Source organism: Reinekea blandensis MED297, from assembly GCF_000153185.1.
GTDB lineage: Bacteria > Pseudomonadota > Gammaproteobacteria > Pseudomonadales > Natronospirillaceae > Reinekea > Reinekea blandensis.
In genome coordinates this window covers 80745-138415 of record NZ_CH724154.1, presented here as the reverse complement: position 1 = coordinate 138415, position 57671 = coordinate 80745, and the positions used below count along the sequence as shown (strand labels likewise).

General features: G+C 52.8%; 51 protein-coding genes and 1 other RNA gene (1 of these 52 only partly in view). 24 read left to right on the top strand and 28 right to left on the bottom strand.

Annotated features, from left to right (window positions below; translation table 11 throughout):
• Positions 1 to 945: the 3' portion of a mechanosensitive ion channel family protein gene (locus MED297_RS18190; protein WP_008047560.1), read on the top strand. The gene continues 303 nt to the left of window position 1, outside the view; the window shows 945 of its 1248 coding nt (coding positions 304–1248); its start codon lies beyond the left edge, outside the window; its stop codon occupies positions 943 to 945.
• A gap of 49 nt (positions 946 to 994) precedes the next feature.
• Here MED297_RS18190 and MED297_RS18185 read toward each other — a convergent pair whose 3' ends face one another.
• The 6 genes from MED297_RS18185 to pfkA all read right to left on the bottom strand — a co-directional run bounded on the left by MED297_RS18185 (position 995) and on the right by pfkA (position 11695).
• A complete protein-coding gene (locus MED297_RS18185; RefSeq protein ID WP_008047559.1) occupies positions 995 to 2626 on the bottom strand; it encodes a choice-of-anchor I domain-containing protein in 1632 nt (543 codons plus the stop codon).
• 102 nt (positions 2627 to 2728) lie between these two features.
• Positions 2729 to 4111 (bottom strand): sodium-dependent transporter, encoded by a 1383-nt coding sequence (locus tag MED297_RS18180; RefSeq protein WP_008047558.1) that lies wholly within the window; start codon positions 4109 to 4111, stop codon positions 2729 to 2731.
• A gap of 129 nt (positions 4112 to 4240) precedes the next feature.
• Positions 4241 to 5026 carry a pyruvate formate-lyase-activating protein gene (pflA, locus tag MED297_RS18175; protein WP_008047556.1) on the bottom strand — a complete coding sequence of 262 codons (786 nt, stop codon included), beginning with the start codon at positions 5024 to 5026 and terminating at the stop codon, positions 4241 to 4243.
• A 162-nt stretch (positions 5027 to 5188) separates the two neighbouring features.
• On the bottom strand, positions 5189 to 7633 hold the full coding sequence (locus tag MED297_RS21590; protein ID WP_008047555.1) for a putative bifunctional diguanylate cyclase/phosphodiesterase: 2445 nt from the start codon (positions 7631 to 7633) through the stop codon (positions 5189 to 5191).
• 126 nt (positions 7634 to 7759) lie between these two features.
• Positions 7760 to 10027 carry a formate C-acetyltransferase gene (pflB, locus tag MED297_RS18165; RefSeq protein ID WP_008047553.1) on the bottom strand — a complete coding sequence of 756 codons (2268 nt, stop codon included), beginning with the start codon at positions 10025 to 10027 and terminating at the stop codon, positions 7760 to 7762.
• A gap of 705 nt (positions 10028 to 10732) precedes the next feature.
• Entirely contained in the window at positions 10733 to 11695 is a 963-nt protein-coding gene (gene pfkA, locus MED297_RS18160) for a 6-phosphofructokinase (RefSeq protein ID WP_008047551.1), read from the bottom strand.
• Positions 11696 to 12088: 393 nt separating this feature from the next.
• Between pfkA and MED297_RS18155 the strand changes: the two genes are divergently transcribed.
• Both MED297_RS18155 and MED297_RS18150 read left to right on the top strand, forming a co-directional pair.
• A complete protein-coding gene (locus MED297_RS18155) occupies positions 12089 to 12715 on the top strand; it encodes an N-acyl amino acid synthase FeeM domain-containing protein (protein ID WP_040557610.1) in 627 nt (208 codons plus the stop codon).
• Positions 12715 to 13611: a ThiF family adenylyltransferase gene (locus tag MED297_RS18150; protein WP_008047548.1), complete on the top strand. Its 897-nt coding sequence runs from the start codon at positions 12715 to 12717 to the stop codon at positions 13609 to 13611. Before MED297_RS18155 ends, MED297_RS18150 begins: the two co-directional genes overlap by 1 nt.
• A gap of 58 nt (positions 13612 to 13669) precedes the next feature.
• Here MED297_RS18150 and hisF read toward each other — a convergent pair whose 3' ends face one another.
• The 4 genes from hisF to hisB form a co-directional block, all read right to left on the bottom strand.
• On the bottom strand, positions 13670 to 14428 hold the full coding sequence (gene hisF, locus MED297_RS18145; RefSeq protein WP_008047546.1) for an imidazole glycerol phosphate synthase subunit HisF: 759 nt from the start codon (positions 14426 to 14428) through the stop codon (positions 13670 to 13672).
• A 9-nt stretch (positions 14429 to 14437) separates the two neighbouring features.
• A complete protein-coding gene (gene hisA, locus MED297_RS18140; RefSeq protein ID WP_008047542.1) occupies positions 14438 to 15178 on the bottom strand; it encodes a 1-(5-phosphoribosyl)-5-[(5-phosphoribosylamino)methylideneamino]imidazole-4-carboxamide isomerase in 741 nt (246 codons plus the stop codon).
• Positions 15179 to 15198: 20 nt separating this feature from the next.
• Complete coding sequence (hisH, locus tag MED297_RS18135; RefSeq protein ID WP_083779482.1) at positions 15199 to 15849, bottom strand: imidazole glycerol phosphate synthase subunit HisH; 651 nt, start codon at positions 15847 to 15849, stop codon at positions 15199 to 15201.
• A 63-nt stretch (positions 15850 to 15912) separates the two neighbouring features.
• Positions 15913 to 16503 (bottom strand): imidazoleglycerol-phosphate dehydratase HisB, encoded by a 591-nt coding sequence (hisB, locus tag MED297_RS18130; protein WP_008047538.1) that lies wholly within the window; start codon positions 16501 to 16503, stop codon positions 15913 to 15915.
• Positions 16504 to 16579: 76 nt separating this feature from the next.
• On the opposite strand from hisB, the gene MED297_RS18125 reads away from it, so the two are divergent.
• The 4 genes from MED297_RS18125 to glnG all read left to right on the top strand — a co-directional run bounded on the left by MED297_RS18125 (position 16580) and on the right by glnG (position 20688).
• A complete protein-coding gene (locus MED297_RS18125; RefSeq protein ID WP_008047536.1) occupies positions 16580 to 16981 on the top strand; it encodes a GNAT family N-acetyltransferase in 402 nt (133 codons plus the stop codon).
• Positions 16982 to 17050: 69 nt separating this feature from the next.
• Entirely contained in the window at positions 17051 to 17842 is a 792-nt protein-coding gene (locus MED297_RS18120) for a class I SAM-dependent methyltransferase (protein WP_008047533.1), read from the top strand.
• Between the two features lie 352 nt (positions 17843 to 18194).
• On the top strand, positions 18195 to 19271 hold the full coding sequence (gene glnL, locus MED297_RS18115; protein WP_008047531.1) for a nitrogen regulation protein NR(II): 1077 nt from the start codon (positions 18195 to 18197) through the stop codon (positions 19269 to 19271).
• Complete coding sequence (gene glnG, locus MED297_RS18110; protein WP_008047529.1) at positions 19264 to 20688, top strand: nitrogen regulation protein NR(I); 1425 nt, start codon at positions 19264 to 19266, stop codon at positions 20686 to 20688. Before glnL ends, glnG begins: the two co-directional genes overlap by 8 nt.
• Positions 20689 to 20697: 9 nt before the next feature.
• On the opposite strand, the gene coq7 is transcribed toward glnG, so the two are convergent.
• From coq7 to aroQ, 11 genes are all read right to left on the bottom strand, one after another.
• A complete protein-coding gene (gene coq7 / locus MED297_RS18105; RefSeq protein ID WP_008047527.1) occupies positions 20698 to 21342 on the bottom strand; it encodes a 2-polyprenyl-3-methyl-6-methoxy-1,4-benzoquinone monooxygenase in 645 nt (214 codons plus the stop codon).
• Entirely contained in the window at positions 21317 to 23668 is a 2352-nt protein-coding gene (locus MED297_RS18100) for a hybrid sensor histidine kinase/response regulator (protein WP_008047525.1), read from the bottom strand. Before MED297_RS18100 ends, coq7 begins: the two co-directional genes overlap by 26 nt.
• A 113-nt stretch (positions 23669 to 23781) precedes the next feature.
• A complete protein-coding gene (gene purD, locus MED297_RS18095; protein ID WP_008047524.1) occupies positions 23782 to 25062 on the bottom strand; it encodes a phosphoribosylamine--glycine ligase in 1281 nt (426 codons plus the stop codon).
• Positions 25063 to 25077: 15 nt separating this feature from the next.
• A complete protein-coding gene (purH, locus tag MED297_RS18090; RefSeq protein WP_008047522.1) occupies positions 25078 to 26673 on the bottom strand; it encodes a bifunctional phosphoribosylaminoimidazolecarboxamide formyltransferase/IMP cyclohydrolase in 1596 nt (531 codons plus the stop codon).
• 99 nt (positions 26674 to 26772) lie between these two features.
• Positions 26773 to 27072 carry a DNA-binding transcriptional regulator Fis gene (fis, locus tag MED297_RS18085; RefSeq protein WP_008047520.1) on the bottom strand — a complete coding sequence of 100 codons (300 nt, stop codon included), beginning with the start codon at positions 27070 to 27072 and terminating at the stop codon, positions 26773 to 26775.
• Positions 27069 to 28058 (bottom strand): tRNA dihydrouridine synthase DusB, encoded by a 990-nt coding sequence (gene dusB, locus MED297_RS18080; protein ID WP_008047518.1) that lies wholly within the window; start codon positions 28056 to 28058, stop codon positions 27069 to 27071. Before dusB ends, fis begins: the two co-directional genes overlap by 4 nt.
• A gap of 199 nt (positions 28059 to 28257) precedes the next feature.
• A complete protein-coding gene (locus tag MED297_RS18075) occupies positions 28258 to 29580 on the bottom strand; it encodes a DUF3426 domain-containing protein (RefSeq protein WP_008047514.1) in 1323 nt (440 codons plus the stop codon).
• A gap of 131 nt (positions 29581 to 29711) precedes the next feature.
• A complete protein-coding gene (prmA, locus tag MED297_RS18070) occupies positions 29712 to 30602 on the bottom strand; it encodes a 50S ribosomal protein L11 methyltransferase (RefSeq protein ID WP_008047513.1) in 891 nt (296 codons plus the stop codon).
• Positions 30603 to 30691: 89 nt separating this feature from the next.
• Positions 30692 to 32038 (bottom strand): acetyl-CoA carboxylase biotin carboxylase subunit, encoded by a 1347-nt coding sequence (accC, locus tag MED297_RS18065; RefSeq protein WP_008047511.1) that lies wholly within the window; start codon positions 32036 to 32038, stop codon positions 30692 to 30694.
• A gap of 12 nt (positions 32039 to 32050) precedes the next feature.
• On the bottom strand, positions 32051 to 32521 hold the full coding sequence (accB, locus tag MED297_RS18060; protein WP_008047509.1) for an acetyl-CoA carboxylase biotin carboxyl carrier protein: 471 nt from the start codon (positions 32519 to 32521) through the stop codon (positions 32051 to 32053).
• A 28-nt stretch (positions 32522 to 32549) separates the two neighbouring features.
• The gene (gene aroQ, locus MED297_RS18055) at positions 32550 to 32990 is read right to left on the bottom strand and encodes a type II 3-dehydroquinate dehydratase (RefSeq protein ID WP_008047508.1); all 441 of its coding nucleotides are present in this window, start codon (positions 32988 to 32990) and stop codon (positions 32550 to 32552) included.
• A 283-nt stretch (positions 32991 to 33273) separates the two neighbouring features.
• Between aroQ and MED297_RS18050 the strand changes: the two genes are divergently transcribed.
• Positions 33274 to 34338 carry a DUF2333 family protein gene (locus tag MED297_RS18050; RefSeq protein ID WP_040557609.1) on the top strand — a complete coding sequence of 355 codons (1065 nt, stop codon included), beginning with the start codon at positions 33274 to 33276 and terminating at the stop codon, positions 34336 to 34338.
• A 64-nt stretch (positions 34339 to 34402) separates the two neighbouring features.
• Here the strand turns inward: MED297_RS18050 and ppa are convergent, their stop codons facing one another.
• The 7 genes from ppa to MED297_RS18015 form a co-directional block, all read right to left on the bottom strand.
• Positions 34403 to 34930 carry an inorganic diphosphatase gene (gene ppa / locus MED297_RS18045; protein ID WP_008047506.1) on the bottom strand — a complete coding sequence of 176 codons (528 nt, stop codon included), beginning with the start codon at positions 34928 to 34930 and terminating at the stop codon, positions 34403 to 34405.
• Between the two features lie 72 nt (positions 34931 to 35002).
• Positions 35003 to 36289 carry a 3-phosphoshikimate 1-carboxyvinyltransferase gene (gene aroA, locus MED297_RS18040; RefSeq protein WP_040557662.1) on the bottom strand — a complete coding sequence of 429 codons (1287 nt, stop codon included), beginning with the start codon at positions 36287 to 36289 and terminating at the stop codon, positions 35003 to 35005.
• Between the two features lie 144 nt (positions 36290 to 36433).
• The gene (locus MED297_RS18035) at positions 36434 to 37321 is read right to left on the bottom strand and encodes a universal stress protein (RefSeq protein WP_008047504.1); all 888 of its coding nucleotides are present in this window, start codon (positions 37319 to 37321) and stop codon (positions 36434 to 36436) included.
• 139 nt (positions 37322 to 37460) lie between these two features.
• Complete coding sequence (locus MED297_RS18030) at positions 37461 to 38039, bottom strand: BON domain-containing protein (RefSeq protein ID WP_008047502.1); 579 nt, start codon at positions 38037 to 38039, stop codon at positions 37461 to 37463.
• The gene (locus tag MED297_RS18025; RefSeq protein WP_008047500.1) at positions 38036 to 38629 is read right to left on the bottom strand and encodes a D-sedoheptulose-7-phosphate isomerase; all 594 of its coding nucleotides are present in this window, start codon (positions 38627 to 38629) and stop codon (positions 38036 to 38038) included. Before MED297_RS18025 ends, MED297_RS18030 begins: the two co-directional genes overlap by 4 nt.
• Positions 38629 to 38985 (bottom strand): YraN family protein, encoded by a 357-nt coding sequence (locus MED297_RS18020; protein ID WP_008047497.1) that lies wholly within the window; start codon positions 38983 to 38985, stop codon positions 38629 to 38631. The genes MED297_RS18025 and MED297_RS18020 overlap by 1 nt, the downstream gene beginning before the upstream one ends.
• 2 nt (positions 38986 to 38987) lie before the next feature.
• Positions 38988 to 40811, bottom strand: coding sequence for a penicillin-binding protein activator (locus MED297_RS18015; RefSeq protein WP_008047495.1), 1824 nt, complete (start codon positions 40809 to 40811; stop codon positions 38988 to 38990).
• A gap of 102 nt (positions 40812 to 40913) precedes the next feature.
• Here MED297_RS18015 and rsmI point away from each other — a divergent pair, with 102 nt between their 5' ends.
• The 16 genes from rsmI to ftsZ all read left to right on the top strand — a co-directional run.
• On the top strand, positions 40914 to 41780 hold the full coding sequence (gene rsmI / locus MED297_RS18010) for a 16S rRNA (cytidine(1402)-2'-O)-methyltransferase (protein ID WP_040557607.1): 867 nt from the start codon (positions 40914 to 40916) through the stop codon (positions 41778 to 41780).
• A 62-nt stretch (positions 41781 to 41842) separates the two neighbouring features.
• An RNA gene (rnpB, locus tag MED297_RS21625) (RNase P RNA component class A) lies at positions 41843 to 42187 on the top strand.
• Positions 42188 to 42494: 307 nt separating this feature from the next.
• Positions 42495 to 42971 carry a division/cell wall cluster transcriptional repressor MraZ gene (mraZ, locus tag MED297_RS18005; RefSeq protein WP_008047490.1) on the top strand — a complete coding sequence of 159 codons (477 nt, stop codon included), beginning with the start codon at positions 42495 to 42497 and terminating at the stop codon, positions 42969 to 42971.
• A complete protein-coding gene (rsmH, locus tag MED297_RS18000; protein WP_008047488.1) occupies positions 42968 to 43915 on the top strand; it encodes a 16S rRNA (cytosine(1402)-N(4))-methyltransferase RsmH in 948 nt (315 codons plus the stop codon). Before mraZ ends, rsmH begins: the two co-directional genes overlap by 4 nt.
• Complete coding sequence (ftsL, locus tag MED297_RS17995; protein WP_008047487.1) at positions 43912 to 44187, top strand: cell division protein FtsL; 276 nt, start codon at positions 43912 to 43914, stop codon at positions 44185 to 44187. Before rsmH ends, ftsL begins: the two co-directional genes overlap by 4 nt.
• Positions 44188 to 44208: 21 nt before the next feature.
• Positions 44209 to 45879 (top strand): peptidoglycan D,D-transpeptidase FtsI family protein, encoded by a 1671-nt coding sequence (locus MED297_RS17990; RefSeq protein WP_008047486.1) that lies wholly within the window; start codon positions 44209 to 44211, stop codon positions 45877 to 45879.
• A complete protein-coding gene (locus tag MED297_RS17985) occupies positions 45876 to 47330 on the top strand; it encodes a UDP-N-acetylmuramoyl-L-alanyl-D-glutamate--2,6-diaminopimelate ligase (RefSeq protein WP_008047485.1) in 1455 nt (484 codons plus the stop codon). The genes MED297_RS17990 and MED297_RS17985 overlap by 4 nt, the downstream gene beginning before the upstream one ends.
• Positions 47320 to 48663, top strand: coding sequence for a UDP-N-acetylmuramoyl-tripeptide--D-alanyl-D-alanine ligase (locus tag MED297_RS17980; RefSeq protein ID WP_008047484.1), 1344 nt, complete (start codon positions 47320 to 47322; stop codon positions 48661 to 48663). The genes MED297_RS17985 and MED297_RS17980 overlap by 11 nt, the downstream gene beginning before the upstream one ends.
• Positions 48663 to 49745: a phospho-N-acetylmuramoyl-pentapeptide-transferase gene (gene mraY / locus MED297_RS17975; protein WP_008047483.1), complete on the top strand. Its 1083-nt coding sequence runs from the start codon at positions 48663 to 48665 to the stop codon at positions 49743 to 49745. The genes MED297_RS17980 and mraY overlap by 1 nt, the downstream gene beginning before the upstream one ends.
• The gene (gene murD, locus MED297_RS17970) at positions 49745 to 51079 is read left to right on the top strand and encodes a UDP-N-acetylmuramoyl-L-alanine--D-glutamate ligase (protein WP_040557605.1); all 1335 of its coding nucleotides are present in this window, start codon (positions 49745 to 49747) and stop codon (positions 51077 to 51079) included. Before mraY ends, murD begins: the two co-directional genes overlap by 1 nt.
• Positions 51076 to 52254: a putative lipid II flippase FtsW gene (gene ftsW / locus MED297_RS17965; RefSeq protein WP_008047479.1), complete on the top strand. Its 1179-nt coding sequence runs from the start codon at positions 51076 to 51078 to the stop codon at positions 52252 to 52254. The genes murD and ftsW overlap by 4 nt, the downstream gene beginning before the upstream one ends.
• Positions 52251 to 53324 carry an undecaprenyldiphospho-muramoylpentapeptide beta-N-acetylglucosaminyltransferase gene (murG, locus tag MED297_RS17960; protein WP_008047477.1) on the top strand — a complete coding sequence of 358 codons (1074 nt, stop codon included), beginning with the start codon at positions 52251 to 52253 and terminating at the stop codon, positions 53322 to 53324. Before ftsW ends, murG begins: the two co-directional genes overlap by 4 nt.
• Positions 53321 to 54763: a UDP-N-acetylmuramate--L-alanine ligase gene (gene murC / locus MED297_RS17955; RefSeq protein ID WP_008047472.1), complete on the top strand. Its 1443-nt coding sequence runs from the start codon at positions 53321 to 53323 to the stop codon at positions 54761 to 54763. The genes murG and murC overlap by 4 nt, the downstream gene beginning before the upstream one ends.
• Positions 54756 to 55538: a cell division protein FtsQ/DivIB gene (locus MED297_RS17950; protein ID WP_008047470.1), complete on the top strand. Its 783-nt coding sequence runs from the start codon at positions 54756 to 54758 to the stop codon at positions 55536 to 55538. Before murC ends, MED297_RS17950 begins: the two co-directional genes overlap by 8 nt.
• Positions 55522 to 56754, top strand: a complete 1233-nt coding sequence (gene ftsA, locus MED297_RS17945) for a cell division protein FtsA (RefSeq protein WP_008047469.1) — start codon at positions 55522 to 55524, stop codon at positions 56752 to 56754. Before MED297_RS17950 ends, ftsA begins: the two co-directional genes overlap by 17 nt.
• Before the next feature lie 94 nt (positions 56755 to 56848).
• Positions 56849 to 57671, top strand: an 823-nt coding sequence (ftsZ, locus tag MED297_RS22360; protein ID WP_083779493.1) for a cell division protein FtsZ, incomplete at its 3' end; no start/stop codon positions are given.

Genomic DNA, 57671 nt, shown 5'->3' with positions numbered 1-57671 from the left:
GTTTCGCTGTTCGTGCCGGTGCGTAATCTGGCGCGTTTGATTATTTTTACCGTGGTCCCGCTGATGATCCTGAACACCCTTGGCGTTCTGGATCAGGCGATCGGCGCACTGGCGCAATACCAACTGGCTCTGGGCAACATTCAACTGTCGCTTTACGACGTGTTGCGGGTGGCGTACTTCGGTGTTCTGTTATTTTGGTTTGGGCGGGTGTCCAATCGGTTGGGCAAACAGAAAATCCGTGAACAGAAAAACCTGGATAACGTCACCAAAGAAGTCGTCGCCAAACTGTTTGAAGTGGCCGTCTTTATTCTGATTTTCCTGGTGCTGTTGAACATACTGGGGATTAACTTAACCACGCTTGCCGTCATTGGCGGTGCGGTGGGTGTCGGGATCGGTTTTGGGCTCCAGTCGATAGCCTCCAACTTTATTTCCGGGCTGATAATTTTGCTGGATCGTTCACTGACCATTGGCGACTATATTGAGCTGGATGATGGCCGCTCGGGGCTCATTCGTGAACTCAACTTGCGGGCGGTGACTCTGGAAACCTTTGATGGTAAAGACATTGTAGTGCCGAACGATGTGTTCTTTACCGAATCGTTTACTAACTGGACTCATAAGAACGAACGACAGCGTTACGCCATCGATTTTTCAGTGGCCTACAGCACCGACCTGGATCGACTGTTTCCTCTGGTCAAAACCATGCTTGCCAATCACCCGATGGTCCTGTCCGGTGAAGCGTACGCCTTTGAAGAGCAACCGGATATAGAGATTGCCGGGTTCGGTGATAATGGCATTGATTTGCACATCGAGTTCTGGATGGAAGCGATTGACGATGGTAAATACCGGGTGGGTGGGGATCTGCTTTACGACCTTTGGAAACTGATGAAACAGGAAGGATTTGAGTTCCCGTTCCCGCAGCGCGAAGTGCGGATGCTCAAATCATAATAAACACAGCCAGGCACAAGCCTGGCTGTGTTTATGTGGGCGCTGAAGCTTATTCAACCGCGATGGCAACAAGATTACCGCGTACTGCGACACTCTGCAGACTGTCGGCTTTATCCGAGAAGTCAATCTGGCCAATCACCCGCAGGTTGGCCGGGTTCGAAAGGTCTAGTATGTCGACCCGCTTATACTCGCCATTGGTGACATATAAGGCTTTGTTCCGAGCCGAGTAAGCCAGAATTTCTGCTGCACCTTCACCAAAATTACCGACCTTGAGTGAGCTGATTTTGGACACGGTTCCTCCTTCGCTCAGGGCAAACAGCGCGACCGTTGAGCTCAGTTCATGGGCCACGGCAAGGTAATGCTGACCGTCCTGTTCAAACGTCACCATACCTTCGGGTGCGAGGTCTCCGGCCTGGCTGGGCAGGGCACCATAGTTGATGTCATTAAAATACTGCCGTAGTTCCGCTTGAGTCGGGTTGGTGATATCAAACACCATAAAGCCACCCTGTTTCTCAAGTCCCAGATAGGCATAGGTGCGGTCGTTGATCGTCGCCAGTGCCAGTGCCTCAGGTTCCGCTCCCTTTTTTAAACTGCGGGCATCCACGCCTTCCCAAAAATACGCTGTATCACCGACCATTTCATAGGCGATACCGTCTTCATCGAGCTCAGCAATGTCCTCTGGATCGTCGGTATCGTCCACACGGGTGTTGAATACATTGCGATAGTTTTGCGCGAGATAGTCTTCAATCGCAGAACCGCTGTCGAACACCAGATTGCCATCTTCATCCCAGATGGAAAACGACCGGGTGCCGGTCATTACCAGATCCATGTAGGTCCCGGCCTCATTCATACCCATGTCCCGGACCACACGTAAGCTCTTCATGTCGGTGTCCAGTAAAAGGTTCTGAAGTGTGGCTGACAGTGCTGAAGTACCGTCGGCTCGTTCGAGGTCTTTGACTTTCTCCAGATCTTCCCAGCCGTCATAGTCGCGGTCATCTCCTTCGTTCGCGGAGACCAGGTAGGCTTGACCACCGGACTGGTATGCGGCCAGGGTATCCGGCTGATACATGGCATAAAGATTGGCCGGATTATCGGCCACTGGGTTGGCGGCACCGTCGTCAGTGATATCGATGCGCTGTCCGCGAAGCGGGCGCAGCCCCAGGTCTTTGACGGCCACTATCTCTTCGTTTTTCAGATCGACAATGGCGATGGCGTTGTTTTCCTGCAGCGACACCCAGGCTCGTTGCCCATCGGGGCTGACCGCAATGTACTCAGGCTCGAGATCAACGCTGGCCGCCGTCTCGGGTTTAATTCGGACATTTCCCTGGAGGTGCGTGTCGTTAAACGTCAGGGTCTTAACCTCGGCCACGGTGCCATTTCTGGACAGGTCGATCAAACTGACGCTCCCTTCCGGATCCGTTTGATAATCGTCTGAGGGTTCGCCTTCGTTGGCTGACATCAGGCGACGGTTGTCAATAAAGGTCACCATGTCCGGCAGATGTCCGACGTTAGCGGCGTCGATGAACTGTCCATCGAGTGTGAACAGTAAAATTTGGCCACCGCCAAGATCCGGATTTTTCTCAGACAGAGACGAATCGTTGGAAAACAGCGCGCAACCGGTCAGTGAAACGGCCAGGGCGAGGCTGAGGGGACCGGACAATGCCGGAGTTGGGAACTTCATAAACTTTCCTTACTGTGAGCCTGTGAATCATCAGAACCGCTCACTGTAAGGTTGTAATATGACAGAATGAGGGCAGGCGCGTTGCGCCCACCCCAAGGTTGATCAGGCGAAGAAGCCGAAAATCGAAGACAAAAAGACGAACGCAATGGCCAAGGGAGCAATGAACCTCAGCACGACTTTCAGTACTTTGAAATAGCCGATTTTCAATCGGCCGCCGTTTGACAGTTCATCCAGTACGGCTTTGTCGCCAAGTTTCCAACCCACAAAGATGGCGATGAAGAACCCGCCGATTGGCAGTAGCTGGTCTGAGAGGGTGACGAACCAGTCGAAGATGTTCATCGACTTCCATTCTCCGCCGAGCAGGAACGGCAGTTTCAGACCGCCCCAGGCACCGTTACCTTGAGACAGAATGGCGCCCACAATGGTGATGGAAATCGCCACAATAAGCGTGGATTTTTTCCGACTCCAGCCGAACTCTTCATCCAGATAGGCAACGACCACTTCCAGAATAGAAATGGCCGACGTCAGTGCGGCTACCGCTAATAATGCAAAAAACAGCACCGCAAAGAACGAGCCGAAGGCCATTTGCGAGAAAACATTTGGCAGGGTGATGAAGACCAGGCCCGGACCCGAAGACGGTTCGATGGAAAAGGCAAATACGGCCGGGAAAATGGCCAGACCGGCAATCAGGGCGATGACCGTATCGGCGACGCTGACCTGTAATGCCGTTGAGCCAAGGTTTTCCTGCTTACCGATGTAAGATCCGTAGGTGATCATGGTGCCCATCCCCAGCGACAGGCTGAAAAACGCATGTCCCATGGCCGCAAGTACCGCATCAATGTTCAGTTTGCTGAAGTCAGGCTGAAACAGGAAGCGAATGCCTTCAGATGCGCCTTCCAGCGTCATTGAGCGAACCGCAAGAATGACCAGGATAACCAGCAGCAGCGGCATCAGGATTTTTGAGTAGCGTTCAATCCCGTTTTTAACGCCGCCGAATACCACAGCGACTGTCAGGGCCATGAAGACGGCTTGCCAGAAAATGGGCAACCATGGGTTAGCGATGAATGCGCCAAACTGACCACCAAGATCAGCCGTGGCGGCCGTTTTAAAACTGCCGGTTACGGATAAGCCAACATAATGCAGTGTCCAGCCAGCGACCACGCTGTAGAACGACAGAATAATGAAAGCCGTGGTCAGGCCGAGCACACCGGTCAATGCCCATTGTGTACCGGGAGCTTCGTCTTTGAAGGCGCCAATGGCGTTCTTTTGGGCTTTGCGTCCGATGATGAACTCGGACAGCATGATCGGCAGACCAATTAACGCAATGCAGATCAGATACACCAGAATAAAGGCCGCGCCACCATATTCACCGGTGATGTAGGGGAATTTCCAGATATTACCCAGTCCGATGGCCGAACCAGCGGCGGCAGCGATGATGCCCAGTCGGCTGGAAAACCCATCCCGGGAACTGCTTGATAGTGTCATGACGTCTCCTGAATAAGAAAGGTTCAATGGCGTCTTTGGCCATTTTTGAACGTTGCTGTAATTTTAAAGGCGCGGGATTTTACGGACTTTTCAGGAAAGAAACACTGATCTTGATCTTTTTACGCTGTTTTAACGGATAATTTCCAGGCCATAGCTGCGGAATATGCCCTCGATTTCGTCCATCGATTCGGTTGACGGCGGTTGCAGACCTTCCAGCGGATACTCCAGCCCCATCGCTTTCCATTTGTGCGTCCCCAGGTTGTGATACGGCAGCAGCTCAACGTGCTCGATATTTTCCATCGGAGCCAGAAACTGGGCCAGGGCATGAACGTCATCGGGCTCGTCCGAGTAACCCGGCACAACGACGTAACGCGCCCGGGTTTTTTTGCCGATATCGGCAAGGTGCCGGGCAAATCGCAGCGTCCGCTGATTGGATACACCGACCAGTAAGTGGTGTTTGTGGTCGTCGATGTGCTTGATGTCGAGCATGACCAGATCGGTGTGATCGATCATTTGATGCACTTCGTCGCTGTACACGCCGACATAGCCATTGGTGTCCAGACAGGTGTGGATGCCGTGTTGTTGAAGCTTTTCAAACAGCAGGGCCACATAAGGTGCCTGTAGCACTGGTTCGCCGCCCGTCACGGTCACACCACCGCCGCTGGCGTCCATAAAGCGGGCAAAGGGCAGGATTTTTTCCACCATATCGGTTACGGAGTAGAGATCTCCGCCGTCCAGATCCCAGGTATCGCGGTTATGACAGTACTTACAGCGGAAAAGGCAGCCCTGCAGAAAAACAACAAAACGAGTACCCGGACCGTCCACGGTGCCAAAACTCTCAAACGAATGGATACGTCCGAGCAGTTCATCAGCGTGGTATTTGGGGACGTTCAGTACGGGAATTCGATCTTGCATGACATACCTTAACGAGGCTTAAGTTGATGCGCAGTTGGCGACCGGGTTCTCCGGCTGCAGGTTGGTCGTTGTTGTTTGATGGGTGGCTTAGCCTCATCAAAGACCACTTGCGCCTAACAGGGCGTAATGTAACAAAATTACAAGCTCACGTATTGCCCCAGATCAGCGCGCTTCAGATTGAGCATTCAGGTACAGGGTAAACTTTTCTGGTGGCAGGGCCTGAGTGTAGAAATAACCCTGAGCAAAGGTCACGCCCTGTTGCTTTAACCAGAGCATTTGTTGCGGGGTTTCAACGCCTTCCGCCACGATTTCGATGTCCATCGCCATCGCCATGTCGACAATGGCACGGTAAATGGCGGAGTCCTGATTGTTTTCAATGATACCCTCGACGAAGCTCCGGTCGACTTTGAGGTAGTCTATTGGCAACTGTTTCAGATAGTTCAGAGATGAAAATCCGGTTCCGAAGTCATCGATCGCAAGCCGATAACCTGCCTGCCGCAGTCGGTTAATCTGGCTCAGAACGTTCGGCGACGTTTGCAGCAGGATTGATTCGGTAATTTCCAGAACCAGTCGGCCCGGCGGCAGGTGATACTGTTTGGTCAGGGAAATCGCCTGATCTATAAAGCCTGGTTGTTGAAGCTGCAGTACGCTGATGTTGACAGACAGGTACGTCAGCTCCCGGCCTTCGTCATGCCATTGTGCCCATTGTCGTACCGCGGTACTGAGAATCCAGTTGCCCATCGGGTGAATCAAGCCGGTTTCTTCAGCCACCGGTATGAACTGGTCCGGAGCAAGCTGTGTCGATGGCCAGCGCAGTAACGCTTCGGCGGCAATGCAACGGTTACTGTCCAGATCAAAAATGGGTTGGTAATGCAGTTGAAAGTCGTGAGCGGCAAGGGCTTCGGTCATTTGTCGCTCCAGGTGCCATTTTTCCTGAGCGCGCCGAGCGCTTTCTTCGGAAAAATAATCCAGCGTGTTGCGACCGGTTTGCCGGGCATGACGCATCGCCGTAATGGCGCAGGTAATCAGGCTGCCTTCGTCACGCGCGTCAGAGGGAAAGGTGGCAATACCAACATTGGCATATAAGGCGACGTAATGATCATCAATCTGGTAACGGGTAGAGGCCAGTTTGATGAGCCGTTTTGCCAGTGCGTGCAGAGCTTCGGGCGTCTGAAAATCACTGATGACCATTAAAAACTCATCATTGGAATAACGACAGAGTGAATCTTCCTCACGCAGCGCTTTGGTAAGCTCACCGGCAATCCGGCGCAGCAGCTGATCACTGAAAGCATCGCCATGCACGCTGTTGATTTGTCCGATACCACTCACCTCCAGGGCAACGACAGCCAGGTTTTCTTCGCGTCGGCGACAGCGATGCAGCTCATGATGGAGTTGTTCCTGAAACAGTTGCCGATTGGGCAGACCCGTCAGCGCGTCGTGATGTTGCTCATGGCGGATTTGCTCTTCCAGCAGCCGCTGTTCGGTAATGTCCTGAATACTCAGCGTCAGACCGGTAATATGTCCCTGAGGCGAAAGGTTCGGCCATTGGTGAACCTGTAACCGGAAATAATCGATTTCAATTTCAAAGCTGCGGGTTTCGCCACTCACAGTGTGTTGGAAGTAGGTGAGCGCTTTCGGCGCGTGCTTCCAGGCCTGACGGAGTGAGTCGCCTTCACGTAAGCGGAGTTCTTTTAGATCTGCGGACAGTTGTCCGCGCTTCCAGACAACAGTACCGTCGGTATCTGTCACCAACATTAACAGGTTAAATTCGTCGCTCAGGTGGTCAAAGAGCTTTTCCTGCTGGTCGATCTTGTGTTCTTCGACTCGTTGATGCAATTGATAGAAACGGATTAACACGACGGCAACCAGGGATAACCCAACCAAGGGTAAAACCAGCGCCCAGTAAGCTTTCGTTGGCATCTGGCGGACTTGCCAATGAGTCGTGAGTGGGTTGGATGATTCCAATACTGAATTTGCAACGGTGCCGTTGAGCTGGATCGGAGCCTGATCATCAAACTGCAATGCAACGGCGTCGAATGCGCTGTCAGGTAACAGGCTCTGCCAGCCCAGATCGAGCAGGATAAGTTGCCGACTGTCCGGTAGAAATAAGCTGATGGTAAACAGGTCGGGGGCTTCCTTGTTCGGCCAGAGCAGAATGTCCTGTTCCAGTCCAGCGAGGAAATAGGTTTGCCAGATGCGATCCTGGGTTAACAGGATGGTCGCAGAGACGGCGTCGGTATCGTCAAAGGTAACCCGGTATTGCTGATGAGGGTTGCCGCGGTTTAACTGCCGGTAGGTCCCATCCTGATAGGCCACCCGGATATTCTGCACTGAAAACTCCGGGGGGAGGTCAGCGGCAAGGTCTTCGGGGTATAAGAGGGGACGATAGCGTTCATCCAGAGGGCGCAGCTGTTGGATCAATTGCAACTGTAATGACGTCACTTCGGCGTTCAGCTGCGTGCTGTAATGCTCAAACTCGCTTTTTTGCTGGGTTAGGTCGAGAAGATGGCCGACAAACAACAGCACCACAAGTGTTGTCAGAACAACAGCCCAACGAAGCCAGGTGAGCAGGCGGGGTTTGTGATGTGACTGGGTCGATGACGACATTGTAGGCTGAGCAATCCGCGGTGGTTGAAACCTACAGCATAGATCATTCTGTCCATCTGTCTGTAATACCATTGGCAAAAAAAAGGGCGCCGAAGCGCCCTTTATGTTCGTTCATTGAACGATGAGTTAAACCTGACTGTGGAACGTTCGGCTGATGACATCCATCTGCTGTTCGCGAGTCAGTTTCACGAAGTTCACCGCGTATCCGGAAACCCGGATGGTCAGCTGTGGATACTCTTCCGGATGTTCCATCGCATCCTGCAGCATTTCACGGTTCAACACGTTCACGTTAATGTGGTGACCGGAGGAGCCGAAGTAACCATCGAGCATGCCGGTTAAGTTCTTCACCTTGCCATCTTCGTTTTTACCCAGAGAATCCGGGACCAGAGACATGGTGTAAGAAATACCGTCTTCTGCATCGTCATATGGCAGTTTAGCGACACTCAACAGAGAGGCCAGGGCACCGTTTTCGTCACGGCCGTGCATTGGGTTCGCACCCGGTGCAAACGGCTCGCCGGCTTTACGACCGTCCGGAGTATTACCGGTTTTCTTACCATAAACCACGTTGGAGGTAATGGTCAGAATTGACTGAGTTGGCGTTGCATTGCGGTAAGTTGGCGTTTCGCGGACCAGGTCCATGAAACGAGACACGATCTTCTGCGCCATTTCATCTACGCGGTCGTCGTTGTTACCAAACTTCGGATAATCGCCTTCGGTTTCGAAATCGACTACGTAGCCGTCTTCGTTACGAATGGCTTTCACTTTCGCGTACTTAATTGCGCTCAGTGAGTCAGCAACAACTGACAGTCCGGCAATACCACACGCCATGGTGCGATAAACATCCCGATCGTGCAGCGCCATCTGAGCCGCTTCATAGGAGTACTTATCGTGCATGTAGTGAATGACATTCAGTGAGTTAACGTAAATGCCAGAGACCCACTGCATGTATTCGTCGAAACGTTCCCAGACGGTGTCGAAGTCAAGGTACTCGTCGGCCAGAACGTCTTTCTTAGGACCAACCTGCAGGCCGATCTTCTCGTCCATACCACCGTTGATACCGTACAGCATGGTTTTCGCCAGGTTACAGCGAGCACCGAAGAACTGCATTTGCTTACCGATGCGCATGGCCGATACACAGCAGGCGATGCCGTAGTCGTCACCGAACTTGCCGATCATCAGATCATCGTTTTCATACTGAATCGAGCTGGTGTCGATGGACACTTTTGAACAGAAGTCTTTGAAGCCTTGTGGCAGTTTTTCAGACCACAGTACGGTCAGGTTTGGCTCAGGCGCCGCACCCAGAGTGTACAGCGTGTTCAGAATACGGAAGCTGCTCTTAGTGACCAGTGAACGACCGTCTTCACCCATACCACCGATAGACTCAGTCACCCAGGTTGGATCACCAGAGAACAGTGCATCGTAGTCAGGCGTCCGCAGGAAGCGAACCATACGCAGTTTGATCACGAGGTCGTCGATCAGCTCTTGAGCTTGCTCTTCGGTCAACTCACCAGCCGCCATGTCACGCTCGGCGTAGATGTCGAGGAACGTTGAAACGCGGCCAAAGCTCATGGCAGCGCCGTTCTGGCTCTTAACCGCAGCCAGGTAAGCAAAGTAAGTCCACTGAACCGCTTCAACGGTGTTTTGAGCCGGTTTGGTGATGTCGAAACCGTAGCTCGCCGCCATGGTAACCAGATCTTGCAGTGCACGGATCTGTTCAGAGATTTCTTCGCGCAGACGAATCACGTCTTCGCTCATCACTTCGTTGTTCAATGACGCTTTCTGTGCTTTTTTGTCTTCGATCAGACGATCCACACCGTACAGAGCGACTCGACGGTAGTCACCAATGATACGACCACGACCGTATGCATCTGGCAGGCCGGTAATAACACCAGCTTTTCGGCACTTCAGCATGTCAGGCGTATAAGCATCGAAAACGCCGGCATTGTGAGTTTTACGGTACTCGCTGAAAATCTTGTTAACCGTTGGATCCAGTTCACGGCCATAAGCTTCACAAGACGCTTCAACCATACGGATGCCACCGTTTGGAATCATACCGCGCTTGAGTGGCTTATCGGTTTGCAGACCCACGATGCGCTCGAGGTCTTGATCGATGTAACCGGCCGGGTGAGAGGTGATGGTGCTCGGCAGGTCGGTGTCAAAATCCAGAGGACCTTGCAGACGCTGCTCTTCTTTCATCAGCTCAAGGACTTTTGCCCAAACTTCTTTTGTACGGGCCGTTGCATCAGCCAGGAAAGTAGCATCACCTTCATAAGGGGTGTAGTTCTTCTGGATGAAATCGCGGACATCAACAGTTTCAGTCCAGGCGCCGGTTGTAAAACCTGCCCATGGATCTGCTTTCGCCTGAATGGTGTCACCAGCTTTTTCTTTATACATAGAGTTAAACTCCGCTTCGTTTTTGAAAAATTTAAAATGAATTGTAGATGGTTTTGAAAGCGGTCGAGATGAGATAGGAAAAAAGGGTCGGGGTTAAGCGATGTCCTGCGAACGACTGGAGATTCGGCACAAGACTTAAAGGCCAACACAACCTGAGATATCGCTTCCCCCCGAAAACCGGTGGCTAATGGTTTTACCCATACCGGAGAGAGTGATACCAGACTACCTCATTCTGCGCTCAACACGTTGATTTGTATCAAGAGAACGGCCGCTGCGTAACCTGAATAAATGATTGATTTAGCGCGGCTTTTCTTGTGTTGAAACGCGTTCAACCACCTCCGAAAATCTGTTTGAGAGTATTATCGTCTTGTAAGTGTATAGTCTCTTGATATGGGTCAACTTAAAACCGTCTTCGGGGTATTTTATTCCAGATTTTCTTCGTTCTAACTCGACGAATTTACGCTGTGCAGCGAACACTTTTTTATGGCGAAATTACGCTGAATTTTGATGATGTTTTTGTCTGAAAAATTGAGTTTTTAGACGAAAAAAATCAGAAGGGTCGTAAGAAGGTGACGGGCGGGAATTATGCAGATCGATTGTCGGATTGCAAATATCGACGTTGATGATTCGAAATGAGATGGAGAAAGTCAGTGACTGATTGATTGGAAAGGAACAGGCCGTCGACCGAGGTCGACGGCGGAGACATTAGGCAAGCGTTTTCGTCAGCTCGTAAATGTTCTGATTGAACGGTCGTGACATGTTCTCGATGGCATCAATGATGTCGTGATGCACCAGTTTGTTACTTTGAACACCGACGCAGCGACCGCCTTCGCCCTGCTCCAGCAGTTGAACGGCAAAGGCACCCATTTCACTGGCCAGTACGCGGTCAAAGGCCACCGGTGCACCGCCTCTTTGGGTGTGACCAAGAATGGTGGCGCGGGTTTCGAGACCGGTGCGGTCTTCAATCATTTTCGCCAGTGAGTTAACGTCAGTGACGTGCTCAGTAATGGCGATAATGGCATGTTTCTTACCGTTTTCGACCGCTTTACCGATGGTTTGTACCAGCTCAGCTTCATCGAACCCTTTTTCAGGAACAATGGTGTACTCAGCACCGCCACCCAGAGCCGCCATCATAGTCAGATCGCCACAGTAACGACCCATGATTTCGACGACCGAAATTCGATTGTGTGAAGAACAGGTATCACGCAGGCGGTCAATTGCATCCAACACGGTGTTTAAAGCGGTGTGGAAGCCAATGGTATAGTCCGTACCGGCGATGTCATTATCGATGGTGCCCGGCAAACCGATACAAGGGAAACCCATTTCGGTCAGTTTTTTGGCACCCATGTAGGAGCCGTCACCGCCAACCACGACCAGCGCTTCGATGCCGTGTTTTTTCAGGTTTTCAATGGCAACCTGACGCACGGACTCTTCTTTAAATTCAGGGAATCGTGCTGAGCCTAAAAAGGTACCGCCGCGGTTGACCTTGTCGGACACGTCATGACGTTCAAGCTTTTTGATGCGATTCTGATGAAGGCCGAGATAGCCGTCATAGATGCCATACACCTCAATGTCTCTGGACAGTGCTGTACGCACAACGGCGCGAACTGCGGCATTCATGCCTGGCGCGTCGCCACCACTGGTCAGAACACCAATCTTCTGAATCATGTTGAACCCACCTCTCAATGTTAATTGTCTCGCATTGTAGTTCATGTGGCTGAGACCAATTTGATCTCGATTAACTGTAACTAAGTTACAGCGAGCCAGCTGAAAACCGAAACTTTACGACATTTTAGAGGGCTTGCTTGCTATTTAACAGGCTAATCACGGTCTGGATGAAAATTACTTACGAAATCGCTCTGAAATCAGGCCGGCAGGCGCGATTTTGAAGGGTAGCCTGCCGGGCGAAAAACCGAACAGCTGTCAGTCGGTGATGCCTGTCAAAAAAAACTTCCGGAAAGCTTAAATTTTGTGATTGGTTAGTGATTTTGACGCTTTTTTGATCAATGCGTCGCAAATTTCTGGCTAGTTTTGACGAAGCTAACCAATGGAGAAAAGCCTGTGCCGACTTTAGTGAACACTTCTATTCCGAATACTCTTCAAGACTTCCAGTTTCAGATCATCGATCCCGCTCAGGAATCACAAACCATGTATGACGTCCAGCGACTGGCGGCAGCGAACCTGGCCGCTGAAGGTGATGTGTCGCCGCAACGTGCTATGGAGGTCGCTCGAGACCCGAACTTTGACGACAGTCACCAGACACGAACCGTTCTGATCCGTCATAAAAGTGGACATCTGGCGGGCAGCTTTTCGGTGACCCGGGACGGTGACGAGGGCATGCCGGTGTTACGGCACTTCGAGCGGGATCTGGTGTTTCTGAGGCGCAAACATCGGTTGGCAAACGGCTGGCGATTTATGATGTCCCCCCGGTATCAATCCGCATTGTTGCGCAGAACGTCGACCAACTTGTTTTTGCATATGGTTCAACAGTTGGATGCCGATGCCTTTGTGCTGTACTTCAATGATCGTTTGGTTAATTACTATCGACGTATGTTTAGCGGCCGCGTGATGGCCTCAACGGTCATCACGCTGGACGGTCAGATTGAGGTGCCCGTCAGTCTGATGGTCTGTGAAACCGCCCAGAACCGCCCTGTTATGGATTACTTACCTGAAGCGGAGGCTGTGTGATGAGCTTTTCAACGGATAAGGCGTTTAGCCGCAATCGTGGCCTGATATCAGATCACGAACAACAGCGTCTGCTAACTCAGTTAGTGGTCATCCCGGGCTGTGGAGGGATTGGCAGCACCGTTGCTGAAACCCTGGCCCGATTGGGGGTTGGTCGTTTCCGGCTCTGTGACCCGGACACTTTCGATGTCGCTAATTTTAACCGTCAGTTGGGTGCCACTCTGACCACGGTTGGGCAGAATAAAGCCGAGGCCGTTGCCGAGCGCATATGGCAGATTAACCCCGAAGCTCAGATAGAGATCGTTAACCAGCCTGTTAGCCGAGACAATGCGTCAGACTTTGTCGCAGGTGCATCACTGGTCTTGGATGGGTTAGATTTCTTTGCTTTAACCGCACGCAGGGCCTTGTTCAAAGCGGCGTCTGACACCGGCATTCCGGCCATGACCGCAGCCCCCCTGGGATTTTCCGGGACCTTGCAGGTTTTTTTGCCAGACCGCGGACTGAGTTTTGATCGATTTTATGATTTTCGGGCAGAAGACTCATCGGCCGAACAGGTGATTAAGTTTTTGGTGGGCTTGTCTCCTGCGGGCTTACACCGGCCTTATATGGACTTTTCCAGGGTAAGCATTCAGGACAAGAACGGTCCGAGTTCCATCTTGGGTACGCAGATGGCCGCGTCTTTAATTGGCGGGCAGGCTTTGCAGTTGTTACTGAATCGACAAGCGGTTCGTTCGGCTCCCTGGTGTCTTCAAATGGATGTGTATCGACAGAAGGCGGTGAGACGTTTTGTGCCTGGGGGGAATCGTTTCCCGCTGCAGAAACTGAAAATTGCGTTGGTGCGCCGTGCGTTTCGGCAGAATGGACTTTTGGGTGCGATGGCGGATCTTAAGCTGGGGTGATCTGAAAGAGTCGTTGAGAAAGTGCCCGGAATCCGAAAGCCGAATCCGGGCGGGGTCGTTAAAGCCGCATTTCGATATCTCGGCTGTGCATGTGTTCTTTCGCCTGCGCGATACTGAACTCACCGAAATGGAAAATGCTGGCGGCCAACACGGCGTCGGCATGACCCTGATTAATACCCTCAGCCAAATGTTCCAGAGTCCCGACTCCACCACTGGCAATGACCGGAATGGTGACGGCGTCGGCCACCGCGCGGGTCAGTTCCAGGTCGAAGCCGGATTTGACTCCGTCCCGATCCATACTCGTTAACAGGATTTCTCCAGCCCCGTAGGCTTCCATTTTGCGAGCCCAGCCAACAGCGTCAATACCCGTTGGTTTGCGGCCACCATGGGTGAATATCTCCCAATGATCGTCCACGCGCTTGGCATCAATGGCCACCACAATGCATTGTGCACCGAAGCGCTCTGATGCTTGTTTGACGAAGTCCGGATTGAAAATGGCGGCGGAGTTGATCGAGACTTTATCGGCCCCGGCGTTCAGCATTGCACGGATATCATCGACCGTACGAATGCCGCCACCAACGGTCAGCGGGATGAAGACCTGCCCGGCTATGGCACTGACGGTCTCCAGCATGGTGCCGCGGCCTTCGTGGGTCGCGGTGATATCCAGCATGGTGATCTCATCGGCACCTTGTTCGTTGTAGCGTTTGGCGACTTCAACCGGGTCGCCGGCGTCGCGGATGTTGACGAAGTTGACCCCTTTGACCACGCGGCCCTGATCGACATCCAGGCAGGGAATGATGCGTTTTGCTAATGGCATACCGGTTCCTCAGGAAGACTGTTGATCGTCGCAAAACTGCTGCGCGGTGCTCAGATCGAGAGACCCTTCATAGATCGCCCGACCGGTAATGGCACCCACAATGCCACTGCCCTGATGCTGGCAGAGGGCTTCAACGTCTGCCATGTTAGTGACACCGCCTGAGGCAATGACCGGAATACCACCCGCCTGCGCGACGTCGGCGGTTGCCTGCCAGTTGACACCTTGCATCATGCCGTCACGGCTGATGTCGGTATAAACAATGGCGCTGACACCGTCATTGGCAAACTGGGCGGCTAAGTCCGTGGCTTTCACCGTGCTTACTTCAGCCCAGCCTTCGGTGGCTACCAGGCCGTCTTTGGCATCAATCCCCACGATGATTTTGCCGGGAAACGCCTTACAGGCCTCCCGAACGAACTCAGGCTCCTGCACCGCACGGGTACCAATGATGCACCAGGACACCCCCGCACGAACATAGTGTTCCAGGGTTTCCAACGAGCGGATACCGCCGCCAATCTGGACCGGAAGATCGGGGTATTTTTCGGCGATTCTCGTGACTACGTCGGCGTGGATCGGGGTGCCTTCAAACGCACCATTCAGATCCACCAGGTGCAACCGGCGGCAGCCGGCATCGACCCACCGGGTCGCCATATCGACCGGATCCGATCCGAACACGGTCGCGTCTTCCATCCGCCCCTGCAGCAGTCTGACGCATTGGCCGTCTTTTAAATCGATGGCTGGAATTATCAGCATAGTTATCCCTTAATCGGTAATCAGAGCGCACCATTCCAGCGCGTAAAGTTTTTAAGAAGCTGTAAACCACTGGTGTGACTTTTTTCGGGGTGAAACTGCGTTGCGAACAGGTTGTCCCGATAAATCATCGCAGCAAACTCTGGCCCGTATTGGCAACGGCCCGCAGTGTAATCGGCGTGTGGTTCAACATAGAAGCTGTGTACAAAATAGAAGCGACTGTCGCTGACGATGCCGTGCCAAAGTGGGTGTTCAACAGTTTGCTCGACGTTGTTCCAGCCCATGTGCGGCACTTTCATCGGCAGTTGGTGCGCATCGGTCAGGTCTTTCGGGAACTGGCGAACAGCGCCGTCAAAATGCCCCAAACAGGCCACTCCGTTGTTCTCATCGCTGTGTTTCATCAGGGCCTGCATACCGACACAGATGCCCAGAAAGGGTTTGCCCGCGGACAAATTTTCCGCGACGACCGTATCGACGCCTTGTTTACGAATTTCAGCCATACAATCGCGAATGGCACCGACGCCCGGTAAGACAACGTGATCAGCTTCGGCAATCCTCGCTCGATCAGACGTCACTTCAATCTGAAAATTATCGGCAACGTGTTCAAACGCTTTGGCAACTGAATGCAGGTTGCCCATACCGTAGTCAATAATAGTTAGCAGGTGCTTACTCAATTGGCACTCTCCAAAAGCAGGCCGAAGGTTCGGCCTGTTGGTTTACTTGAGAATTGTTAAGGGTCAGAGAGACCCTTTGGTGGACGGGATGGTCCCGGCCTGTCGTTCATCAATGGTCAGAGCCATGCGCAGGGCGCGACCAAAAGCTTTGAATATGGTTTCAGCCTGATGGTGGGCATTGCGACCTTTCAGATTATCAATGTGCAGGGTGACCAGTGCATGGTTGACGAAGCCCTGGAAAAATTCAAAAAACAGATCCACATCGAACTGGCCGATGGACGCACGGCGAAACTCACAATCAAACTCAAGCCCTGGCCGGCCGGAAAAGTCGATGACTACCCGTGACAGGGCTTCGTCCAGTGGCACATAGCTGTGTCCGTAACGGGTCAGCCCTTTTTTATCTCCGACAGCTTTTGCAAACGCCTGGCCGAGGGTGATGCCGACATCTTCCGCGCTGTGGTGGTCATCGATGTGATTGTCACCGTCGCAATGGACATCGAGGTCGATCAGGCCGTGCCGGGCAATCTGGTCCAGCATATGGTCCAGAAAAGGCATGGAAGAATTAAGGTTGGCTTTGCCGGTTCCGTCCAGATTGACGGAGACCTTGATTCTCGTTTCGTTCGTGTTGCGTTCGACAGACGCCTGGCGACTCATATAATTCTCTCTATGACTGCGGTTTGGTTTAGGCTTAAGGCTGACAAATCCACTTGCCGGAACGGATTATATAAGTATGCTGACCGCCAAACCACCCGGAGAGCACAGTCCAATGCCGATCACTCTGACACAGGTCGATACTGACCACGAGATTGATGCCGGTATTTTGACCTCTGTGGTGAAAGATTTGCCTGACTCTCATGCCGCGGTGGCCGGGCTGCAACGCTGGCTTCAGTCGCCGTCGGATGGCTGTCTGTATCTGGCGTGGTTTAATGAGCGCGTGGTTGGCTTCGCTCTGCTGGAAGGCCGCCAATTGCGGTCGCTGGCGGTGCACCCGGCCACTCGTCGGCGAGGTGTGGCGCGTCGTATGATGTCGCTGCTGATGACAGACGGAGTTCCTCTGTCATTGTCTCCTGACTGTCAGTCTGAGGTGCTGACGCGTTTGCTAGCCGAAAACGCCTCGTCTCCTTCTGATTGAGTCACGATGAGTATTTTGCACCGTTGTGATTGATGAAATGAAACTGGTCTAGTAAAGAGGGCATATTGAATGGAACACACTTCTGAGCATATCGAAGATGAGATTCAGACCCGGGTCCGGCTGTATGACTACTCGACTGGAAAACAGACGTTTTTTCAATGGCTCGCGGGTATCTTGCCGGCCTGTGCAGACAAAGACGTTCTCGAACTGGGGGCTGGTAACGGGAAAATCTGGCGCGATCTGTTAGCCCGTTGGCCGGGGTGCAATCTGACCTTGACGGACATCTCGGAAGAGGTACTGGCATCAGCCCGGGCTCAGCTCGAACCGGTGGCAGATCTGACCGGTGGTTTGACCTTTGAAGCGGTTGATTTTAATCGTTTACCCTATCAAGACCAGTCGTTTGATATCGTTCTGGCAAACCACAATCTCTATTACGCTCAGGATGTGAACCGGGTCATTGCGGATATTCACCGGGTCTTACGTCCCGGCGGCATGCTCATTTGCTCGACCATCGGCGCGGATCACCTGGGTGAACTGGCGATGCTGTTACGTCAGTATCATCAGGATTTGCCGTGGGGATCCGAGCGCTGGGCGGACCGCTTTGGGCTGGACAACGGCGCACAGCTGTTAATGCAAGCCTTCGCCCATGTCGATCAATACGAGTACGACAACAATCTGCATGTTAACTCGGTTGAGCCGGTTATTGCGTATCTGATGAAAACCATGAAAGGCCTGCTGGCCCCGTGGGTACGAGAGCATCTGGACGTGATTCGCCCGGCTCTGGAATCTCGAATGTCTGAAAAAGGCTATATTCGATTGACCCCGCATTCTGGCTTCTTTATCGCCTATAAGGCCGAATAAGCCGGATGACTGATCCGGTGCTGATTCAGCATCGGATCTGCCTACACTTCCTCCTCTGTTTACCGTGTTTTGTCGTTGTCTTTCCGCCAGACAATGGCATCCGCCTGTTCATGTGATTCATCAGTAATCGCCCATTGCACTATAATAGTGCTTATATTTGCCATTGTGTTTTAATTTGGTGCGATCAGTCGTGTTTGGCACTGTGATTGTGCAGGCGGGTTGGTTTGGGCAAAACCAAGTGTCCATCGGTGGTGCAGATTGATCAGCTACTTTCAAACGAAATGTCCCGACACCTGTCATCGATGGCCTGTTTCTTGCGTCAGGGCGTTGAACAAAGAAAAGGGTAATCAGGTTGAACGATCAAGAGAATGCATTCCGTCGGATACTCGATCATCAGTTTACTGCTGTGGTCGTTCTCGATGCGGAGTTGCATGTTGAACATCTGAACTCATCAGCTGAGTTGCTGTTGGTGCGCTCGGAAAAACAGTTGATCGGGCAATCCTTTGAGCATCTTTTTGTTCAGCCGGATGATGTCAGTCAAGTGCTCAATACGGCGATTGCAGAAGGAGCATCCGTTTCCGTGCGAGCGGCGCATTGGCGACTGGTTTATGGGGAGAATCTGACGCTGGATTACATCGTCAGTCCTTACATGGACCGGGGGCATTTGCACATCATCGTTGAAATGGTCCCGGCGGACAGGGCTGTACGCATCTCGCGTGATGAAGGCCGTGTCGATCAATCAGAAACCAGTCGGCATCTGGTTCGGGGCCTGGCGCATGAAATTAAAAATCCGTTAGGCGGTATTCGTGGGGCCGCGCAATTACTGGCTTCGGAGTTGCCGGGTGATGAGTTACAGGAGTACACCCGGGTCATCATCGAAGAAGCCGATCGGTTACGCAATCTGGTCGATCGGCTGTTGGGCAGTCATCAGTTACCGGAGTTCCGGTCGCTGAATGTTCATCAGGTTTTAGAGCGTGTGTTTTCACTCATGAAAGCCGAAGCCGGTTCACGGATTAACTTGCAACGTGATTACGATCCGTCGATTCCGCCAATGAGCGGGGACGAGGCTCAGCTCATTCAGGTGTTTTTGAACATCAGTCGCAATGCGCTGCAGGCGCTCACCGAAAGTGGTCAGAGTGACGCCAAGCTGACCTTTAAAACCCGATCGGTTCGCCAGTTTACCATTCGTCAACAGCGTCACCGTCTGGTGGTGCGGGTGGACATCATTGATAACGGTCCGGGGATTGATCGGGATCTTCTGGAAAAGATTTTTTACCCCATGATTTCCGGTCGGGCATCCGGAACCGGCTTGGGGTTATCGATAGTACAGCAGTTTGTTGAGCTGCATCACGGGATGGTCGAATGCAACAGTGACCCCGGATGCACAACGTTCAGTGTTTATTTTCCTCTGGAGGCAGCGAATGTCTAATTCGAAGGACATCTGGGTTGTGGACGATGATCGGTCTATCCGATGGGTGTTGGATCGAGCATTGTCCAAACAGGGTTACCACTGTACCGTCTATGAGAGCGGAGAAAGTCTGTTGCGTAAACTGTCGCATCAGACTCCAGATGTCATTATCAGTGATGTTCGCATGGATGGAATGGACGGTCTGGAGTTATTGCAGCGTATTCAGACAGAGCATCCTGAAATTCCGGTCATTATCATGACCGCGCACTCTGACCTGGACAGTGCTGTGGCGTCTTTTCAGGGCGGCGCGTTTGAGTATCTGCCGAAACCTTTCGACGTTGATGAAGCGTTGGCATTGGTTGACCGAGCTTTGGAACATCGGGCTAAACAGATGCCGGCACAAGAAGTGCCCGTGGCGCAAACCCAGACTGAAATCATCGGTGAAGCACCGGCGATGCAGGAAGTCTTCCGCGCCATTGGCCGGTTGTCGCAATCCAACATTACGGTTTTGATCAATGGCGAGTCGGGCACTGGTAAAGAACTGGTTGCGCAGGCACTGCATCGGCATTCACCGCGTCGGGATTTTCCTTTTATTGCGTTGAACATGGCTGCGATCCCTCGTGATCTGATGGAGTCCGAACTGTTCGGTCATGAAAAAGGCGCCTTCACCGGTGCGCAGAATCAGCGTCGTGGGCGGTTCGAACAGGCCGACGGCGGCACTTTGTTTTTAGACGAAATTGGTGACATGCCGGCGGAGACACAAACCCGGTTGCTGAGGGTGCTGGCCGATGGCGAGTTCTATCGGGTCGGTGGCCATACTTCAATTAATGTCGATGTCCGGATCATCGCGGCAACACACCAGAATCTGGAAAAGTTGGTCGAAGAAGGGCGCTTCCGGGAAGATTTATTCCACCGCCTGAACGTGATTCGCATTCATATTCCAAAACTGTCCGACCGTCGTGAAGATATTCCGAAGTTGCTGGAGTTCTTCCTGCTGAAAGCAGCCAAAGAACTGGGTGTGGAGCCGAAGACGTTACGTCAGGATACGGCTGCGTACCTGACCCGTTTGCCCTGGCCGGGCAACGTCCGACAGTTGGAAAATATCTGTCGTTGGATCACCGTCATGGCGTCAGGCCGGGAAGTACTGGTCAGCGATTTGCCCCCGGAACTGATCGAAGAAACCGGCTCTGGTGGTGGTCATGAAAACTGGGAGCAGTCCCTGCGTAACTGGACCGATCGCGAGTTGACCCGGGGTGAGAGCCGGATACTGGATATTGCCGTACCGGCGTTTGAGCGGGTCATGATTGAAACCGCTCTGAAGCATACGGCGGGGCGTCGTCGTGATGCCGCTGAGCTGCTTGGTTGGGGACGAAACACCCTGACCCGGAAAATCAAAGAGCTTGGGCTCGACGACGGTGCCGGTGATGAAGACGAATGAGGTCGGTCTTCAGACCCGGTAAGTCGTTTTCGTCATGGCTTTTGAAATGACGGTCATGGCGGATTTCACCCAGCCCGGAAACGCTACGCCCCCGGCGTCCAATGCGTTTTTTGCGTGCCGTTCTTCATCATCGAGCATTTGTTGAAGGATGGCACTTGAGCGGGCATCGTCTTGGTCGATCTGATCCAGATGATCTTTTAAATGCAGGCTGACCTGATCTTCGGTGGCCGCCACAAACCCCAGAGACCATTTGTCTCCGGCCGCGCCGGCCAGAGCGCCCAGGACGTACGATAGGGTGTAAAAGCCCGGGTTCAGGTAGCTGGTGCGACCTCCGAGTTCTTTGATCCGGTCTTCGCACCAAACCAGATGGTCAAACTCTTCTTCAGAGGCGGCTTCCATAGAGGCACGGATGTCCGGCAGTCGTGCCGTTAACGACTGACCCTGGTATAACCCCTGAGCGCATACTTCGCCGGTATGGTTAATCCGCATTAAGCGCGCGATGTGCTGACGCCTGGCTTGATCCAGTGCTTCGCCGGATGGCAGTTCAGCCGCCGGGCTTGGCTGTGCGGCTTTAACTGCCCCCGGAGTCAGGGTTTTAAGGGCGTTGTTGGCGTGTGACAACAGACGGTCAGAAAAAGAGAGATTTCGTTGCATGTTGTTTTTCCCGGTTACGGCGAATGGCGGGCATCGCGAGGTTTAAAGTCTGACGCAGGGCGCGGGCAGAGACCGGTTTAGACAGCACGTACTCAATGCCGGTATCGCCTCCGTCGGAAAGGCTGACCACGTCATCAGCCCCGGTCATCATCAGGATCACGATGTCTTTGTTCAATCCACTGTCCTGGCGAATACGCTGCGCCAGCTCAAAGCCATTCATGGATGGCATGTTTTGATCGAGAATCAGAACGTCGACCGGTTCGCCTTTGTGAAACTGATTGTGCAGATTGGCCAGTGCGGATTGGCCGTTACTCATACTGAGGACTTCCGCGTTCCAGTTCATCGCCAGATGCTCAATCACTTTTCGGCAGGTCAGGTTGTCATCAACCACCATCAGACGAAGATCGTCAATGCCCAGTCCAGAATGACCCTGAGTTTGTGGTTCGGTATGGCGCACAGGCAGTAGCGGCAGATCGACCCAGAAGGTTGTACCCATTCGTAACTCGCTGCTGAACGTCAGTTGTCCGCCGAGCAGGCCGACTAAGTAGCGGCTGATGGGCAATCCCAAACGGACGTCTTTGGGCAGTTGCTGTTGCGCATTGTTGGGGTCTGGAAAGTTGAACAGTTGAGTTTTCAGATCATTGGCGATGCCAGGACCGGTATCGGTAATGGCAAAACGAACACGCCCGTGCTGCCAGGGCTTCACCTGAACCAGTACTTCGCCGTGCTCGGTAAACTTGAGTGCATTGTCCAGCAGGTTGGATAAAATCTGGCCGATGATGTGAGCATTGCCGCGATAATGCGGCGGGATGTCGGGGGCAATATCCAGAACCAGTTCCAGCTTTTTACTGTGAGCGACGCGAGAGAATGGCTGAACGGTGTCTTCAATAAGATCATAAAGATCAAACTCGTCTTCGCTGTCGGGTAATCGGTTAAGCCCGATGCGGATCAGGTTCTGCAGCTGATCGGCTTCTCGCAACAGCGAGAACCCGGCGGTTTGGATGGTGTTAACGTATTCCTGTTGATGAGCTGACAGCGAAGTATCCTGCAGCAGCTCGGTCATACCCATGACACCGTTGATCGGACCGCGCATTTCATGGTTGATTTTACGCAACAGCGGCCAATGGACATCGGGCAGCGTCAATCCTTCTACAGCTCTGCGTGTGCCTTTTGCTCTGGCGGCAATCCAGCCTGCCCAGGTAAGCAAGGATGCGGCGGTGATCGCCAGTACGGCGATGATGAAACGGAACAGCGTAAATGCCGAAATCAGTCCGAGCAGAGCCAGTGTGGTAATGCTGACGTAGATAATCACGACGAGGAGGCCTGCCAGAGCTATTCGTTCAGACAGGGTGCTGGGGCGATGCTCAAATGAGTACAGCGAAAAAATGGTTAAGGCGACTGGGAGCAGGATAATCTGAATGGGCAGAAACCGACTCGCTAACGGTGATAACGCTAAAAGCGACAGGACTATAAACAGGCGGCCGACCCAGATTAATGCATCAGTTAACCAGCTGCTGTAACTCTCGGATCGGATCAGTAACAGGACGCGGGATAATCCGAGGATCATCAGAAAGGCACCGGCGTTAATAGCAATGACTTCGACGAAAGGAATGCCGCTCAACAGCCAGGTGATACTGCCGTTCCAGCCAACGGTATTGATCATAAATCCGGTGACCGTGAGGGCCGTCCACAACGACAGAGGAATCCGGTAGCGCAGGTAGGCCACCAAACACACGCCGATAATGGCCAGTAAAATGCTGGTTTGAAGGGTGCGCATGACCAAAGCTTGCCGGTTCTGAGCCAATAGCGTGTTTTCATCGAGCAGATGTATCTGCATGTTGGTGGCAAGGTTTGGTTGGATGTTGAGATAAAGCTGTTGCAGACCGGTATTCAGAGTGACCGGCAAGACATATCGCCCCATCTGAAAAGGCCGTTGTTGGTAGGCTGTTTCCGCGCCGGTGGCGACCAGTGAGTAGCCGCTGCTGTCGCTCAGGTTGGCATACAGTTCTGCCCTGGTCAGAAACGGCGCCTCAATGTTCAGAAACAGGCGAACCTGGCGACCGGTCGGGTTGTTAACCGCAAAGGTCAACCAGGTACTGTCGCTGAGTTGATTGAACTTTAATGCGTCACTGTGCACCGGTGTGAACTGTCGGGCGACGCCGGCTTTGGTAACCTCCAGAATGGACAGATTATCCTCTGTCGGCGACAGGTAATCACTGTACTCTGTGATTGAAAGGTTCAGATAGTTTTCATTGACCAGGATGGTCTCAAAGCCCTGCGCTGCCATGGAATGGAAGAACAGTATTGTCAGCAGCAGCGCGCGCATCGTGAAATCCCGTATTCTGATCGTTCTGTGGTCATCAACCGGATAGTATAGCGAGCCACCGATGTCGGTGAAACGTTTGTCTGAGTTTCACCGACATCGGGTTAACGTGGCGATTAGCGGTTGATCGCCCGGTGACCAATGTCAGTACGGAAATAAGCATCCTGCCATTGGATGTCAGACACGGCGTCATAGGCTGCCTGTTGTGCCGCCTTCACATCCTCGCCGAGGGCTGTAACACACAAGACGCGTCCGCCATGAGTGACCAGTTGGCCATCAGTGTTGCGGGCGGTGCCCGCCTGAAAGACTTTCGCGCCATGAGTTTCAGCCGCGTCAATACCGTTGATGACATCCCCTTTGCGATAGTCAAAGGGATAGCCACCGGCTGCCATAACAACGCCGATAGCGGCTTGCGGACTCCAGTCTGCCGACTGCTGGGCCAGCTGACCGTTGACTGCGCTCAGGCACAGCTCAGCCAGGTTCGACTGCAGTCTCATCATGATGGGTTGGGTTTCCGGGTCGCCGAAGCGGCAGTTGTATTCGAGTACATAGGGGACGCCGTCGTCGCCCACCATAATGCCTGCATACAGGAAACCTCGATAGCGATTGCCTTCCGCTTGCATGCCTTTGACAGTCGGCAGAATCACTTCATCCATGATCCGACGGTGCATGGTATCGGTGACCACCGGGGCTGGAGAGTATGCTCCCATGCCGCCGGTGTTGGGGCCGGTGTCGCCATTGTCCCGGGCTTTATGATCTTGCGAGGTTGCCAGCGGCAGCACATCTTCACCGTCGACCATGACGATAAAGCTGGCTTCTTCGCCGGTCAGAAACTGTTCGACAACAACGCGCGCGCCGGCGTCGCCAAAGCGATTGCCTGACAGCATGTCGCGTACCGCTTCCTCGGCTTCTTGTTCAGTCTGAGCCAGAATCACGCCCTTGCCGGCAGCGAGACCATCAGCTTTCACGACAATGGGCGCGCCCTTTTCTCGAATGTAGGCAATGGCTTCATTTTCGTCGGTGAATACACCATAAAACGCGGTTGGAATCTGATGGCGTGCGAGGAAATCCTTGGTAAAGGCTTTGGAGCCTTCAAGTTGAGCGGCTGCTCGTGTCGGGCCAAAGATGGCCAAACCTTCGGCTTCAAAATGATCGACCACGCCTTCAACCAACGGTGCTTCCGGGCCGACGATGGTCAACGCCACCTGGTTGGCTTTGGCAAAGCTGGCCAGCGCGGGAAAGTCCAGCGCGTCAATGTCGACATTCTCGACGCCGCTCTCTGTCGCAGTGCCAGCGTTGCCGGGGGCGACAAAGACGCGTTCAACGGTCTCAGCCTGAGCGGTTTTCCAGGCCAGGGCATGTTCACGACCGCCATTGCCGATAATCAGAATATTCATCAGTCAGTCCTTTTATTAGTGGCGGAAATGGCGCATGCCGGTGAAGACCATGGCGATGCCATGCTCATCGGCCGCGGCGATGACTTCGTCATCTCGCATACTGCCTCCGGGCTGAATAACGCACGAGACACCCATTTCGGCCGCCTGATCCAGGCCATCCCGGAAAGGCAGAAACGCTTCTGAAGCCATTGCCGAACCTACGATGTCGATGCCTTCATCGCGTGCCTTGATACCAGCAATGACCGCACTGTAAACGCGACTCATCTGTCCGGCTCCAATACCCGTGGTGATGCCGTTTTTGGCGTAAACGATGGCGTTGGACTTCACAAACTTTGCGACTTTCCAGGCAAACAGTAAATCGTCGATTTGAGCGTCTGTCGGTTTTGCTTTGGTGACAATTTTTAAATCATCCGCCGTGATCATACCGAGATCCCGATCCTGCACCAGCAGTCCACCATTGACGCGCTTAAAGTCATGCGCCGGGACTGAAGAATCCCATTCGCCGCACGCTAACAAGCGAACGTTGGGTTTCTGGGCCGCCACTTCGGCAGCACCTTTACTGATGCTCGGAGCAATGATCACTTCAACAAACTGTTTGCCGATGATGGTTTCGGCGGTGTCGGCATCCAGTTCGCGGTTAAAGGCGATGATGCCACCAAAGGCTGAGGTTGGATCAACCGAAAACGCTCGCTGGTAGGCTTCAGTCAGGTTGGCACCGGTGGCCACACCGCAGGGATTGGCATGCTTAACAATGACGCAGGCTGGTTCCGCGAACGATTTGACGCATTCGAGCGCTGCATCGGTATCGGCAATGTTGTTGTAGCTGAGGGCTTTACCCTGCAGCGTGGTAATGGTTGAGATGCCGGCTTCAGCAACCTGACGTTCGACGTAGAAGGCTGCTTTTTGGTGCGGGTTTTCGCCGTATCTCATGACATCTTTCAACACAAACTGACTGTTATATGTGCTCGGAAACTCCGATTTCTCAGGCACGCTGTCAGCGGAGGTTGTTGCCGGTACGCTGCCAAGGTAGTTCGCGATCATGCCGTCATAAGCGGCGGTGTGTTCAAATGCCTCCCGAGCCAGAGAAAAGCGGGTTTCAGCGTTCAGTCCGCCTTCCTGATCCCATTGTTCGATCAGACTGGAATACCGATCGCTGTTGACCACAATAGCAACGTCTTTGTGGTTTTTAGCAGCTGAGCGAACCATCGTTGGCCCACCAATATCGATGTTCTCAATCGCGTCCGCCAGCGTGCACTCGGGGTTAGCGATAGTCTGCGCAAAAGGGTAGAGGTTAACGATCACGAGATCGATCCCGTCGATTCCGTGTTCTTGCATGATCGCATCATCGACACCGCGTCGACCGAGAATGCCGCCGTGAATGAGCGGATGAAGGGTTTTGACGCGACCATCCATCATTTCAGGGAACTGAGTCACGGCGGATACTTCCGTCACTTCAATGTTATGTTCCCGGAGCAGGCGGAAAGTGCCGCCGGTTGAAATCAGGCTGACGCCGCGCTGGCTCAGGGCTTTGGCAAAATCTACGATACCGGTTTTGTCTGAAACACTGATCAGGGCGCGTTTCGGGGCGATCACAGAAGCGGTCTGGCTCATGATGTCCTCAGTGGTGGTTGCAAAGTGTAGTTTGATTGGTTGGTCAGTTTCCGGATGACAGAAATGACAAAGGCGACCGAAGTCGCCTTTGTCTGCTGGTTACAGTAAGCCGTACTGCTTCAGCTTTTTGCGCAGTGTACCTCGGTTCAATCCGAGCACTTTACTGGCCTTGGTTTGGTTGTCGCGGCAATAACGCATGACCGCCTCCAGCATCGGCGCTTCCACCTCGGTCAGAACCATTTGGTGGACGTTGGTCACATCCTGGCCATCGAGGTTGGCGAAATAATTGCGCATGGCAATTTCAACGCTGTCACGAAGCGTCTGGGGATTTTCCGAGGCTGCCTGTACTTGGAGCGTTTCTTTGGTTTCAGTCATCGGTGCAACGGGTTCGTAGTTCATGCAGCGGTATCCTTAATGGTGTCTATCGTGTCTAAAAGCTGTTGTACAGCGGACAACTGTGCCTGACTGCTGTCCAACTGATGTATATGTCGGTATTCAGTTTTTGCGACACCCTGAGCCGTGAAGTACCACCCCAGGTGCTTACGGGCGATACGCAGCCCCATATAGTCGCCATAAAACTGATACAACGCCGACAAATGATTAAGCAGCGTTGTCTGAACTTCTTCGAAAGCCGGTGGTGCCAGGCACTCGCCGGTTTTCAGATAATGATTTATTTCGCGGAAAATCCACGGATTCCCCTGAGCCGCGCGGCCGATCATGACGCCATCGGCACCGGTGTCTCGCAAGACCTGGGCCGCTTTTTCCGGATGGTCAATATCACCATTGGCCAACACCGGAATGGACACAGCTTCTTTGACCCGGGCAATGGTGTCGTATTCGGCATCGCCACGATACGCATCCGCCCGTGTACGGCCATGAACGGACAGCAATGCAATGCCAGCATCTTCGGCCATTCGGGCGATCGCAATCGCGTTCTTTGACTGTCGATCCCAACCGGTACGAATTTTTAGTGTAACCGGAACGGAAACTGCCGCGGTGACCGCCGTCAGGATTTCGTGCACTAACCGTTCATCTTTCATCAGGGCAGAACCCGCAGCCTTGTTACAGACTTTTTTGGCTGGGCAGCCCATGTTGATGTCGATAACCTGAGCACCGAACTCGGCATTGGTCTTGGCTGCTTCGGCCAGCATCTGCGCATCGCCTCCGGCGATCTGCACGCTGATCGGTTCTGCTTCTCCAGAGTGGTCCAGTCGCCATCGGGACTTGTTTGTCTTCCAGAGGCGTTTGTCGCTGGTCACCATCTCAGAGACCACCAATCCGGCACCAAGCGATCGACAGAGCTTGCGAAACGGTTGATCGGTCACGCCGGCCATCGGTGCCAGAACGGTTTTTTCAGTAATGCTGTAAGGTCCGATGGAAAACACGTCAGATCGATTAAAAATTGCTCAGCTCAAGGGCGCGAAATAATAGCGGGGAATTGCCGCTATTGAAAGCTTGACAGAAAGGAAAATGAACTTTTTTTGACTGAAATTTCTAACCAATTGGTCAGCGACCGAAAACCCTGCTTCATTAGTGAAAAAAAGCAATGAATACAGGGTTTTAGATAATCTTTTCGTCTGAGACTCAGCCGCCGTTACGCTGCAAAACCAGCTGATAATTGACCGCATTGGCTGGCGGTCGTTGAATAGGAAAGGAGATATAAACCCGGGTGTTCATTGGCATTAGCCGCACCCCGGTCATTTCCCCTTTGAGATAGTTTTCCGGCATCAGTAACTGATCGGCGACCAACTGCCCATTGACGTCGGTATAGCGCATGATGATTTGCGGGAATGGCTGTTTAAAAGGCGCGCGGTTGGTGAGAACCACATCGACCATTTGCACATCGTTAAGTTGCGAGTCCTTATGATCCCTGACCAGTACGGAAGAGCGTATCGACTCCAGATCGACCTGTTCTGGGAGTGTACAGCCAACCAGGTCACAGCCGGTCTGGTAGAGGCCGCGCCATTGATCCATTCGTGCATAAGGTTCCCGGAACGCCCAGGCGACCTGAATGGCCAGCAGAACAAGCAGCAGTGCGATCAGGAGCCATCCCAATGGTCGTAAGCGATGCAGTCGCTCTTCCATGTGGAAGTCGAGTTCAATCTCCTGACTGGCTCGGTTAACGACGCGAGAGGCGGTTGATCCGGTGTCAAAGTCACCAATGTTGAGTTCTCGTTCGAACTCGGATTGCATGCGCGATTGTGTTCGCTGCTGCGGGGCCTGTGCATGCAGATCGAAGGCGTTCTCCTGATGGTTCTGAGTCTGACTGAAGTCGGCCTTTGGTCGGGTTGAGATCCGGTCTTCCTTTTCAATTTCTTCGAGCATGGACTCAGCCCAGCTCTCGTCATTTTCTTCCGGGTCGTCGAGAAACTCTTCTTCCAGCGCTTGAGATTCCTGCTGAAAATGGTCCGTGTTCCGCTTTGATGGGCTATCACTGTTCAGGCTCAGGAAGCTATCGGAGAGCTCACCCAGACCGTCATCTTTGTCCTCGTCATCATCAAACAGGGAACTGTCGGCATTGTCATCGAAGATGAAATCTTCGTCGTCGGCATCCGAAAACAGAAACTCAGCATCGTCATCGTCGTCTGCAACGAACCGAAAATCTTCCTGTGTTGGTTTGGGCGAAGGCGGTGGTGCCTTCGGTTTCGCAGCAGCTGACGCTTTCTTGGGGGCACTCTGAGCCGGTCGCTTGGCCGCTGGTTTAGGTGTTTGAGGCGACTTGGACTGTGTTCCCGGCTTTACCGGCTGTTGCGCGGGGATTGACGTGGTGACCACATGGTTCCGGGCACTGAAAACCTGCAGGCAGGCACCACAGCGGACAGAGCCGTTGGCGACGGACAGTTGCTCATTTCTGACGCGAAATGAAGTGCCGCAATGAGGGCAGCGTGTAATAAATGATTCGGCCATGGGTCGATTTGTCCTGGCAGTCCATGCTGTAACGTAAGGCCCCGTCGGGCCCGATCCGTTATAAATTATAAGCTTATCAAGCGAAGTTTAAGAAAGCTCTCAAGTGAAAGCAATTGTCTTACCAAAATGAATTATTGTCGGCGCTTTCCGCTCAGGCAGACCCAGCCATCCTGAACCTCAGGTTCTGAAAAAGCAATCTGCGCGTCATAGGCGCGTTGTACCTCGGCGGCCTGGTGTTCCAGTATGCCGGAAAGAACCAGATGGCCGTTCGGGCTTAATCGTTCGATTATAGAGTCTTTGAGATCACAGAGGGTTCCGGCGAGGATGTTGGCGAGGACCAGGTCGTATTGGTCGTCCAGAACAGACGTATCCGTGGTTACCCGATAGCGATCCGGGCTGATCTGGTTCAGTTCGGCATTGTTACGGGTCGCCGTAATCGCTTGTGGATCAATGTCGATACCATCCATATGGTTGGCACCGAGTAATAAGGATGCCAATCCGAGAATGCCAGAGCCGCAACCAAAATCGAGGACCTGTTTTGGCGGTGTCTCTAACGCACTCAACCAACGCAGGCACAGAAATGTGGTTGGGTGGGTCCCGGTGCCAAACGCCAGACCGGGGTCCAGGCGAAGGTTGACCTCGTGATCAGAAGAAACCTCTAACCAAGAAGGTACAATGCACAGACGGTCGCCGCAGGGAATGGGTTGGAAGTTGTCCATCCACTCGCGCTCCCAGTCCTTGTCTTCAAGGATCTCTGTACTGATGTCACCGATGTTCAGGTGTTCGCTCTCTGCCAGCTGTGTGATTTCCTGAACCAACGCGTCGGCTGAAACGGAATGTTCAAACAAACCCTGGACGGTTGTGTGTTCCCATAAGGGCGTGGTTCCGCGGATGGGCTCAAAAACCGGTTTGTCAGCGGTATCCAGTAGGGTGACGGCCTGGCAACCGGCAACCAGTAGGGCGTCTTCGAGGGTTTCAGTGTGTTCAGGTACGGTTGGGATTCGGATTTGTAACCAGGGCATGGCATCTACGACTGTTGATGAAAGTCGGGAGAGTATACTTGATGGGTAAGGGGTTTGCCCCTCTCAAAACGAGAGAGGGGCAAGGGAACTCACTGTTCGTCTGCGAGTTTTTTCTCAAGGTAATGGATGTTGACGCCACCTTTCGCGAACTGTGGATCCTGTACCAAGCGTTTTTGCAGGTCGGTGTTGGTTTTAATGCCATTCACGACCAGTTCATCCAATGCCGAACTCATGCGCAGCAGCGCTTCCGCCCGTGTCGGTGCAAAGGTGATCAGTTTGCCGATCATCGAGTCATAGAACGGTGGTACGGTGTACCCACTGTAGATATGAGAGTCCCACCGGACGCCAAGACCGCCGGGTGAATGAAATTGCGTAATTCGGCCGGGGCTGGGCATAAAGGTCGAAGGATCTTCCGCGTTGATACGGCATTCAAAAGCATGACCGACAATCTTTATGTCTTCCTGTTTCAGTGACAGTGGCATGCCGGATGCGATGATCAGCTGTTCTTTGATGATATCAACGCCGGTAACCATTTCAGAAACGGGGTGCTCAACCTGCACACGGGTGTTCATTTCAATAAAGTAGAAATGCCCATCCTCGTACAGGAACTCGAAGGTGCCTGCGCCGCGGTAATGAATATTGATGCAGGCATTCACGCAAGCTTCCTGAACCTTGGCTCGTGCATCCGGATCAATATGTGGAGCCGGTGCTTCTTCCAGTACTTTCTGGTGTCGACGCTGCAGCGAGCAATCCCGATCGCCCAAATGAATGGCATTGCCCTGGCCATCGGCGATCACCTGAATTTCGACGTGGCGCGGATTGGTCAGGAATTTCTCCATATAAACCGTGCCATCGCCAAAAGCGGATGCGGCTTCAGACTGAGTGACTTCTATTGACCCGATCAGGTCCTTTTCTTCATGGACCACTCGCATACCGCGACCACCACCGCCGGCAGCGGCTTTGATGATGACGGGGTAGCCAATACGTTGAGCGATTTCCTTGCATCGTGTCGGATCTTTCGGAACCGGGCCGTCAGAGCCCGGTACCGTTGGGACGCCGGCTTTTTTCATCGCCTCAATGGCCGATACCTTATCGCCCATCAAACGGATGACATCCGCCGTGGGGCCAATGAACTTGAAGCCAGACTTTTCGATCTGTTCGGCGAAATCGGCTCGTTCCGCCAGGAAGCCATATCCGGGGTGGATAGCATCCGCATCGGTGACCTCAGCGGCGGCAATGATGGCCGGAATGTTCAGGTAACTCTCTGTTGAGGAGGCGGGCCCGATGCATACGGCTTCGTCTGCCAGTTTGACGTGCTTGAGTTCGCGGTCTGCCGTCGAATGGACTGCGACGGTTTTAATGCCTAACTCTTTGCACGCCCGGAGAATCCGCAGTGCGATCTCACCGCGATTTGCGATCAGTACTTTATTCAGCATGTCGGTCCCCGCTTAGGCGATGGTCACAAGCGGCTGGTCAAACTCAACCGGCTCGCCGTTTTCGACCAGAATAGCGGTGATGGTGCCGCTCTTATCCGCTTCAATCTGATTCATCATTTTCATGGCTTCAACAATGCAAATGGTGTCGCCGGCACTGACTTTCTGACCCACTTCGACGAAGGGGCCGCTGGTTGGCGACGGTGATCGATAAAAAGTACCGACCATTGGCGATTTAACGGCATGATCCGCCGGAGCGGCTGGTGCGGCCGGTTCTGCGGGCGCGGCAGGTGCCTGTGCCGGCGCCGGCGCTGGCGCTGAAACGGGTGCTGCTGCAGGTACGGCGTAATGCGCCGGTGCGGCAGGCGCAGTAATTCGTGAAGTTCGACTGATGCGAATCGACTCTTCTCCTTCAGCAATCTCGATTTCGTCGATATTGGATTCTTCCAGCAATTCAATCAGTTTTTTAACTTTACGAATGTCCATTGAGTTAACCCTCAGTCTGATAGATGGTTTATTTCTTTAAATAGTGATCCGCTGCCTCGATGGCAAGCGCATAACTGTTTGATCCGAATCCGGCGATGACTCCGACTGCCAATGGGGCAAGATAGGAGTGATGGCGAAAGTCTTCGCGTGCGTGTACGTTTGACAGGTGCAGTTCAATAAACGGCCGTTTTACACCCGCCAGTGCATCGCGCAGAGCGATGCTGGTGTGTGTGAAAGCGCCCGGGTTGAACAGAATCATGTCGGTACCGTCGGTCAGCGTCTGATGGATACGATCCACCAGAACCCCTTCATGGTTACTCTGCAGGTAATCGAGTTGATGCCCGAGTGTTGCTGCCTTTTCCTGAGCGTTCCGTTCTATATCTGACAGCGTTTCGTGGCCGTATATGTCGGGTTCGCGCTGCCCGAGGAGGTTCAGATTGGGTCCGTTCAGCAGCAGAAGCTTTGCCATAGTTCACCTGAAAAAAATTGAAGTTGACATATTTGTCGCGAAATTCAGCGAAATAGCAACTATCAGGACACGATAATTAGGATAAGTTTTCCTGACAACTCGAACGGCGCATTTGAGTTGTGAAAAATGTTCATAAAATCGCGTATGGGTGGTCGATTGGGGCGATTCAGGAATCAGCGCCAGCAATTTTATCCGACGGGTGACGCACTTATGACGCTTGGGCTATTGGCATTGAGTACCGGTCGGGCTAGTCTCACCGGCATAGTTTCAGGAGTGATTCAGGATGATCAAAGCAAAGTTCATGAGAATGTGGAATGGCCTCCGTGAACGAGGCTCGTTCAAGGAATCGGAAAACGGTAAAAAGCGTCCCTGGAAGACCTGGACGGCCGTTTTGCTCGGAACTCTGGTGGTCGTTTGGACAGCGTTGGGCATCTATTGGAGCCAGGAACCCGGTTTGCATGACGTGGTTATCCGGGCTGAGCAGGGGGCTCAGGCATCCGGACGCCAGGCCGTTGTTGGCTATACCACAGCCTATACCTTGCGTGACCTGACAAATACGTTGTTGACCAAGCCAGGTGGATACTTGTCGAACGATGTCACGCCACCGTCCATTATCCTCGATAACATGCCTAGCTGGGAGTTTGGCGTGGTCATTCAGCTTCGGGATCTGTCCCGGGCCTTGCGTAAAGACATGAGTCGTTCGCAATCGCAATCGACCGAAGATCCGTCGCTGGCGAAAGCTGAGCCATTACTGCATTTTGATCATAACAGCTGGATGTTGCCGTCGACTGAAGGCGAATACCGGACAGCCATACGGCACATCGACGATTATCTGGAGCGATTGGCCGACCCGGCTCAAGGGCAGGCACAGTTCTATGCTCGCTCTGATAACCTGTCCAGCTGGTTGCGGGATGTCGAAACCCGTTTAGGATCGCTGTCACAGCGGCTCAGTGCATCGGTTGGTCAACATCGATACAACACGGATTTGTCTGGTGACAGCGGTGCTGAACAATCCACGCCGGCTGCAAACCAACAGCAGGTAAAAACGCCACGGTTCCAGGTTGATAATGTGTTTTTTGAAGCGCGTGGATCAAGTTGGGCGTTGATTCATATATTGAAAGCTGTTGAAGTTGATTTTGCTTCTGTCCTGGAGGATAAAAATGCGTTGGTCAGCTTGCAGCAGATTATTCGTGAACTGGAAGCGACCCAGTCCGGGATCTGGTCACCTTTCATTTTGAATGGCGGTGGTTTCAGTATGCTGCCGAATCATTCGCTGGTCATGGCAAACTACATCTCGCGCGCAAATGCCGCAATTATCGACCTGCGCGAGTTGCTGGAAAACGGCTAAACAATGCGTCAGCCAATAAAAAAGGGAGCCGATGGCTCCCTTTTTTTGTTATCCAATCGATCGCTTATTTTTTAGCCGCATCGAAGGACTCGGTGATGATCTGGCGAGCTTTTTCAGCATCGGCCCAACCGTCCACTTTTACCCATTTGCCGGTTTCAAGATCTTTGTAGTTCTCGAAGAAGTGCTTGATCTGCTCCAGCAGCAGTGCTGGCAGGTCGGTAGCTTCTTTAACGTCTTTGTACAGGGTTGTCAGTTTATCGTGTGGTACCGCAATGACTTTCGCGTCAGAACCGGCTTCATCGGTCATTTCCAGTACACCGACCGGACGCGCACGGATGACTGAACCGGGAACGACCGGGTAAGGAGTGACAACCAGTACGTCAACCGCATCGCCATCGTCCGCCAGAGTGTTCGGGATGTAGCCGTAGTTAGCCGGATAAAACATTGGCGTTGCCATAAACCGGTCAACCATCAGGGCATCGTAGTCTTTCTCAATTTCGTACTTGATCGGATCGTGATTGGCCGGGATTTCGATAACCACGTATACGTCGTTCGGAACATCCTTGCCAGCGGGGATCTGGTTGTAGCTCATATTGTCGGTCTCCTGAGAGCGTCTGATAAAATCTGCTGCATTATATCGGTTCAGTGTTCACATGCCAGTGACCTATTGGTCGGTAATACTGGCGAAGCGGTCAAAATAGTCCGGGAAGGTTTTGGCCGTGCAACCGGGATCATTGATCACCAATCCATCGGTGCCGAACGCAGCTAATGAAAAGCACATGGCGATCCGGTGGTCGTTGTAGGTGTCTATCGCCGCCGGCGTCAGCGTTTCCGGTGGGGTGATCTGAAGGTAGTCGTCGCCTTCCTCAACCTCGGCACCGAGCTTGCGCAGTTCAGCAGCCATCGCGTGAATGCGGTCTGTTTCTTTCACCCGCCAGTTGTAGATGTTTCGAATGCGGGTGGTACCGTCAGCGAACAGCGCCGCGACCGCAATGGTCATCGCTGCGTCGGGAATATGGTTCAGGTCAAGATCGACGGCTTGCAGCCGTTGCGATGCAGAGACCTCGATCCAGTGCTCAGACCAGTTAACGTTGGCACCCATCTGTTCCAATACTTCAGCAAAGCGTACATCGCCCTGCACCGATGCGGTTCCGGTGCCATGAACCCTGACCGGCCCCTGCCCAATAGCACCGGCAGCCAGAAAGTAACTGGCGCTGCTGGCATCACCTTCAACCTGAATGCGACCAGGAGACTGATATTGCTGGTCGGCAGGTACGGTAAAGGTCTGATAATTGTGGTTTTCGACGGTCACGCCGAAGCGGGCCATGACGTCCAGGGTAATATCGATATAGGGCTTTGACACCAGCTCACCGATCACCTCAATGTCAATGCGCGACTTAAGCAGTGGGGCTGCCATTAACAACGCTGTCAGAAACTGGCTTGAAATGCTGCCATCGATCTGCAGTTTTGCGGCCTTAAGCGATTGGGCGCGAATGGTTAAGGGCGGATAGCCGGGTTCGCCGTCGTAATTTACGTCAATGCCCAGAGGGCGCATCGCTTCGATCAAGTCGCCAATGGGACGTTCGAACATACGTTCTTCACCCGTCAGATGGAACGTTCCCTGACCGATGCACAGTGCGGCAGCTAATGGTCTCATGGCGGTCCCCGCATTGCCCAAAAACAAGCTGATATCCTGGCCAGTGGCCAACGGACCGCCTTTGCCTTCGAGCGTGCAATATGTTCGATCGTCGCTGAGTGTGTAGGATACACCCAGCTGCTTCAGCGCGGTCAGCATGTGGCGGACATCATCGCTGTCCAGCAGGTTGGTGATGGTCGTCGTGCCGCGACAGAGGGCGGCCAGCAGCAGAATACGGTTAGACAGGCTTTTGGAGCCGGGAATGGTGACCTCGCCCTGCGCGCGCTTTAGTTTTGGAAGCTCGAGTGTGTCCATGGTGTCCTGAATGGTGGTCTGTGTCATGGCGGGATTGTATGTCAGAAAGGACCGGTATTGCACCGCAGACAACGGAAATCAAAGTAGTTTTGTGAAAAAAGCAACAGAGGAGAACTGAAACGGGCCGTTGCCGGCCCATGAAGTTTATTTGGCGATCAGAATATCGACGGTGATTCGATCCAGTACTTTTTCAGCGGTGTGTCCTAATAGCCAGCGTTCAAGGCCTGACCGGGAGACGGCACCCATGATCACGATGTCGATGTCGTACTCGTAGAGATAATCCGGTATTACCTGCACGGGTGAGCCCATTTCCAGCCGTGCATCGGCTTTGTCGATGCCTTTACTCTGTGCTAACTCGACCAGCGCTTCCTGATGTTGAACCCGGATTTCTTCACCAATATCGGTCGAGTTGATGGCGGGCTGGTCGAGATAGATCATCAAGGGGGTTGGGTCGTATACATGCAGCAGCTGCAGTTTAGCGTTCAGCAAGCTGCGCATTTCGGTTCCGCACTGAATGATATGGTCGTCCAGAAAATCCGGTTTGTCGTTGGTCCGAACCGGATCGACCGCTGCGGTCAGGGTAATATTATCGTGCCAGGCGGTGGCTTTGGTCAGTAGCAGGGGCACCGGGCAATGACGGATCAGCTCCCAGTCGGTCTGACTGAAGAAGGTGCGCTGAATGACGTTTTGATGGTGGGTCGCTTTAACCACCAGATCGGCCGGATTGCCTGACAAGTAGTTGAGCATGGCGGTGCCGGCATGCTTATCCCAAACGGCCTCCGTCGAAACCTGAATGTTTTTACTGCGGGCCGTGTCTGCCAGGGTTTCAAGGCCGTCGAGTAGTCTTGATAAGTAGGAATCCCGGGCGTTTTCTGAATGCGGATGGATGGAGTTCAGCGCTCCGTCATAACCGGAGCTGAACAGCGTCAGTTTGCTGTCCGAGAGTTGAGCCAGTGTTGCGGCCTTTTCAACGGCGGCGGCGCTTTCCTCGGCCGGATCCAGCAATACGATGATGTGCTTGTGTTCAAACATTGATCTCCCTCCTTTGGCGGAGTCAGTCGAATCATGACCGGTCCGGAGATGATGAATGCTTCCCGGTCATGGGCTGAGATGTTATGAGCACCTCTTGGATTAAGCGTAGAAGGGGAGGCGGAATTTGCTCTGATATGGATCAAGAAATGATTTGGAACACCATGACAACCTTTTGCACGCCGTTAACCTCCGAGGCAATGCGAACGGCCTCTTCTGCCGTATCTTCCGTGACTCTCCCCATTAGGTACACAATGCCTTTTTGCACCACGATTTCTATTTTGGACGACGGGAAGTAATCGGTGGTGAACATGCGCGAGCGCGTTTTGATGGCCAACCAACGGTCATTGGCTTTCAGGCCGGTGCTGATATTAGGTTCGGCCGTGAGGTGATTGTGGATGGCGTTAACCTGTGGATCGTTTTTCAGCAATGTAGTGGCCTGACGCACAAGTTCCGGCGTGGGTACCTGGCCCACAAGCAACACCAGCCCGGCATTGACGTGAATTTCAACATTCGCCTCAGCGTATCGGCTGTCCAGTTTTTCCAGATTCACCTGCAGTCGGGTGCGCAGATTTTTATCATCGATGACTTCGCCCATGGTCCGGCCTTCCGGGTCTGGCTCAATTGGTTCATCAGTGACGGAGCCGGTAATGGTGGCACAACTGCTTAACAACAGGCCAATACTGAGAATGGATGCGGTTATCAATGCTCGGGTTGTCATAGTTCGTGTCCAAAAATTGAGTTTTCGACCAGCTCAACAAGGCAGTTGAGTATCAGGTGGTGGGCCAGTTGCACATGACCGGGTCGATCGTACTCCACTCTGAGTTCGATATCGTCACCTTCCAGAACAGAGGCAACATCTCCACCGTTTCCGCCGGTTAGGGCAACCACGCAGACACCCTGATCGTGAGCGGCTTGTATCGCCTTGATTAATGCAGACGCGTTGCCGTTCGATGACAGGATCAGCAGAATATCGGGCGCATGACAGATTGAACGGACCTGGCGGGCATAGATGTCCGCCGGGCCGGAGTCGTGAGCGATCGCACTGGTGATGATGCCATCGTTACTGAGCATGATGGCAGGAAGGCTGGGACGGTCTCGCTCGAAACAGCTTTGCATTCCTGCTGTGAAAATGGCCCCGGTGGCGCCAGAAGCTCCCATGCCTCCCACGACAATTTTGCCATCCTGTAACAGGCACTCTGTCACTGCATCGGCGGTCTGCTCCAGCAGTTCCGAGAGGGATTCAGCGGCCATATGGAAGGTTTCCAGCGCGGCGCCGATTTGTTCAACAATCAATTCCTGAGGGTTCATCAGCTCAAGAATGCTCCTTTTATCCACTCAATATGCTGTGCAGAATCGATCCCGATGACATCGAATCGCATCGTTTTGCGCTGATGTTCGGGGTGGGCGGCCAGATAATGCTGTGCCGCTTTAATCAGTTTTTGCTGCTTACGAATGGTAACAGTTTCTGCGGCCGTACCAAAACGCTGGCCGCGACGGTAACGAACTTCGACAAAGACCAGCTCAAGTTGGTCCTGACAGATCAGGTCGATTTCACCAAATCGGCAGCTGAAATTGCGGGTCAGCAACGTCAAACCCTGTTGTCGAAGATGCTTTTCCGCTAGCTGTTCCGCGGATTGTCCGGATATCAGATGCTCAGCTTTCAAGTTCAGGGCCGGCGGCTGGTCTGAATGGTCAGGTTTCTGGGTCGCACCAGTCCGTTTTCAATGACCGCCCAGTCCAGATTACGCCGGATTAATCCGTTATCCGCCATCGATAGCGAACCCGTGACACCCTGAATACGGACATCATCGAAGACTGCCATCTGCGGCAGACGGGGATAGAGGCGGTAAGCGTCGATGCCGAAGGCAATCAGGGACGAGTAGCTGGACAGACTTTCCGGGAAGGCCTGTCCGATCTTTGAACGAAGTGTACTCGGGCGCAGGCGCCAGGGCATTTCGATAAAGCGAATGCCTTCGAGGTCTTTGTCCCGATCAGCGTCACTGGTCCCTGCATATATACTGGAGGTTGCGACCACCGGAATGTCGATGGCCCGCTGATAGTTAAGGATGGGCTTCAACTGACGGGCCTGGGCTGGGAAGGCGAGCATGAACACCATATCAACGTCGTCACGGCGTCGGAACTCAAACTCGAGCGGTTCATCCAGTCGGTACTGCAATTGTTGGTGGCGGCGTTCGCTGTGATCAATGTTCAGAGCTTGTTTGATGACACCCAGGTACTGGTCGGGTCGTTCAAACAAGGCTTTGCTGGTGACGGTGCCGCCTTTTAACTGCCAATGACGGATAAAGGCATCGCTGGTGCGAATGCCCCAGGCACTGTTCGGGGCGACGACCAGTACGGAGCGAACGCCTTGTTGCCAGATATCATCGGCTACCTGGGTCGCTTCATCTTCAGGGGAAAGGCCAAACTGGTAGAAGCTGTTTGCATCTTTTGCCGGACGATCGCTGTAGTTCAGGGCCAGCACCGGAACGGGGAGCGATTCAGCATCTGCCAGTCGGTGTACTCTGGCTTTAGCCAGCGGGCCGATGATGGTTTCCGCGCCATTGGTGATGGCTTGTTTATAAAGGTTCTGAACGTCTTCAGTTTTCGCCGTGTCATAGAACGTGAGCGTCGGCACATCTTGTTCGGCATCCCGTGCCTGATACCAAGAGGTCAGCAGCCCGTTCCGGATTGCATTACCGGCTTTTTCCAGTGGGCCGGAAAGTGGCAGCAGAACACCGATGTGCTTGGGTTGGCCAGCCGCCAGTTCACGGAGCATGCTCAGGCTTCCCGGCAGTCTCTTCGCAGCCGGGTGGGCGGGCTTGCGGTTTTGCCAGTCTTCTACCTGAGTGAGCAGGCGGTACAGGTCGTCACTGTGCGTCAGGCTGATTAAGGAAAGCTCAATCCATCCGGTCAGGTCGGGGCTCGACTCAGTCTTAACGAGTTCGCGCAGCGATTCTTCCGGCACGAGCTGTAAATCGAACCAGATTTGATCATGGTTGTAATCCGCTTGCTCACCTTCCAGTAAAGGTGCCATGAATATCCGCTCCCGTGCGGCCGCCAGCGGTTTGCCCGAATACTCATAGGCCTCTGCCCGTTTCAAGCCGATGGTGATCTGCTGTTCCAGCGGTAAACCATCGAACAGGTACACGTAATCACCGCTCAGCCAGGTTAGCGCCTGCTGACCATCGCCCAGAACTAATGCGGCATTGGCCTGGGAAAGCGCGTAACGAGTCTGTTGCGCGGTATTCAGCGAGTCAAAATCCAGATCATTGAGCAGAACGGTCGCTTCTTCTACCTGTTGTTCTGCCAGCAGGGCTTCGATCAGGTCGAGTTGTTGATCGATCCTCTGGCGATCCTGCTGGGTTTGGGTGACCTCTTCACTGGGCGATGGTGTGGTCGTTTCGACAACATTGGTGGCACACCCAACTGTAAAAACCGCAGTCAGGAGAATAAGGCTTTTAAGAGAAGCTGACTTTTTCAGGAAAAACATAGGTACAATGGCGACCGTTTCTGAGTTGTCCGCGCATTTTACTCAGTTAATGTCGTTAAAGTCATCGTTCCATTTCTAACCTCAGTGTAAGGGTCCGGAAAAATGCCCCACTCCTCCACCGTCACCGCCGGGACGCTCTATGTCGTCGCAACGCCGATAGGCAACATGGCGGATATCACCGAACGTGCCCGACAGGTCCTGTCATCCGTCAGTCGGGTCTGTTGTGAAGACACCCGTCACAGCGTTCGTTTACTTGATCATCTGGGTATTCAGGCCCGATTGGAAGCGCTTCATGAGCATAATGAACGAGACAAATCCGCCTTAATCCTGCAGTGGTTGGAAGCGGGTGAGTCGATTGCTCTGATCAGTGATGCCGGTACGCCTTTGATCAGTGACCCTGGGTACGTTCTGGTCAACGACGTTGTAGCAAAAGGTTTGGCGGTTGTACCCGTACCAGGTGCGAGCGCAATCATTGCGGCATTGTCAGTGGCAGGGTTGCCGACCGACCGTTTCTCGTTTGAAGGTTTTCTGCCGGCGAAAACGTCGGCTCGGCAGTCCGCGTTTCAGCAGATCTCGGAGTATGCGGGTACCGTCATTTTTTATGAGAGCAGTCATCGGATTGAAGATTCTTTAGCTGATCTCGCTAAAGTGCTGGGAGCTGCCCGGCAAATTGTCCTGGCCCGTGAGCTCACCAAAACGTTCGAAACTGTGTTAAGAGGAACGGTTGCCGATGTTCAGGCGGTGTTGGCAAATGATGCCAATCAGCGACGGGGTGAGTTTGTCCTGTTGGTTCAGGGCGTTGGAAAGTCCAAACAGGCTGAAATATCCGACGAAGTCAGAAAATTAGTCGTAACGCTCGGTGATTCCCTGCCTCCGAAAGTGTTGGCGGCCGCGCTCGCCGATGCGTTTGGTGGTCGTAAGAAACTCTATTACGACTATCTATTGTCACAGCGCAGTTCTGAGACCTGAGTGAGTTGTCGATAAGTGTTTTTTCTTGCCTTCCTGCTCAATATCATTAAGGTGCGCTGCCGGGAGTCAGCCAGACAGTCGCTGCCTGCATTGCAGGGGGAGGAAAGTCCGGGCTCCATAGGGTAAGGTGCCAGATAACGTCTGGGCGGCGCGAGCCGACGGCCAGTGCAGCAGAGAGTAGACCGCCAGGCTTCTGGCCTGGTAAGGGTGAAAGGGTGCGGTAAGAGCGCACCGCGACACTGGTAACAGTGTTGGCATGGTAAACCCCACCTGGAGCAAGACCAAATAGGGTTCCTTAAGGCGTGACCCGCGCCGGAACCGGGTAGGTTGCTTGACCTCAGGAGCAATCCTGCGGCTAGATGAATGACTGTCCATGACAGAACCCGGCTTATCGGCTGGCTCCCATTTTTTTATACCCCTTCTTATTTTTATTCAAAATCAGTCTAATACTTAATGTATTACTTTAAGTCTCGCCTTTAACTTTAGATTCTATCCGTAGTTTGGTTTGTTAGTGCTCGCTAACTTTATTTCCCGTTTTGTGACCCACTTTGTAAGCTTATGTTTTTTAAGGATTTTTTAGGTCATTCCGTGATAGTGAATACTTGCTTGTGGTTGTGTGTGGCACTATAGTGTCGAATTGTGGGATAAAGTGGTACAAAGTGGATTTAGCGCCTGTTAGTGAGCGCTGACCATACACCAAGACTGGGGTCTTAAATGGCGTTGTCCGATAACATCATGCTGCGTGGCGTGCACTCTTTGGCTTTAGATGCCAAAGGGCGTGTTGCTGTGCCCAGTCGTTATCGGGCGATGTTGGATGCCGCTGCAGAGAATCAGTTGGTCATTACCATTGATACCGAATCCCGTTGTTTGCTGGTTTATCCCTTACCTGAGTGGGAAGTCATTCAGGAGAAGATATCTGCGCTATCAAGCTTTAATAAGGCCGCAAGACGAATTCAAAGATTGCTTATCGGCTATGCCACCGATGTTGATATCGATTCGGCGGGGCGCGTCTTGATTTCTGCGCCGCTGAGAGAATATGCCGGTCTGGACAAGAAGGTCGTTCTGCTCGGTCAGGGTAATAAGTTTGAGCTCTGGTCTGAAGCCGAATGGGAGCAGGCTCGGGATGAATACATTGCCGCGGCCGGAACCGATGAATCGATGACGGAAGAGTTGGAGCAGATTTCGCTATGAGTTTACCGTCAGATCAGCCGTATTCGCATGAAACTGTGCTATTGCACGAAACCGTTGAGGCCGTGGATGTTGGTTCTGGTGTCTATGTCGATGGCACCTTTGGAAGAGGTGGTCACAGCCGGCTCCTGCTATCCCGTCTGGATGCCGATGCGCGGCTGATTGTCTTCGATAAAGACCCGCTGGCGATTGCAACCGCCAACGAGCTGGCCGCAGAAGACTCGCGGGTCACGGTGGTCCAGCGTGGTTTTGCGGAACTGAGTTCTGTACTCAAACAAGCCGGATTGATGGGTCAGGTCAGTGGCATTCTGCTTGATTTGGGCGTGTCTTCACCGCAGTTGGATGATGCTGAGCGTGGATTCAGTTTTCGGGCGGATGGCCCGCTGGATATGCGGATGAATCCGGAATCTGGCGAGAGTGCAGCTCAGTGGATTGCCCGGGTGTCCGAAAAAGAACTGGCGGATGTGTTGTTCCAATACGGGGATGAGCGTTTCAGTCGACGTATTGCACGCGCCATTGTAACGGCACGGCAGAAACAACCCATCGAGCGTACGCTGCAATTGGCTGAGATTATTAAAACTGCTCACCCTAAGTGGGATCATAAAAAACACCCGGCGACTAAGTCTTTTCAGGCGATCCGCATCGCCGTGAACGGTGAGCTGGACGAGTTGGATGCCGTCTTGAGTGCCTCAGTTGGCGCACTTAAGCCGGGAGGTCGGTTGGCGGTAATCTCGTTCCACAGTCTCGAAGATCGCGCGGTAAAACAGTTCATTAAGCTTCAGGCCAAAGGGCCTGAGTTGCCTCCGGGGCTGCCTGTGCGTGATGAGGATATTCACGTCACGATGAAGGCCGTGGGGAAGGCTATTAAGGCCAGTGCAGAAGAAGTGGCCGTTAATGTGCGGTCGCGCTCCGCGGTGTTGCGGGTTGCAGAGAAGTTGTCGCGATGAAGCCGACACCGGTGTCCTGGTTTGTGCTGGTGATTGAAGTAGTGGTGGTGCTGATGACGACCTTTGGGATTGTCAGCGTTACCTACAACACCCGTACGCAGTTTTCAGAGTTGGAGCGGTTGCGATCTCAGTATCAACTGCTGCTGGAAGACTGGGGGCGACTGATATTAGAAGAAAGCGCCTTTTCTTCGCCTTCTCGGGTTGAGCGTGTCGCTCGGGAAGAGTTGGGAATGGTGCTCCCGGATAATGCAAACACAGTGGAAATAGAATAACAGACAGGAAGCATTAGGGTTATGCAGTTAACACGATGGCGTTTTATAACGGTTCAGATCGGATTGCTGGTTTTACTGGCCGTTCTGGTTTGGCGCGTCGTTTATTTGCAGGTGCTTCAGAAAGACTTTTTGATTAACGAGGGTACTTCTCGCTGGCAGCGTGTCGAGGTGGTGAATGCTCCGCGCGGAATGCTCGAGGATCGATATGGTGAACCGGTTGCGGTCAGTACGCCAGTCGTGTCTATCTGGGCGGACCCTCGGGAACTGAATATCGAGGACATTCCGGTTCTGGCTAAAGCCGTGGGTGTCAGTCGTCAGACCTTGGCGGTTCGGGCGGAACAGCACAAGGCATTCATGTACGTCAAGCGGCATATGACGCCAGATGAAGCTCAGGAGATCCTTGATCAGGGCTTACCAGGTGTATACGGCCAGCGTGAGTACAAGCGCTATTATCCGGCTGGAGAAGTCTCTGCACATGTCGTTGGTTTTACAGACATTGATGACCGGGGGCAGGAAGGTATTGAGTTGGCATTTGACGCTCAGTTGACATCTCATGCCGGCAAAAAAGAAATCATCCGGGATCTGCTTGGTCGTTCTGTTCGCGATGTTGGTGAGTTGTTGCCTGCAGAGTCGGGCGAAACTTTGACGCTAACACTCGATCTTCGATTGCAGTACCTGGCTTACCGGGAGCTTAAAAGAGCCATCGCGGCAAACGGTGGTACCTCCGGATCGGTCGTCATGATGGACGTGCACACCGGCGAAGTGCTCGCATTAGTGAATCAGCCAGGCTACAACCCGAACGATCGCTCTTCTTTAGAGCCTGAGGCCATGCGCAATCGCGCCATTACTGACTTGTTTGAGCCCGGCTCGGTCATGAAGCCGCTGACCATGGCGTTGGCACTAGAAGCCGGAATCGTTACCCCGCAATCGACGGTTGATACCAACCCCGGGCGACTGAAGCTGGGCCGATTTACCATTCGCGATTTTCGCAATTATGGCGCACTGACCGCGACGGAAGTGATCAAGAAGTCCAGTAACGTCGGTATTGTGAAAATCGCTCAGGAACTGGAAGCGGAAAATTTCTGGCAGGGGTTTTATGACTTTGGTCTCGGAGAAAATGTTGGTTTGGGTTTTCCGGGCGAAGCTACAGGGTCGTTGCCGAACCCGATGCGCTGGGATCAGGTAACGCAAGGGGCCTTGGCCTACGGCTATGGTATGTCAACAACGCCGCTGCACTTGGCGCAGGCATACGCCACACTGGCGAACGGTGGGCAGCGTGTTAATGCCAGATTGATCGACGGCGTCACCGTTTTTGACGACGGTCGTCAGGTGGTTTCTGCAAGAACGGCAGACGCTGTTTTAGAAATGATGAAAACGGTGGTGGAACCTGGCGGTACAGCGACTCGTGCTGCTTTGGACTGGTACTCAGTGGCCGGTAAAACCGGAACGACGCATAAAGTTGGCTCGGCTGGCTATGAAGATTCTAAATATGTTTCCTCGTTTGTTGGCATCGTGCCGGCCGACGATCCACAGGTGGTGACCGTTGTTGTGATTAATGAACCACCAGAAGACGCCTATTTTGGAGGGGAAGTGCCAGCGACTGTTTTCCGGGGCATCATGCAGCAGGCTATGCCTTTGTTGGATGTGAAGCCCGATAAAGCGCCGATGATCGCAAAAGGGGCGGGTTCATGATCTCTATGATGGATTGGTTGCCTGAACACCCTGAGTTGGCCGGCGTTAAAGCTGTCGACATCACACTGGATAGCCGGGAAGTCACTCGTGGGTCTGTCTTTATTGCGCTGAAGGGTTTTCATGCGGATGGCCACGATTTCATTCAATCGGCCATCGATAAGGGGGCGGTTGCCATACTGTGTGAGCGCCGAGTGCCGATTCAACATGATACTCAGGTGCCGGTTTGTGTCGTGGATGGCTTACGCGATCAATTAGGCGAGCTGGCGCATCGTTTCTATGGCTCAGTAACACATAAACTCAGGGTTATCGGGATTACCGGGACGAACGGTAAAACCTCAACGTGTCAGTATGTAGCGCAATCTTTGGATTTCCTCGGACGTCGGTGTGGCATCATCGGCACCAACGGTCAGGGTCTGTGGGGGCAGTTGAGCGATACACTGAATACCACTCCCGATGTAATCCGTTTGCATGAAGAACTGTCACGGCAACAATCTCAGGGAGCTGAGTTCTGTGCGATGGAAGTGTCTTCGCACGGTCTGGATCAGGGGCGTGTCGATGGGCTTCATTTTTCAACGGCTGTGTTTACCAACTTGTCCCGAGATCACCTCGATTACCATCACTCTATGGAAGCCTATTTCGAAGCGAAGTGGCGTCTGATGCGTTGGCCTGGATTGCGTAACGCCGTGGTGAACTTAGATGACGAGTGGGTTCAGAAAAATCGTGAGCGCATCATGGCGGAGCGAGTGTGGACTTACGCACTGGAAACGGATGCCGATGTGCAGGCACTTGAAGTCAATTGTCATGAAGCTGGTATTGATGCCAAAGTGAAAACACCGGAAACCGACGTGGATCTGAATCTTCGCTTGCTTGGGCGGTTTAACTTAAGCAATGCGCTGGCGGCACTGACGGTCATGTTGGCAGAAGGGGTTCCGGTCAATACCGCAGCTCGGGTGATTTCTAACTGCAATCCCGTTAAAGGTCGGATGGAAACCCTGCGTTCCGCCTATTCACCAACGGTTGTCGTTGACTACGCGCACACACCTGACGCGCTAGAAAAAGCACTGCAATCCTGCCGCGAGCATGTGAATGGTCGGTTGGTGGTGATCTTTGGTTGTGGTGGTGATCGTGATGGCGGCAAGCGACCGGAAATGGCCCGGGTTGCTGAGCAATATGCTGATGTGGTCGTGGTGACCGATGATAATCCAAGAACAGAGCCATCGGCTCGGATCATTGCTGATATTGAACAGGGCTTCTCAACAGAGGCGAACTATCGGGTAATCCCAGATCGTCGTGAGGCCATTGTTCAGACATTAAATGACAGCGAACGATCCGATGTTGTTCTGATCGCGGGTAAAGGTCATGAGAGCTATCAGGAAATTGATGGTGTTCGTCACCCCTTTTCTGATCAGGATACCGTTTTGAACTGGCAGGAGGCGCAGCATGTGGAGTGATCCGACCTTACAAAACTGGGCCGATGCCGGAGCCGGAGAGTTGATAGGCGACGATAGGGTCGTGACGACCATTTCCACCGATACCCGGTCTCTGGAGGCCGGTGATATATATGTCGCTCTCAAGGGCCAGTATTTCGATGGACATCATTATCTGTCCACCGCCATCCACAAGGGTGCAGGAGCGGTTGTGGTGCAAGATGCACTGCCTGATTGTCCGGTACCGCAACTGGTACTGTCCGATACTCGCAAGGGCTTAGGTGTTCTTGCCGGAATTTTGCGTGACCGCTTTGCCGGGCAAGTTATCGCTCTGACTGGCTCAGTTGGTAAGACCTCAACTCGCGCCATGTTGACGGAAATCTTTAAGTTGCAGCCCGGACTGCTGGCCACCGAAGGGAACTTTAATAACGACATTGGCGTTCCTAAAACCTGGTTCCGATTGACGGACCAGCACCAACGGGTGTTGCTTGAACTGGGTGCCAATGCCCAACAGGAAATTGCCTGGCTTGGTTCATTTTCGCGCCCGCATATCAGTTTGTTATTAAATGCGGCCGAAGCACACACCGAAGGGTTTGGTGGTTTGGAAGGCGTCCGGCAGGGCAAAGGTGAAATCATTGACGCCACGCATTCAGAAGGCGGTGTCGTTCTGAACAAAGATGACCCTGCCTATAACCGATGGCTTAAGCAGGCAGGCGATCGCAAGATTGTGACTTTCGGTCGGCATTCTGACGCTGACGTTTGTCTGTTGAGTTTTAAAAACAACAGTCACGGCAGTGAGTACACACTGGGGATGCCAGATGGCGATTTATCTGTCAGTTGGCCCGTCTTGGGTAAGCACATGGCGATAAACGCGGCAGCCGCTGCAGCAACCGCCTGGCTGGCGGGTGTGTCGGCGTTGGATATTGCCCAGGGGCTGAGTGCCATGCAACCCGAGCCTGGTCGAATGGAGCCGGTCGATTCAATGCATGGCGGAGCGCTGATTCACGATGCTTACAATGCGAACCCTGCGTCTTTCCGTGCGGCGATTGATGTTCTTGAAGATCTTGGAGAGGACACCCTCCTGATTGCTGGAGACATGGCTGAACTGGGTGACGAAAGTGCGAACCTTCATCGGGAAGTCGGTCTGTATGCCCGTGGAAAAATTCAACATATCTGGAGTGTAGGTAAGGAGTCTCTGCAGATATCTGACGCATTCGGTGGCCATCATTTTGAGTCCATCGAGGAGCTGCTGGCCATGTTGCCGGCCAAACTTGAAACTGAAACTGCCGTGCTGGTGAAAGGATCCCGAAGTTCCGGCCTGGAGCGTGTCGTTGATGCGCTAAGAAGGAAAGACTGATGTTTGTCTGGTTGACGCCGTTTTTAGTACAGCTTGATGCTGGTTTTGGAGTTTTGCAGTATCTGACCCTGCGTGCCATTTTCGGCGTACTGACAGCGCTCGGCGTTTCGCTGATTTTCGGTCCGGGGCTGATTCGTTTACTGAAACATCACCAGATTGGTCAATCGGTGCGTAACGACGGTCCGCAAAGTCATTTGACCAAGGCGGGCACTCCGACCATGGGGGGCGCGTTGATCCTTATTTCTGTCATTGTCTCGGCTCTGCTCTGGTCAGATCTGAGTAATCGATACGTCTGGATCACCATCATCGTGACAGCTGGGTTCGGGTGCATTGGCTGGATCGACGATTATCGAAAAGTCGTGCAACGCAACAGTAAGGGACTGTCCGCAAAAGCTAAGTATTTTTGGCAGTCGGTTATTGGGTTGTTCGCAGCGGTTGCGTTGTACCTGAGCGCCGTTACGCCAGCAGAAACAACACTCTTTGTTCCGTTTTTTAAAGACATCGCATTGTCGTTAGGCGTGTTGTTTGTGGCATTGGCATATTTTGTCATTGTCGGGACCTCAAATGCGGTAAACCTGACGGATGGTCTCGATGGTTTGGCCATTTTGCCAACGGTATTGGTGGGTGGGGCATTAGGTGTGTTCGCCTATGTCACCGGGAACGCGGTTTATTCGGACTACCTTCAGATTCCTTACGTCGCCGGGACCGGTGAATTGATTGTGTTCTGTGCAGCATTGGTTGGCGCGGGTTTGGGGTTCCTTTGGTTTAACACCTATCCGGCACAGGTTTTTATGGGTGATGTTGGTTCCCTGGCATTGGGTGCTGCCTTAGGTGTGATTGCCGTGATTGTGCGACAAGAATTGGTGCTTTTTATTATGGGTGGCGTGTTTGTCGCAGAGACGGTGTCGGTCATTCTGCAGGTGGCGTCCTATAAGTTGACCGGGCGACGCATCTTTCGGATGGCGCCGCTGCATCACCATTATGAGTTAAAAGGCTGGCCAGAGCCGAGGGTCATTGTCCGCTTTTGGATTATTACCGTCATTCTGGTTTTGATTGGTTTGGCTACGTTGAAGATTCGCTGATGACGATGATTGCTGCTGACAAAACTTACCTTGTAGTAGGCCTCGGTTTAACCGGGGTTTCCTGCGTGCGCCATCTGCGCAATCAGGGTAAGTATGTCGAGGCGATGGACAGTCGTGCAGCACCACCTACGTTGGCGGATGTGCAGAGCGAGTTTCCGGATCTGCGCATTCATCTGGGTTTTGACGATACAGTTTTAGCCTCAGCAGATGTGCTGGTCATGAGCCCGGGTGTTCCGTTGGCTGATCCGGCGATAAAGAAAGCGTTAGACCAGGGAGTGCAACTGAGCAGTGATATTGAGCTGTTTCTGAGTGAGTTTAACGGAAAGGTCATTGCCATTACCGGATCGAATGCAAAATCGACGGTCACCGCCTGGTTGGGCGAGGCACTGAAAGCCGGGGGCCAGAAAACATTGGTTGCCGGCAATATTGGTATACCCGTCTTAGAGACTGATCACGCTGCATATGATGTTGCCGTGCTAGAGCTGTCCAGTTTTCAACTGGAACTGCTCAGTCGGGTCAATGCTGACATTGCCTGTGTGTTGAATATTTCTGAAGATCACATGGATCGCTACGAAACGCTTGCGCATTATGTGCAAGCGAAGCAGAAAATCTATTTTGGTGCTGCCAGTGTTCTGTACAACCGATCTGACGCGCTGACACAACCCCTGGTTCCAGACCATGTTTTAAAACGTACTTTTGCCTCGGACGCGCCCGACTTAAATCATTACGGGTTGCGTAAACAGGATGGCAACGAGTGGCTCGCTCAGGGATTTGATTTAGTTTTGCCTGTGTCTGAGGTTGCACTGCCAGGTGGGCACAACGTGATGAACGCGTTGGCCGTATTAGCGCTGGCCGACATGGCCGGAAACGATCGGTCAGCCACGTTGACTGCTTTAACCTCTTTTTCCGGATTGCCATATCGCTGCCAGGCCATCCGGGAGCGGGCTGGTATTACGTTCATTAACGATTCAAAAGCAACCAACGTGGGTTCCACAACGGCTGCTCTGGAAGGGTTGGTCAGTGTCCGGGGGGCTAACATTCATCTATTGGCTGGAGGTCAGGCGAAAGATCAGGATCTCTCACCATTGGCTGAGGTTATTGAGCAAACCTGTAAGCAGGTGTATGCCTTTGGCCAGGATCGTCAGCAGTTTTTAGCGCTAACGGATCGTGCAGTAGAGTGCGAGACACTGAGTGAGGCCTTTGCAAAAGCAAACGCCAATGCTCAGGAGGGTGACATAGTGTTGTTGTCTCCTGCGTGTGCCAGTTTTGATCAGTTTGAAAACTTTGAACATCGCGGTCAGCAGTTCAATCAACTGGTGGGGGCGCTGACATGACGACACATAAGTCCTTACCTTTGATAACCGATCGGTTGGGTGAGCATTACCAGCCACTATGGCAACCTGATCGCATCTTGTTGGGTTCGACCGTATCCCTGCTGTTGTTTGGCTTGGTGATGATTGCATCAGCGGGGATCGATGTCAGTGAGCAGATGTTTGGAGTGCCCTATCACTTTGTAATGCGTCATGCCATTTATCTGGTTGTAGCGCTGTTAGCAGCTGTGTTTGTCAGTGTGGTTCCTATGGAGCTTTGGCGCCGACAGAGTGCGTTGTTGTTGATGGCTGGGTTTGTGTTACTTAGCTTGGTTTTGTTGCCGGGTATTGGTCAGGAAATTAAAGGTTCTCGTCGCTGGATTGATTTAGGGCCCGTCGGTTTTCAGCCATCTGAGTTGGCTAAAGTCGCGTTAATCCTTTATGTCGGTGCGTATCTGGTGCGCCGGCGCAGCGAGGTAATCAGTTCTTGGGCTGGCTTCCTGAAACCGGTGTTTGTTTTGTCCATTGTTGTTGTGTTGTTACTACTGGAGCCTGACTTCGGCTCTGTGGTGGTGATTCTGGGTACAGTCCTAGGCATGTTGTTTCTGGGTGGTGTTAAGCCCGGACAGTTTTTTCTGTCGATGTTTGCGGCGATGGGCGCTGTGGTCTTAATGGCGACCTCGGAATCCTATCGACTGCAACGATTGCTGGCTTTTCGTGATCCTTGGGCCGATGAAAACGTCTACGGGAGCGGCTATCAGTTGACTCAGTCGTTGATCGCTTTTGGCCGTGGAGAGTGGTTTGGTGTCGGTCTGGGGAACTCGATGCAAAAGCTGTTTTATCTTCCAGAGGCTCATAATGATTTCATCGTCGCCATCATTGCCGAAGAACTTGGCTTGATGGGTGTGTTGGCATTGATCGCCGTTTATAGCCTGATGATTGCGCGTATTTTCCGGATCGGAAGACTGGCCGAGATCAAAACCAATCTGTTCGGCGCGTTTGTCTGTTATGGCATCGGTATTCTGTTCTCAATGCAGGCCTTTATTAACCTGGGCGTGAATACCGGATTGTTGCCGACAAAAGGACTAACGCTGCCATTCATCAGCGCCGGTGGTACCAGTTTGATTGTCAGTGTCTGTCTGATTGCCATGGTAAACCGGGTGTATGGCGAAACCCTGAACATGGAGGTCAAATCATGAACGTTATGATTATGGCCGGGGGAACCGGTGGGCATATCTATCCAGCGGCTGCTGTCGCCAATCAGCTGCAGGAGCGCGGTCATACTATCCGCTGGCTTGGTTCTTCCTATGGTATGGAAGGCAAGTTGGTTCCTGAAATGGGTTATGAGTTTTGTGCTTTGCCTGTGACGGCATGGCATGGCAGTCGTCTGCGTAAAGTGCTGGCGCCATTCAATCTGATCCGTGCGCTGTGGCACTGCATGTTTATCTTTCGCCGTGAACAGCCAGACGTTGTCATCGGTTTTGGAGGTTATGCTTCTGCTCCGGGCGGAATAGCCGCCTTGCTGACTCGCCGAAAACTGTTGCTTCATGAACAGAATGGCGTGCCGGGTTTGACCAATGCCCGCTTAGCGGGTCGAGCTGATCGTGTTTTGCAGGCGTTTCCGGACACTTTTAGCGGTTCTGTCGAGGTCGTTGGGAATCCGGTTCGGAACGCCTTGTGTCAGTTGTCGTCACCGGACAAACGCGGATTGGGAACTCATCGGAATCTGCGTGTCCTTGTTTTGGGGGGCTCGCAGGGCGCTGTTGCTATCAATCAATTGGTGCCGGCGGCTGTCAGTCAACTGTCGCAGGGTAGCGTTGAAATCTGGCATCAGACTGGCGCGGGCAAACAGCATGAAACCGAAGCGGCTTATCGCGATCTGAGCTTGGAGGCCACCGTTGTCGAATACATCGACCGTATGGACGAGGCCTATCGATGGGCCGACTTGGTCATTGCCCGCAGTGGTGCGTCAACGGTATCTGAGTTGGCCGCCGTCGGAGTATATAGCCTGTTGATTCCCTATCCATGGCATAAAGATCAGCAGCAGTATCGGAATGCACGCTGGTTAGCAGACAATCAGGCGGCAAACTGGTTTGATCAGCAAGAACTGACGCCCGATCGATTGGCTGCTGAGTTGATAGCGCTGAACAAGGATCGGAAAAAATTACAGGCCGGGGCGAAACGTGCCTGGCAAATAGGTATTCGAGATTCTGCAGAGCGAGTAGCCCGAGTTGCAGAAGAACTGATAAGTAAGCAGGAAGTCTCATGAGCGAAGCAAGTTCGAAAACTGCATTTCCCATTCCAGAAATGCGGCGTATTAAACGCATTCACTTCATCGGAATTGGTGGGGTCGGCATGTGTGGCATCGCAGAGGTATTGTTTAACCAGGGTTACCAGGTTTCCGGTTCTGACATGAAGGCCAGTGCGACCACCGCACGTTTAGAAAGCATTGGTATTCAGGTTTTTATTGGTCATGATCAAACCAATGTTGAAGGCTCCAGTGTGGTGGTCGTATCCAGCGCCATCAACCCGGACAATGTCGAAGTCGCCTGGGCGTTGGACGCACGTGTTCCGGTCGTTCGCCGCGCTGAGATGCTTGCTGAGTTGATGCGGTATCGACATGGCATTGCGATCGCAGGTACTCATGGTAAAACCACGACAACTTCCTTAATGACAGCTGTCATGGGGCGTGGTGAATACGATCCTACCTTTATTATCGGAGGACGCCTGAATAGCGCTGGTAGTAATGCTCGATTGGGTACCAGCCGATATTTAATTGCCGAAGCCGATGAGAGCGATGCCTCTTTTCTCCATCTGCAACCGATGACGGCGATAGTGACTAACATTGATGCTGATCATATGGAAACCTACTGTGGTGACTTTGAACGACTGAAGCAAACCTATGTTGAGTTTCTGCACAATGTTCCCTTCTATGGGCTGGTCGTGTTGTGCACTGATGATGACAATGTTCGTTCCATATTGCCGTCTATCCAGCGTCAGGTGATGTCCTATGGGTTTAATGACACTGCGGATGTTCGAGCTATCGATATCGAAAAGAAAGGACTCCAAACAAATTTCACGGTACTGCGTTCTGGTCTGCCCAGTTTGAAAATAGAACTCAAAATGCCTGGTGACCATAACGTGCTGAACGCATTAGCCGTGATCGCTGTAGCAACAGACGAAGGTGTTCCTGATCATGAAATTGTTAAAGGCTTAAATGGCTTTGATGGTGTTGGTCGACGTTTCCAGGTGAATGGTGAGTTTTCCACACCAAAAGGTGACGTTTTGTTGGTCGATGATTATGGACATCACCCACGGGAGTTGCAGGTGACTTTCGATGCCATCCGTACCGGTTGGCCAGAACGGCGTCTGGTTGCATTGTTTCAGCCGCACCGATACAGCCGAACACGCGACCTCTATGAAGACTTTGTCGATGTGCTTTCTAAAGTGGATGTGTTGTTGTTGCTGGATGTCTATCCGGCAGGTGAAGAACCGATTAACGGTGCCGATGGTCGAAGTCTTTGTCGAAGCATCCGACAGCGGGGACGGGTGGATCCGGTATTTATTGAAGATAAAGATTCGATTTTTTCTGTGTTGCCCGACGTTCTGCAAGATGGCGACATATTGTTAACTCAAGGGGCCGGCGATGTGGGGGCGTTGTCAATCGCTATTGCTGAGAAACAATTGGGCTTTAACCTAAGTGGCTAAGAAAAAAACGGTGAAGAAAGGTGCGACCCGGCGTCGTGAACCCTTTCCGCTGAAAAAGGTATTGAAGGTACTCGGTAAAGTAACCGGTTTGGTTATTTTGGCCGGGGTGTTGATAACAGGGTTTCGACTATTGATGGGGTTGGATATCAGCGTAATGACAGTGTCAGCATTTAAAGTTGAGTCACCGTTGGTTTACCAGGATGAGGCAGAAATGAACGCATTGCTGTCACGTCATCTGGGAGAAAGCCTGTTGCTGCTCGATACCATTGCATTAGCTCGGGACATTGAAGCATTACCTTGGATAAGGAGTGCCGCCGTTCAAAAGCAGTGGCCATCGCTTTTGCTGGTTCAGGTGAGTGAGCATGAGCCGGTAGCAACCTGGAATCGTTCCGCGGTATTGAACAATGAAGGATTGCCGTTAGAACGACCTGTTGCGCAGATGACGTTGGCAGAACTGTCGGGGCCATCGGGTCGACCGGAGGAAGTCATGAGTCATTACCTGCAGTTTGGAAAAATATTCAGAGAGGTCGGCTTTCGTGTGTCATCAGTCGATTTAAAAGCCAGAGGAGCCTGGTCGCTCTATCTGGACAATGGTATTCAGATCCGACTCGGCGAGGATCAGGTTCTGGAGCGCAGTCGTCGAGTGGTACGAATTCTGACGTCCGATGACTTTGACGTTAATAACATAGACACCATTGATGTTCGCTATCCCAATGGGGCAGCGGTGCGTCTGAAACAGGAAACAGTTGAGGTTGAAAATGACATCGCCGCATAAAGGAAACATGCTTGTCGGTCTGGATATCGGCACCTCTAAGGTGGTGGCGATCGTAGGGACCGTGACCGCTGAGGGCGGTTTGGAGATTGTAGGTTTAGGTTCTCATCCGTCGCGCGGATTAAAGAAAGGTGTGGTCGTTAACATTGAATCGACCATTCAGAGCATCCAGCGCGCCATTGAAGAAGCCGAACTGATGTCGGGCTGTGATATTCACTCTGTCTATGTTGGTATCGCAGGTAGTCACATCAGCAGCCTGAACTCCAATGGCATTGTTGCCATTAAAGACAAAGAAGTTGTCGAAGCCGATCTTGAACGGGTTATTGATGCCGCGAAAGCTGTCGCCATTCCCGCGGATCAGAACATCCTGCATGTGCTGCCGCAGGAATACATTATCGACAGCCAGGAAGGCATTAAAGAACCGTTAGGAATGTGTGGGGTTCGTCTTGAAGCGCGAGTCCATATGGTCACCGGCGCTCAGAATGCGGTGCAGAACATCGATAAATGTGTGCGTCGATGTGGTCTTGAAGTCGATCAGATCATATTGGAACAGCTGGCCTCCGCACAGGCGGTACTGACCGATGATGAAAAAGAGCTCGGTGTCTGCCTGGTTGATATTGGCGGTGGAACGACCGATATGGCGGTGTTTACTGAGGGCGCTATTCGTCATACCGCGGTGATCCCGATTGCTGGCGATCAGGTTACCAATGACATCGCAATGGCGTTCGCAACACCCACCCAGCACGCTGAAGACATCAAAATTAAGTATGCATGCGCGTTGTCACAACTCGCCGGTGAGCATGAAACGATTAAGGTACCCAGTGTCGGAGACCGATCCGCACGTGAACTCACTCGCCAAGCGTTGGCCGAAGTGGTTGAACCCAGATACGAAGAGTTGTTTTCGCTGATTAAAGCGGAGCTTCGTCGAAGTGGATTCGAAGACATGATCCCGGCCGGTATCGTTTTGACCGGCGGCACAGCAAAAATGGAAGGCGCCGTAGAGTTGGCCGAGGAAGTCTTTCATGTGCCTGTACGATTGGCATCGCCGCAAGGGGTCTCTGGTCTGTCAGATGTTGTAAATAATCCGATTCACGCGACGGGTGTTGGCCTGTTGCAGTACGGGTTGAAGCAATTACACAGCGGAAAGAAGACCATGTCGTCACGATCCAAAACATCGGCATGGCAGTCCTTTCGAAAGTGGATTGCCGAAAACTTTTAATAATTTTCAGGGGTGCCGGTCAGGCGGCACAAATTAAAAAAGCGTAAGGAGTAGGACTATGTCTATACATGAAACGGAAACCAGCGGAGGCGATATGTTTACTCTGGTTGATGAGCAGCCGCAAAATGCGGTGATTAAAGTATTCGGCTGTGGCGGCGGCGGCGGTAATGCCGTGAAACACATGCTGGACAGTAAAGTAGAAGGTGTTGAGTTTATCTGTGCCAACACGGATGCGCAGGCGTTGCACAGTGTGAACGCGACGACCGCATTACAACTGGGTAACGGGATTACCCGTGGTTTGGGTGCGGGTGCTAATCCTGAGATTGGACGTCAGTCCGCTCTGGAAGACCGTGAGCAGATCGCTGAGATCCTGAAAGGCGCTGACATGGTCTTTATCACCGCAGGAATGGGCGGTGGCACCGGCACTGGCGCGGCCCCTGTGGTTGCCGAAATTGCGAAAGATCTGGGTATTCTGACCGTTGCGGTAGTCACAAAACCGTTCCCTTTTGAAGGTCGTCGCCGTATGAAGGTCGCGATGCAGGGTATGGATGAGCTGCGAGAGCACGTGGATTCTCTGATTACCATCCCGAACGAAAAGCTTTTGTCAGTGCTTGGCAAGAATGTGACTCTGATCGAAGCCTTTGCTGAGGCAAACAATGTATTGTTGAATGCAGTGCAGGGTGTTGCTGACCTGATTGTTCGTCCCGGTACCATTAACCTGGACTTTGCCGATGTTCGAACCGTAATGTCCGAGATGGGTATGGCAATGATGGGCAGCGGCTGTGCGTCTGGTGAAAACCGTGCACAACGCGCCTCTGAAATGGCGATTCGAAGCCCCTTGCTGGAAGATGTCGACCTGCATGGCGCACGAGGTATTCTTGTGAACGTTTCCGCGGGTGTTGATCTGGGTCTGGATG

Coding starts and splice junctions, on each gene's coding strand:
- murG (WP_008047477.1), top strand. CDS start 52,251: ATGAACGTTATGATTATGGCCGGGGGAACCGGTGGGCATATCTATCCA.
- murC (WP_008047472.1), top strand. CDS start 53,321: ATGAGCGAAGCAAGTTCGAAAACTGCATTTCCCATTCCAGAAATGCGG.
- glnG (WP_008047529.1), top strand. CDS start 19,264: ATGTCTAATTCGAAGGACATCTGGGTTGTGGACGATGATCGGTCTATC.
- aroQ (WP_008047508.1), bottom strand. CDS start 32,990: ATGGCAAAGCTTCTGCTGCTGAACGGACCCAATCTGAACCTCCTCGGG.
- MED297_RS18015 (WP_008047495.1), bottom strand. CDS start 40,811: ATGTTTTTCCTGAAAAAGTCAGCTTCTCTTAAAAGCCTTATTCTCCTG.
- MED297_RS18075 (WP_008047514.1), bottom strand. CDS start 29,580: ATGGCCGAATCATTTATTACACGCTGCCCTCATTGCGGCACTTCATTT.
- rsmI (WP_040557607.1), top strand. CDS start 40,914: ATGCCCCACTCCTCCACCGTCACCGCCGGGACGCTCTATGTCGTCGCA.
- ftsA (WP_008047469.1), top strand. CDS start 55,522: ATGACATCGCCGCATAAAGGAAACATGCTTGTCGGTCTGGATATCGGC.
- MED297_RS17980 (WP_008047484.1), top strand. CDS start 47,320: ATGTGGAGTGATCCGACCTTACAAAACTGGGCCGATGCCGGAGCCGGA.
- accB (WP_008047509.1), bottom strand. CDS start 32,521: ATGGACATTCGTAAAGTTAAAAAACTGATTGAATTGCTGGAAGAATCC.
- MED297_RS18030 (WP_008047502.1), bottom strand. CDS start 38,039: ATGACAACCCGAGCATTGATAACCGCATCCATTCTCAGTATTGGCCTG.
- MED297_RS18100 (WP_008047525.1), bottom strand. CDS start 23,668: ATGCGCGCGCTGCTGCTGACAATACTGTTCTTCCATTCCATGGCAGCG.
- MED297_RS18035 (WP_008047504.1), bottom strand. CDS start 37,321: ATGTTTGAACACAAGCACATCATCGTATTGCTGGATCCGGCCGAGGAA.
- ftsL (WP_008047487.1), top strand. CDS start 43,912: ATGAAGCCGACACCGGTGTCCTGGTTTGTGCTGGTGATTGAAGTAGTG.
- purH (WP_008047522.1), bottom strand. CDS start 26,673: ATGAGCCAGACCGCTTCTGTGATCGCCCCGAAACGCGCCCTGATCAGT.
- aroA (WP_040557662.1), bottom strand. CDS start 36,289: ATGGACACACTCGAGCTTCCAAAACTAAAGCGCGCGCAGGGCGAGGTC.
- hisF (WP_008047546.1), bottom strand. CDS start 14,428: ATGCCATTAGCAAAACGCATCATTCCCTGCCTGGATGTCGATCAGGGC.
- mraZ (WP_008047490.1), top strand. CDS start 42,495: ATGGCGTTGTCCGATAACATCATGCTGCGTGGCGTGCACTCTTTGGCT.
- fis (WP_008047520.1), bottom strand. CDS start 27,072: ATGAACTACGAACCCGTTGCACCGATGACTGAAACCAAAGAAACGCTC.
- MED297_RS21590 (WP_008047555.1), bottom strand. CDS start 7,633: ATGTCGTCATCGACCCAGTCACATCACAAACCCCGCCTGCTCACCTGG.
- MED297_RS18185 (WP_008047559.1), bottom strand. CDS start 2,626: ATGAAGTTCCCAACTCCGGCATTGTCCGGTCCCCTCAGCCTCGCCCTG.
- accC (WP_008047511.1), bottom strand. CDS start 32,038: ATGCTGAATAAAGTACTGATCGCAAATCGCGGTGAGATCGCACTGCGG.
- pfkA (WP_008047551.1), bottom strand. CDS start 11,695: ATGATTCAGAAGATTGGTGTTCTGACCAGTGGTGGCGACGCGCCAGGC.
- pflA (WP_008047556.1), bottom strand. CDS start 5,026: ATGCAAGATCGAATTCCCGTACTGAACGTCCCCAAATACCACGCTGAT.
- ppa (WP_008047506.1), bottom strand. CDS start 34,930: ATGAGCTACAACCAGATCCCCGCTGGCAAGGATGTTCCGAACGACGTA.
- MED297_RS17990 (WP_008047486.1), top strand. CDS start 44,209: ATGCAGTTAACACGATGGCGTTTTATAACGGTTCAGATCGGATTGCTG.
- hisB (WP_008047538.1), bottom strand. CDS start 16,503: ATGAGTCGCCAGGCGTCTGTCGAACGCAACACGAACGAAACGAGAATC.
- mraY (WP_008047483.1), top strand. CDS start 48,663: ATGTTTGTCTGGTTGACGCCGTTTTTAGTACAGCTTGATGCTGGTTTT.
- hisA (WP_008047542.1), bottom strand. CDS start 15,178: ATGCTGATAATTCCAGCCATCGATTTAAAAGACGGCCAATGCGTCAGA.
- murD (WP_040557605.1), top strand. CDS start 49,745: ATGACGATGATTGCTGCTGACAAAACTTACCTTGTAGTAGGCCTCGGT.
- ftsW (WP_008047479.1), top strand. CDS start 51,076: ATGACGACACATAAGTCCTTACCTTTGATAACCGATCGGTTGGGTGAG.
- prmA (WP_008047513.1), bottom strand. CDS start 30,602: ATGCCCTGGTTACAAATCCGAATCCCAACCGTACCTGAACACACTGAA.
- MED297_RS18125 (WP_008047536.1), top strand. CDS start 16,580: ATGCTGACCGCCAAACCACCCGGAGAGCACAGTCCAATGCCGATCACT.
- coq7 (WP_008047527.1), bottom strand. CDS start 21,342: ATGCAACGAAATCTCTCTTTTTCTGACCGTCTGTTGTCACACGCCAAC.
- pflB (WP_008047553.1), bottom strand. CDS start 10,027: ATGTATAAAGAAAAAGCTGGTGACACCATTCAGGCGAAAGCAGATCCA.
- MED297_RS17985 (WP_008047485.1), top strand. CDS start 45,876: ATGATCTCTATGATGGATTGGTTGCCTGAACACCCTGAGTTGGCCGGC.
- MED297_RS18150 (WP_008047548.1), top strand. CDS start 12,715: ATGAGCTTTTCAACGGATAAGGCGTTTAGCCGCAATCGTGGCCTGATA.
- MED297_RS18120 (WP_008047533.1), top strand. CDS start 17,051: ATGGAACACACTTCTGAGCATATCGAAGATGAGATTCAGACCCGGGTC.
- purD (WP_008047524.1), bottom strand. CDS start 25,062: ATGAATATTCTGATTATCGGCAATGGCGGTCGTGAACATGCCCTGGCC.
- rsmH (WP_008047488.1), top strand. CDS start 42,968: ATGAGTTTACCGTCAGATCAGCCGTATTCGCATGAAACTGTGCTATTG.
- MED297_RS18050 (WP_040557609.1), top strand. CDS start 33,274: ATGATCAAAGCAAAGTTCATGAGAATGTGGAATGGCCTCCGTGAACGA.
- MED297_RS18180 (WP_008047558.1), bottom strand. CDS start 4,111: ATGACACTATCAAGCAGTTCCCGGGATGGGTTTTCCAGCCGACTGGGC.
- MED297_RS18025 (WP_008047500.1), bottom strand. CDS start 38,629: ATGAACCCTCAGGAATTGATTGTTGAACAAATCGGCGCCGCGCTGGAA.